The organism is Fulvivirga sediminis (genome assembly GCF_016757215.1).
GTDB classification, from domain to species: Bacteria; Bacteroidota; Bacteroidia; order Cytophagales; family Cyclobacteriaceae; genus Fulvivirga; species Fulvivirga sediminis.
Genome location: NZ_JAESIY010000019.1, coordinates 1 through 49,855, shown reverse-complemented (window position 1 = coordinate 49,855; position 49,855 = coordinate 1). Strand labels below are relative to the sequence as shown.

Sequence of the window (49,855 nt, the reverse complement as noted above, 5' to 3'; positions counted from 1 at the left end):
CTTTAGTAAATTTAATCAAAAACAGCTTAACTTAATGTCCAGTCAAAGATAGCAGGTCCAGATAGAATTTTCAGTTAACTCGCTCGCTCTATAATTCCTTGTTTAAAGGACTCCAATAATCTCCATTCAATGATCTAAGATGATAAATATTCGTTATTTGTAGTAAATGAATTAAACTATGAGTAAGACACAAATACAGAAGTTAGAATTATTAGAGTGGATGGCTTCATTACAGGATAAATCTGTAATTGCAGAGTTGGTCAAGTGGAAGGAGGAACACCAGCGTGCGACTTTAGAGCAATATAATGCCGAAATAGAAGAGGCGGATGCGCAGATAGAGGCGGGTGATTACTTGTCGCATCATGATGCCGTGAAAAAGATCGGCTCATGGAAAGAAAATAATATGGAACAAAAGGCCTGTTGACTTTTTACAAAAGGCTTTGAAAAGGATAAGTGTAGAATCTTACCAGATGGCTGAGCGTGTAGAAGATGGTATTTTGTCTGCCTTGCTCAAGGCCAAAGAAACCCTGAACGTTACCCAAAAGACAGGTTTAAGCAAGATAATAATGGCTCTTTTAGGGCTTTTGAAAGTTATAGTTATCGGGTAGCTTACAAGTTTACCGAGAAAGAAATTAGAGTTTTACGTATCAGGCATGTAAAACAAGAGCTTTGTCTTATTGATAATTCTTTTTAGAAATACTTCCAGTCTAACATTATTTTATGCCCTCTTCTTACCATTTAATGCGGATTTATTGATTCTGAATGAAAACATAGTACCGATCCTCCACCACGACTCAATGTGACTCAGTAGTAGTTTCGTCTTGCTGTAGCGCCATGAAGTGAAATAAGATAGAAAACATGCTTTCCTCGAGTTCTTAGTGGCAGTTCATGGCAGTGAAATGGTTCAGTTAACAAAAGACCTCAGAGATACTGTCTTAATCTACCCCTTGCCCATCTACCTCTAAAAAATTAGCTTAGCAATTTAACTATTGAATGATAAAAGAATGCTGGATAAATTTTTTATAGAGAAATTAACCAAGAAAGGGAAAATAGCCTATTGGCTTATTCAATTAGGTCTTGATGTGGTTTTTATACTTTCACTGATATTTATTTTTGGCTATGATTCAGATGATCTTTTTCGTGATCGTTATTATGTATTGATACTGGGAGTGCTGGTGGCCATGTTCATTTCGGGTGGCATTTGTTTGGCCTTTTGGAAGAAGGAGGAGGAGTCTGATAATGAGGAAGCGTAATCTAACCCATCATTGATAACAGAATTTTATAAAATTTAACAGGAGTTCCGAGCATTCAGAACTCCTGTTAAAATAATAATTAGGATACGCTAAAACTTTTTTCTGCGAGTATATTGCCATCAGTATCTAGTGCGGTGAATTGATATTCGCCAGGTATTAATTCCTCCTCTGTTTCAAAGAACCAGCCTAAGAAAATATTCGAATTGCTATAGCCATTCTGTTGCCAGCCCGATGTCTGGTATTTTATTTCTTTCGTTTCAGGGTCTATAGTCGGATGTTTTACCTTAACATCATGCACCAGTACTTTTGGAGCATTTTCGGGGTCAGTAGCTGTAAATCGGAATCCAAAGTACATGCCTACTTCCGCATTAATTTCCGTAGTTTGGTTAGTACATTCTGGCTCAGTGGCAGTTTTATTGGTAGAGCCAATTTCAGGATCAGTATTGCCTCCCATTACATACACGCCATAGTCTACTATGTGGAAGGCCGTATTAGTATCAGGCTTGAGCTTATATCTTTCTATAAGCATCTGCACATGATCCTTGAGTTTTAAGGATTCGCTGTTGGCAAGGCTCAGTATAAAAGCATGATAACCAGGTAGGTGAACTAATGACGAAAGTAGAGGTAACTGCGTGGCTATTTTCTCTTCTAATACATAAGACCTGATGTCAGTTCTTTTGGCCAGATTGTTAATGAACGAGATGTTATTTTCACTGACCAGTTTTTTGAAAATGGCCTTTCTATCAACGTTCATGCTCATTAGCATATCAAAATAGGCGCTATCCTGAATGCCCAAATCCATTTGCAGGTGCTTATATGAAATCATGCCGAGCATACGGAAGGTAGCCATCTGCAGTTGAAACTTGGTTTTAAGGATCAGCTCAGAAATAGTTATGTCGTAATAATTTTTCATCCCATTGAGGAACCAATAGTTATTGATACCATGCCTGATGAATTTTTCCGCCTGCTCCTGAGGTGTAAATCCCATTAAATAACCCAAGGCTTGCCTAAGCACATGTGCAGAAAAGTCTAAGTTTGAAAACTCAATCAGCTCCTCATAGTTAGCTTGTGGGCAAGAGGTGTCTATTATGATCAGTTTAGTACGCGCCTGGTGTACGTTTTCTGCATTAAAACCTTTTTGGATAAGCCATAATAAGTCTTTTCCATACACAGGAACGAGCTTATCACCCTGTTTTTGTAAAACAAGATGTCCCCATTCTTTTAGGTTGATTACCTGTTCAGCATGGTTTTCATCTGCCAGGTGTTCAGGCTTGCTTATCTCTATTTCGTTAAGGATTTGATGGACCAAATCTGGGTGTCCTCCCCATTTATCCCATTCTATATACTCAAAATAAATGCTCTCAGATTGAAGCCTGTTTTTAAAGTAAATAGCCGGGTGCTCTACCACAAATTCCTTTTTGAGCTGCCTGGAGATAAGGTCGGTCAGTAGGTTATCATAGTTTCTGGTAAAATCATCTTCAGGAAATGCTCTTGCTGCATCATTGAGCACTTTAAGCTGTGTGTCTCTGGGAAGAAGTTGTACTCCTTCATCAAGAGCTTTGCGTTGTTCTTGAATGGTGGAGGCTAGAAAGTGATTACTAGGGGCTGGTTTTTTCCTATCTACCCATTCGGTGAGCAAAAGTTTATAGTGATCATTTCTGTTAGGGTCAGCATCACCAGCATATTCATCTATTAAATAGCCCCAATAGCCAGCATCAGAAAGCCCTTGTGGCGTAAAGAGCTCGAGCATATTAAGCATATTGCCCGAATGATCGAGGCGATATTCATGCGTTTTATAAGCTTTAGATAACAAGTTAACAACCCTTACCGGGGCCAGATGAAAGGCTAGCTTTAATAATCTACCTAAGGCATCAGTACACGCTAACTCTTCATGTTGCGCTCCAATGTGGGCTGTATAAAGTAGCTTTTGCGTTTTATCAGAGAAGTTTCTCAGCCATTCTATATTTTTTTGTTTTCCCGAAATCTCATGATCGTCATATTTCAGGTGCTTCTTTATGGATTCAAAAGCCGCTTTTTCACTTGCCTTTAATGATAACTTTTTGCCATTTTGAATATAAACACCTGTTTTAATATAATCAGAAAAGGCGCTCATAACAGGGATAAGTGCTCGCGCTTCCTTTTTGTGACTTTCGGTGAGCGTGTTAGGCTTATCAGACTGTAGCATATCTATGATATACTGCTGAGGGAACTCAGTGTCATGATATAAGTCACTTATAATAGCATCTACTGTGTACTTATTGAGGTAATCAGCCGCTGCACTCACCATATTGGTGCTTTCTGTATTTTCAGATTCACGGTGTATGATATAGGCAGCTATTACTGATACTTCTTCAGTACCAAATTGCTGTGTAGAAGTATAGTTGTCATCATCATCTTCATTAAAGGGCGCAGGAGCTACGAACAGCGTTTCGGGCAATTTCTCATTGGCCTCTTTGCGGTTGTCTCTAATCAACTTATAGCATTCGTGCAGAAATTCTTGAGTAACTGTACTTTTACGGCTAACAAATGAGTTGAGCTTGGTTTCTAATTCAACTAGCCAATCTGTAGCATATCTGGTTTCGTATTCTTCTTTGCTGCAAATTTTCCGATCGAAAACAAGACAATCTTTAACTGTAGGAGGAAATGGCGCTTTGCCATTAAGGTGAAAAATGACCTCTATTAACCGAAGCAGAATAGCATGACATTCTTCTGCTTCAATGCCATTTTGAGAGCACCATTTTTTGTAACGCTTTATAAGTGGATTGAATAGAAAATCCAGATCAGTCCACATGCTGCTTAGAGAATAGCCTACTTCTTCAAAATCTTCTAAAATGTCAAAGCTAGCCTCTTCTGCGCGTTGAAAAATGTCTCTATGCTTAATGGCTTTTAAGATCGAAGGATCTGTGCCTTCTTCTATATAAGACCATAAAGAATCTCCATAAGCAAAACCTTTTTTAATGAAAGTTTCCCATTTTGTAAGTGGCTGTTCAGGTTTTGAAACTTCCTTCTTGCCTTGTCTGCCTGCTTGCGGAGGCTCTGACGTGGATACGATCGGTTTGCCTAGTCGTTCTTCTACATAAGCTTTGAGCTCCGCGATCTCTTCCTCGGCAGATTTATTTACCAGCTTTTGTGTTAGGTATTCATCTATGTCAAAATCATCATCCCAGGAGTCATAAGGATAATGGAGCATCATCATTTCCTGCACCATATGCTCTATGGGGTTGGTAATGACGTACCTGATATCATCAGTATGTTGTAAGAACGACTGATTTTGGAAGCGTTCAACTAACAAATCTTTAAAAAGCTGATAGTTGCTTTCTTTTTCTCTAAAGAAACTAATGAGATCGAAATGACTGCCAATGGCGTCTTCTGGAACTTGTCCATTATAAACATCATATCCTAGCATGTATGACCGAGCCATACTATTGTCACAATAACAGAATGCCTTGAGTGTATCTTCAGTAATACCTAATGGTCTGGCCCAGTTGTCTAGCTCAAATAGTGGCTCCACCATGTGCTCATCATCCCAGTAAGGGATAAGAAAGCCTGCCATAAGATAGCCGTATTTAGGATATAAAGTAGCTGTAAGTTTTAGTGGAGAAATTGCGAAGGGAGATTCTACGGTAATCCACATTTCAGCGGAGTCGTTAATGAGTCTTGAGAAATCAACGAATTTTTCGCAGGTTTTCTTTATGGCTTCTTCAAGCTCAGGGTGCATTAAGGCACAAGCAAAAAACAACGTTTCTGTAAGTGTATTCTTGGTTAGATCTTCTTTTTCTTCCTCTTCGCAAGGGTATATAGCCTCATCCAGAAACTTCATAATCAACGGATGATCTTTAAAAAAGCTTAAAGGTATGGCCTCCACTTCTGGTTTAAATACCACCACACAATAGTCTGAACTAAATGCCTTTTCTGATTCTACCAGCTCACCATAAGTGGTGAGCCCGTCTCTCATAGAAGTGACGTCATTGGGAGAATAATGAATGATGTATTTAGGAGTCTTTTCTTCAAAAGCCATTTATATATCAGTTATAGTGTTTTACCATGTCCCTTACTTTTCTGGAAGGGTCATTTTCAAAGTCTTTTAAAAGGGCTTTTTCACCCGCTTCAGCCAGTGTGGTAACCAATTGCATCCTGTGTTTTAGTCCTGTCTTGCCTAGGAATGGAGCTATTTTCCCTTCTTTGGCTAATGATATAATCACCTCATTATACTCGTCATTTGCTTCTTCTCTGAGGAGGAATGCAATCCAGTTTTCGAGATTAATGTCCAGCTCGCTCACCTTGTCTATGAGCATTTTTCTCATGCCAGCTTTGTATCCATCTATCTCATCACCGTATTGCTCAGGAGATAAAGAGAGCATTTCTTCCATGTCGAGTTCTTCTTCTCTTACTAGCTGGTGCGTATAAGCAGGGAATAGTTCATACTCCAGAATAGAATATCCATCGGCACTATGGTTTACTAATAAAGTGATCAGTCGGTCTTGCCTTTCTTTTTCAATCCACCAGATGAAGGATGCCACAGAATACTGGCTTATTCTTTCTGAAGGCTCTATTTGCCAATCTCTCTCATCAATTTTTTCCTCAAAGGCCTTTGCAACTATTGCATAATCCAGTTCACCATTCATGTATTGCATGATTTGGTTGGCAAGAGCTTCTGCATCTACAGCTTCTTCTTCTTTAGCATTAAACTCTACAAATATTTTTAAGGCGCGGAGCAAGTCATGATCCTGAGAAAAAGGGAAACGAGGATTGCGCAAGGCCAGGTCACGGTAATACCTGATTTTAGAGCTCTCATTTATATAAGAAAGGCCTTTGTCTAAAGCAATAGCCAGATTTTTACGGTAGGCGCCAATCATGCCTGGGTTTTCCTCATCTATTTCATCATATAAGTCTAGCCAGAAGAGGTATTTATCTACCACGCAAGGTTCTAATATAGAGTGAGTGCTTTGTGCCTGAGACATTTGGAAAGCAGCCACCTGTTCTCTTGGAACCTTTGCCTTTTCTAATTCATTAAATATGCGCTCCTCTTGAGTGCGATCTTCTATTCTGGTGGTAGAATAATCACTAGAATAGATTTTAGTAACGAGCCTGAGGACTCTTTGAGGAGCCAGTGCTACCATCAGTTTCCATATTCTGTCAGCCTGTATTCTTAATGGTGGCGGGAAAAATCTCATCCAATAGCAGCATAATAGTACATGCTGGTAAGCATCTTTATAGAAGAATAAAGCATAACTAGGTTGGTGTTCTGAGTACTTGTTCAGCGTAATGCTGCCTCTATAGCACTCTTCACGGTACAGGTACTTTTTTAATAAGTCAAGGATGGTGTCCTGGTTAGCCTTTGGCATCATAGGAGCGGTGAAGTAGTCCGCTATCAGTTCCCATTCTTCATCAGACATTGCCTTTTTGTCTATCTGTTTTTTTAGCTTTTTAAGTGCGCTTTCCCAGGGTCCTTTTCCTATCAGGGTTACCAGATTTTGAGAGTATTCATCAAAAACCATAGCCTCTCTGTCTTTATTGAGCAGATAGGCAGCTAGTGTTTGTGTGCTGAGTGAGTCAGATTTCCAGTTAGAGCAATCATACATTTCACGGCCACCTTTTTCTAAGGTGCGGTTCACCATTTTAAATGCGTCATGGTCTAGCTCTTCACTGGCGGGCGCAAAAGCGTCTTCAGAAAGCTTCCATACTTTTTTCTTAGGTGCTTTTTTACTATAACGCTTGTAAAAATCCTCTTCAGAAATGATATGGTAATCCTCTTCATCAGCTATGATATTTCGCATTTCACTGGATATCTCTTTTAAACCCATTAATCTGTAAAACACATCGAGAACGCGGAGGAACTTTTCGTTTTTGGCTAATTTGTCTGATTTTTCATTGCCAGCACCTGGAGTGACATTTATTTTTAATTTGAGTCCGTTGCTAGTGATCTGTTCGTCTTCATCATCATCTTCTTCCTGTATATCCAAATCGAATATAATGTTAGAGAGGATGTCATAAAGTTCTTCGTTGATTTGCTCAGGGCCGAAAGGAGGAAAAGCGGAATAGGTTATTTGATAATAGAAGTTGAGCGCGTGTTGCTCAGCTATGGCTACCATATTCGTCTTAGGGATTTGGCTAAGGATCTCTACATTATCGCCTTCTTCAATATAATCCCATATTGCTTCACCATTAGGTAAGGCTAAAATAAACTCTTTAAGATCTCTGGTGCCATCACCTCGGTATACATCTCTGTTATAAAAGTTTTCTCTATCTATATTTACCTGAGTGCGCTCATCATACTTCATTAAAGGGGCATTAATGGCCTTTTTGATCTCTAATTGCAGGTCCATCGCTTCGTTTTCCAGCGTGTCTGTAATGAAGTGCTGTTGTAAAATGGGGCTTTGATCTTCATCTTCACCATAATACTCGTTGTTGCGGTTGTGGTTGAAGAGAGAAATATATAGCCCAAGTACCGGATTTTCTTCTTCAATAACTGTATTTTCTGAGTAGCAAAGCATCGGTTGGGCTTCAAAGCGCTCTTTTATAGCTTGCTTAAACCAGGTGTATTCTTCAGGGTTTTCTTTTAAGAAATCTCCCAAAGCAGGATTGGGTTTTATGTCGGAATCCATGAAAACTTCATAAGGCTCAAGCATATGATGTCTGAAGTGGTCATTATCACACCATATGAAAGCTTTAATCAGGTCTCTGGTCCAGCCATATTTTTTTAATAAAGAGAATAAATAATCTTCATAACCGGTGGCATGCTCCAAATCCCAGTAAGGTATAAAGTATGACCCGAGCAGGTAAGCATATTCAGGATGCTGAACAGCTAGTAAAAATAAGGCTTCTGCGCCAAACACACGCATGTCATCTACCCATACCTCATCAGTGTCATTAACCCTGCGGATAGCGGCCACCATGGCTTCTGCTGTTTTTACTACGTCAGGCAGAATTTCTTCATGCTCTAGTGCTAAAGCAAAAAATATAGGTTCGGAGAGATAAATCTCTTTATTATCTTCAATGGGTTCTTCAGTATAGAAATCCTCGTTTCCATAAGATAGAGCCTCTTTTAAAACCTCTCTATTTTTAGGGTCACTGGTTTGCAGGCGTCTTTCTCCATCTTCGGTTTTAGCCTTAAATTCAACATCAAAAGTTGAGCTTCTAAAGGCCTGTTTAGTGTTAAGTATTTCCTGATATGTATTGAGAGCCTCCTGAATAGAGCTAGCAGAGCCTAGCTCAAAGGTGATGATTTTGCTTTTGTCAAATTGATTCATTTTTTACTGTTGCTGAGAGTAATGTACTCGGTTTTGTTAGTTTTTTAGAACTCATATTTATAGAATAATTATGCATACCCTGCCGCTGATAATGGGGGCGGATACTTCCTGTATTTATTCTGAAAAAGAGTGAAATGGTTTGCTGAAGTTATTCCCTAAAGGGGCTAGCTGATTTCTTATTTTGGTTTCATTTACAATAGTTTGAAGTTTTTAGCCTTTACTGTGTTATAGGTTGAGGGTCAAAGGTTTATTCTCCTTCTTTCTATTTAAATTACAATGCCTTTTCTTGAAAAAAAGTGAAAGGTTTATAAGTTAAAAAAATGCTTCTGCTGAAATCAGATATAGAAGCAAAGCAAAATTAATGACCAATCATTAATAGGCCAAGATTACGATTAATTTTAAATATGAAATGAGGTAAATAGTAGTTAGTAGCGGTAAAATATAAGTTTCAATAGTGAAATCATTTCATATGTTTGTTAAAACTTTATGAAAGCGAAATATTATGAGGGACTATCTTGAAGGATTGAATATTCTCACTGATGCGGAGATAGAATGGCTTTACAAGCAAGGTGTAAAAAAGGAAATAAAGAAAGGTGAATTTTTTATACGTCAGGGGGCTGTGAGTGATGAGGTGGCATTTGTGAATTCAGGAATTTTCAGGTCTTTTTATTATTCTAGTGGGGCGGAGGATGTCACCTATTGCCTTCTCTTTGAGAACTCTTTTGTTACGGCCTATTCATCATTTATTACACAGGAAAAGACTCAGGAAAATATTCAGGCACTAACAGATGCAGAAGTGATTGTTTTTCGAAGAACTCTATTCAATGAGCTTGAATCAACAGGGGGAAACTGGTTGAGATTGTTGAAGTATTTTGCTGAAGCCGAGTTTGTGCGCATGGAAAAGAGATTTTTTCTGTTTCAGAAAGAAAGCGCCGAAAAGCGCTATGAAGATCTTATTAATAATCATGCTGAGTTTTTGCAGTTGGTACCTCTTAACTACTTGGCTTCTTATTTGGGTATTACTCAAAGGCATTTGAGCAGAATTAGAAAGGCTATGACGAATTAGACATATGTCCTTTCTGAAGTAATTTTGGAGGCCTTCTTTTGCATAAAAAAGATGAAGAAGATACTTATTATTAACGGCCATCCAGATGCGGAGAGCTTTAATTTTGCCTTGTCTAAGGCTTATGCAATAGGAGCAAAAGAGGCCGGAGCTGAGGTGAAGGTGCTTAATATTGGTGCACTGAATTTCAACCCTAATTTACAATATGGATACAGAAAGCGTATGGATCTGGAGCCAGATTTGGTGAGCGCTATTGAAGATATTCATTGGGCTGATCATCTGGTGTGGGTGTTTCCTGTATGGTGGAGTGGGTACCCTGCCATAATGAAAGGATTTATAGATCGAACATTTCTTCCCGGTATTACTTATGAAAATGTCGCAGGTAAGCCATTGCCAAAAAAATTATTGAAAGGAAAAACTGGGCATATGATTATCACCTCAGATACTCCTGCCTGGTATGATTATCTCTATATGAAGAGACCTACTATTAATCAGTTTAAAAAGGGCGTATTGCAATTTTGTGGAGTCGGTCCTGTTAAAGTTACCCGTTTCTCAGTAGTAAAAGGGTCCTCTTCTGAGCAAAGGGCCAAATGGGTGAAGCAAGTAGCTGAACATGGACAGAAATTAAGGTAGTCTGGCAACGAGCTGCTCGGGCAACATCCGTAAAATGTGATATATGGCTTTCCATTTGTAACCAGGCACTATAATGAACTTTTTATTGGCTTTCACCACTGCGCGGGCTATAAATTCTGGCTCAAGCATTAGAGATTCTGTAAGGTCTAAGCCCTCTGTCATTTTACTGCGGATGTAGCCGGCTACTATTACGTTCACCTTGATTTTTCTAGGGAAAAGGTATTGACGCATGCCTGCGAAATATTGAGTGAAGGCGGCTTTGGTGCTGCCGTAGATGAAATTGCTCTTTCTTCCACGTACGCCAGAAAGAGATGATAGGCCGATAATTTGTTCAAGACGATTATTGGTTTCATCCATACATATAATATTGAGGATAGAGACAGCTCCTGCATAGTGTACTTTCATCATTTGGAAGGCACCATCAAAATCTCTTAAGGCCTCTTCATTGTCTTTTAAATAGCCGGCAGCATAAACTACTATGTGAGGTTTAGCGGGCAGCCTGTCATAAAATTGCTTATGACTGTCAAAATCAGTAGCATCAAATTTTAGAATCTTTACCTTTTCAGTTGGTAAGTCATTAGTCGCTACGTACTCTCTGAGCTGATCGATATTTCTTGATGCCGCTATTATAGTATAGTTTTTCTCCTGAATATATATTTTCAGGGCTTCTTTGGCTACATCAGAGTTGGCTCCAAGAATGAGCACTACTTTATTCTCGGTCATTAATAAGCAATTTTGATCGCAATATAGTCACTTAAGTATTGCTTATGAAACAGAGTGGGCTTACTCTGGTTTAGAGCAGCCCACATAATTATTAGTTAATATGAGGTTCATCTGCGCTTGGGCCGTAACTTCCAGGTATTGGAATATTTAATAACCTGAGGTACATACCAAGCTGTGCGCGATGATGCACTATTTGACAAAAGGTATGGCGTATCATTTCATATTTAGTACCCTTGAATAGAATGGTGTCACCGTTTCTTAAAGTCCAGGTTTCTTCAAGTTGATTCAACTTAGCTTTTGTTAAGCCTACTAGCCCTTCATTTAATGATTTTTCATAGAAATTCATTAACTCAGCATTGCTTTTAATTTCTTTCGGCACATATTCACTTTCTTTAAAATTGAGTTCCTCTGTAGTTAGTATCATAGGTACCCAAGATGGTAACTCGGCAATGTGAGTGGCTAAATATCTCATAGACATGTTTTTTTCATGTGGCTTGTAATCCAATTGTTCATCTGGAGTACGTTCCAACATTTTTTTTGTGGTCACTGCTTCTTGTTCCATTTCAGTTAATAGTAACTGCATTAAGTCCATAGTTTTCGTTGATTTTAATTTTATAATTCAAAGAAAGTAGCCCATGGTGACAACCCTATGTCAGTAGAGATTTTAAGTATTGAAAAAAATAAAAAAAGGTTTATCAAAAGTGCTCTCACTCCTAATAAACCCTATTTTTTCAGTTGTTAATTGTTGTTTTAAATGTGATTTATTTCAACCACGCCTTCATCATCCATAAAGTTTTTTCTTGCTCATCAATAAATCCTGTCATCAAATCTTCCGTAGCGTCGTCTCCGGCTTCTGCGGCTAGCTCTTTAATTTCTCTTTCATAGCTCACTATGTTATTAAGATCCTCAATAATTCCAGACACGGCTCCTTCTCCATCATGAACATCTTTCTTGGCTTTGATAGTGGCAGTAGCAATGTAGTCATCAAAAGCATGTAAAGGTTTTCCTTCAATAGTTAGTATCCTCTCCGCGATGGTGTCTATCTTTTGTGCTGAATCAAGGTACAATTCTTCGAATTTTGCGTGCAACTGGAAAAAGTGTTTACCTTGTATATTCCAGTGAAAGCCTCTTAGGTTTTGGTAATAGATTTGGTAATTAGCAAGCAATGCATTCAGTTTGTCAATAATTTCTTTATTCTTCATAGTCTTGGTCTTTTAGTTTGTGTCTACTGCAAATAACGATAATACAGCGGCTTTGGATTCCTGATTTTTATCAATAATACTTATTAAATCATAGAGTTTAATGATAGAGATGATAAGGGAAAACCGCTATTTCTGTAATAAAACACCAATCTGTTTACTATCTTTGGTTTAATAATGGAAAACGAACAAATATCAGCTTTTGGAGAGGTGTTGATATTCCTCATAGGTGGTTGTGTTTTTGTGCTGGGAGGCCTTTTTAGCTCCAAGCTAATACATCCTCACAGACCCAATGCTCAGAAATTAGAGTCTTATGAAAGTGGTGAGCAGCCAATAGGTTCTGGGTGGAGTCGTTTTAATATAAGATTTTATGTGGTAGCGTTGCTTTTTTTGCTTTTTGAAGTGGAAATAGTATTTGTTTTTCCATGGGCTACCGTATTTGGGAATGCTGATTATATAGAAGCTACTGATGGTCTTTGGGGCTGGTTTTCAATAATAGAAATGTTTGTTTTTATATTTATTCTGGCGCTGGGTCTTGCCTATGCCTGGGTAAAGGGCTATCTGGAATGGCCAAAGGCAAATGTTACTCCTTCTGACTTTAAGTCTCCTGTACCTCAAGGCTTATATGATAATATAAATAAGAAGTACCAATCCACTAAAAGCTGATAATAGATAGAAAATATGGGATTACTGGATAAGCAATTTAATAGTGGGGGTGTAATTATAACTAAGGTAGATGACTTGCTAAATTGGGCACGGTTATCTTCCATGTTTCCCATGACTTTTGGTTTGGCTTGTTGCGCTATTGAGTTTATGACCACCGGTGCGGCAGCTTATGATATGGAGCGCTTTGGCATGGCGCCTAGGGCTTCTCCCAGGCAGGCTGATGTGATGATCGTTTCTGGTACAGTAACTTTTAAAATGGCTGACAGGATTCGCAGGCTCTATGAGCAGATGTCGGAACCTAGATATGTAGTTTCTATGGGGTCATGCTCTAATTGTGGTGGGCCTTATTGGGAGCACGGCTATCATGTGGTAAAAGGAGTGGACCGAATTATACCTGTAGATGTGTATGTGCCTGGCTGTCCCCCAAGACCAGAAGCGCTAATTGGTGGCTTTATGAAGCTCCATGAGAAAATAAAAAATGAAACATTGATGGCTCCTACAGCCTTGGAAGAATTAATGGATAAGGAGGCAGATGCAGTTTGAAGATATTATAGCTAAGCTCCGAGAGGAGCACGGTGAAGAGATAATAGTGGAGGTGAATGAAGAGGCATCTCCTAAAATGATCACGGTTAAGTCTGAGGATCTACTGCAGGTTAGTGAGGTCTTATATAAGAATGAAAGCCTGTTTTTTGATATGCTTTCTTGTATTACTGGCGTAGATAATGGCCCGGAAATGAATACGATGGAAGTGATATATAACTTCTATTCTATTCCATTTGAGCATTCATTAATGCTTAAAATTATCTTACCAAGAGAAAATCCTGCGGCTCCTTCTTTAGTAAATATATGGAAAACAGCCGATTGGCATGAGCGAGAAACGTATGATTTACTAGGAATTCATTTTGATGGTCATCCGGATTTGCGAAGGCTATTGATGCCTGCAGACTGGGAGGGGCATCCATTAAGAAAAGACTATAAGAATCTGGAGTATTACAGAGGAATAAAAGTAGAATATTAAACGAGTGGCTAACCAAGTACAATATCAATATAAGGATGATAATCTCCTGAAATCAGAACCCAATAAATATAAAGAGGGTGATCTGAAGAGTGAGGAGATGATAGTGAACCTGGGGCCGCAGCACCCGTCTACGCACGGAGTACTTCGCATGGAGGTAATTACAGACGGGGAAATTATTAAAGATGTGGTGCCTCACCTGGGGTATTTGCATAGATGTTTCGAAAAACACGCAGAATCCTTACCCTATAATCAGACTGTGCCGTTTGTAGATAGGCTTGATTATCTGGCCGCCATGAACTCAGAGCACGCCTGGGCGCTTGGAGTTGAAAAGATGCTGGGTATAACAGATCAAATACCTAAGCGTGTAGAATATATCCGGGTATTGGTGGCTGAGCTCAACCGTATGGCTTCTCATTTTGTGGCTATTGGTACATATGCTATGGATATTGGTGCTTTCACTCCCTTTTTGTGGATGATGAGAGATAGGGAGCATATTATAAGACTGTTAGAGTGGGCTAGTGGTGCCAGAATGCTTTATAACTATATTTGGGTAGGGGGTGTTTTTTATGATCTACCCGTAGGTTTTGAGGAAAGATGTAAGCAATTTGTTGATTACTTCCGTCCAAAGCTAGATGAGCTCAAACGCCTAATTATTGATAATAAAATATTTGTAGAGAGAACGGCTAATGTGGGTGTTTTGCCGTTAGATCTGGCTATAAATTACGGCGTGACCGGCCCCATGCTTAGGGGATCTGGTTTAAGGTATGATTTACGTAAGGTTGATGCCTATTCTGTATATCCTGAAATAGACTTTGAGGTTCCTGTAGGAGAAGGTCTAATGGGGACTAAAGGTGATTGCTGGGATAGAACCTATGTGAGGGTGCTAGAGGTGAAAGAGTCTTTAAAGATTATTGAGCAATGTGTGGAGAAATTAACTGGAGAGCATAAACGAACACCTGATTTTGATCCTCATGCTTTGGTGCCTAAAAAAATAAGGCCAAAAGCGCAAGAGGTGTATGCTAGAGCAGAAAGTCCGAAAGGTGAGCTCGGTTTCTATTTCAGAGCTAATGGTAAAAGTGATGTTCCTTATCGCTGTAAAGCGCGCTCTTGTTGTTTTGTAAACCTTTCTATTATATCTGAGTTATCAAGAGGAAGTCTTATAGCTGATTTTATAGCTATACTAGGCTCTATAGATATAGTTTTAGGAGAAGTAGATAGGTAATACATAGAATAATTGTTCATGTGTGCCTATTGCTATAAAGCGTTTACACATGAAAATAATAAGTGCTGCACAAACACAACAAGTAGATCAATATACTATTGAAAACGAGCCCATTAAATCTATCGATTTGATGGAGAGAGCCTCCTCGGCATTTGTGGATTGGTTTACAGGTAAATATGATCCTAAGCTTTCGGTAGCCGTAGTTTGCGGTACAGGAAATAATGGAGGCGATGGTTTGGCAATAGCACGTATGCTTCATGAGAGACATTATAAGATCACTGTTTTTGTAGTTCGAAAATCTGATAGTGCATCTGAAGACTTTACTGAAAATGAGCGTAGGCTGGCTGATTTGATATCAATCAATACTATTGCTGATGAAGTAAATGTGCCTGAATTTCATGCTTGTCAGATAATCATTGATGCTATGTTTGGTTCTGGCTTAAGTCGTCCTGTAGAGGGAGTTTTTGCCAATGTGATCACAAGCATGAATCAAGCTAAGGGGGAGATAGTTTCTGTAGATATTGCTTCAGGATTATTCGCTGATGAGCATTCTGCATCAGGTGCTATCGTTGAGCCTGATTATACTATTTCTTTTCAGTTGCCTAAGTTGGCGTTTATGTTTCCTGAAAATGCTAAATATGTAGGTGAGTGGATCGTTAGAGATATTGGCCTTTCTTCCAAGGGAATAGAGCAGCAAAATACATCTTATTACTATCTCAATGCGGATTTTGTTAAATCATTCATAAAAAAGCGGGCTAAGTTTTCCCATAAAGGGAATAATGGGCGAGCGTTGATCATGGCAGGTAGCTATGGTAAAATGGGGGCGGCAGTCCTCTCAGCCATAGCCGCATTGCGGTCAGGAGTGGGCTTGCTAACCATGTATATTCCATCATGTGGATATCAAATAATGCAGTCTGTAGTACCAGAAGCTATGGCTCAGGTAGATGAAGGCGGACGTTTTCTTACAAGCTATGCAGAAGAGTCTAAATATGATGTAATAGGCATTGGGCCGGGAATAGGCAAAGAGCAAGAAACCGTATTTAGTGTTATGCAGGCCATTCAATCTTTCGATAAGCCATTGGTGGTAGATGCTGATGGTTTAAACATAATAGCAGACCATAAGGAAATATTGGATACCCTGCCTGAGAATTCTATTCTTACTCCACATCCAAAGGAGTTTGAGCGTTTAGCCGGAAAGTGGAATAATGATTTTGAACGGCTTGAAATGCAAAAGAAGTTTTCACAGGCTCATGGTGTTATCCTTATTCTTAAAGGAGCTCATACTTCTGTTTCGACTCCTCAAGGTGAGGTGTTTTTCAATAGTACTGGTAATTCAGGTATGGCTACGGGTGGTATGGGTGATGTGCTTACGGGAGTAGTAACTTCAATGTTAGCCCAAGGCTATGAACCAGCGGAAGCCGCATTTTTAGCTGTGTTTTTTCATGGATTAGCCGCAGATATAATAGCTGAAAATCAGGGGATTGTTGGAATTAAAGCATCTGATGTCGCGGATTCACTACCTGCTGCTTTTAAAATTTTTCATTAAAAAATGAACATTTTTTTAAAACTTTCGTATCTTATGAGAGATACTATAACGATTGCGAATTAACAATATTGTAAATGGAGAAGATGGTTCAATTTTTGCTGGCTTTACAATGAATAGAAACGACAGCTTATGAAAAAAACATTACTGCTTACTATACTTACACTATCCATTGCATTATTATCGCAATTTGCCTTTGCTCAGAAAGGTGAAGTAAGACGTTTCGATAACGCTTCTATAGAAAATACAACCAATATTGTAAAGCTTTTCCCAAATCCAACCATAGATTATCTTAATATCAAAATTGAGAATTCAGAATTAAAACACGCCACATTTACAGTACATAATATTATTGGTAATGTAGTGGAGGTAAAGGTGGAAGAGGTGGAAGAAAATAGATACAGAGTAAAAGTAGATAACCTTTCTCCGGGGTATTACTTTTTAGCTATAAGAGATGAAAAAGGTCACTTTAAAGAAACTTATAAGTTTCTTAAACGGCAGTGACTGACTGAAAAAACATAGGAAAAGCCCGGTTATGAAAATAGCCGGGTTTTTTTATAGCTGGGGTATTTTATGTAATATTTACGTTTAATAATGATAGTAATATTCTATGATGAACATAATTTAACATTAGTTAGGTTTGTAAGAATTAACTGAAAAACGAAAATAAATGTAAAGTAATAATGATTAAATTATACATAATTAATTACAACCTAAATTCATTAATTATGTACAAAAATCTAAACTTCAAATTATCAAGGTTAAAACGTCAATTTACCTTATCAGTCATTTTTTTATGGGTGAGCACAGTGGCATTTGCTCAAAGAAGCAATTTTACCCAATATGAGAATTCCGGTCCTTATCCCGTTGAAATTATTCGAAATGAAGGATCTCTTTTCTCTGGATTTGATATTTACAAGCCTAGGAACTTAGGGAGTTCTGGGGAGCTACACCCCATACTAACCTGGGGTAATGGAACAGGGGCCACTCCTATAACCTATAATGGCCTGTTGAGGCATATGGCCTCTTGGGGCTATGTGGTTATAGCTGCAGATGATCGTAATGTAGGTAGTGGAGATGAGATGGTGGAGGGTATAGATTACATGTTGGCGGAAAATGCAGATCCTGGAAGTGAGTACTATCAAAAGTTAAACACCCAGGCGATTGGGGCTTTTGGTCACTCTCAAGGTGGTGCTGGTACCATCAATACCGCTAAGCAAGATTCTCGAGTTACATCTATAGCTCCGCTAGCTCCAGCTACTTTTACTTTTCCATTCTTTTATTCTACCGAAGATGTTAATTGCCCTATGTTTATAATGGTAGGAGCAATAGATGCATTGGCTAATCCTCTGGCTGTGTTTTCTACTTCATTTATGAGTTCTTCCACTACAGCGCTTTATGGCTCTTTAGAGGGAAATGGTCATTTTTCTTGGGTAGGCAGTGCTGGTTCTTTTCGTAAGTATGTTACGGCTTGGTTTGAGGCTACCTTGAAAAAAGACCCAGATGCAGAAGCGCTGTTTTTCTCAGATTCTGCTCCTATTTTTAATGATAATAGCTGGAGAACTATAACTTCCAGATTTTTGGATGATTATGATGCTTCACAAATGCCTATGGCTATAGAGGAAGAGCCTGCTGAATTTGTGACTACTAGCTTTTATCCTAACCCTTTAACAGATAAGAGTAGCTTAGAATATTTTGCCAATGAGTCTGCTGATGTGAAACTTACCATTATAGATGAAAGTGGTAATGTGCTTCATAGTCTGAGTGAAGTGGCGGACCATGAAGGTAAACAGCATAAAGATCTCTTGGTTACTGATTTTCCTGGACCTGGAACATATTACTTTATTTTGGAAGTAGAAGGAATGAAAGAGGTTAAGAGGATAAAGGTAGATTATTAATATTAAGGTATTTAATATTTGAATTAAGTCTAATTATTGAAATGAAATTGCCTTTAATACGATTAAATGGCTGATTTTAGTTCTAAGATTAAACTGATTCGAGATTCTGTGGATTTCAGAAAACAAAATATTATTTTGTTTTCTGAAATCCTTTTACGATACTTGCATTCGTAAACGAAAAAGAAATGAGAATATACACACAACATATCAATCGCATGGAGCCCACAAAATATGGGTTATGCATAGATTTATGCAGGTGTAGGTTCGGTAGATATTAATTTATTATAGATATAAATTAAAACCCGGGCCTATAAAGTCTGGGTTTTTTTATGCGATAAATATTTCAGCTTATGATTGAAAACAGAATATTATTTGGTTTTGATGTTTTGCTTAAGGGGAGAGGTGTGTCTTTTTCAGATTACCGTGCTGATCAAAGTTGGAATGATGAAAATATAAATTTCAGGATATGGAATAGGTGATATTCTTTTGAGAAGATCATTAAACCCCGTCCTGAATAGGTCGGGGTTTTTTTATGCCCTAATGAAAATAAAAGGATGATAAATCTATCCTGTAGGTAAACCAGGGGAGAGGCAAAACTGGTGTCTCCTCAAAAACATAGGAGAGTGGTTAAAGACCACAAGCAGTACTCCGTTTGTGCTGTGATGTTTGAAAAAGCTCCTTTGGAATAGCGGTTTACCTGATTTGGGAGCACGCCAAAGTTGGAGAGTTGGGCCTGACTGTAAATCAGGTGCTTCGGCTGAGTAGGTTCGAATCCTGCTGCTCCCACAAATTGCCGAATGGTCTAATGGGTAGGACATCAGAGTTTGGTTCTGACAGTAGAGGTTCGAGTCCTTTTTTGGCAACATTTAAAATCTTTTACCTAATGGTAAGAGCACGAGGAAAGTGGCTGCAATAAGACTAAGGTGAGTGTTTCTGTATGACACCACAGTATTCTTCGGAATATACTGCTTATTGTGAGTTTCTGTTTCTTCATCACTCTGTGTACGAAGGTTCGACTCCTTCCTTTGACGATATAGTCATTGTAGTTCAGCGGTTAGGACAGCAGGTTGCATGTAGCGGGTTCGATTCCTGTTATTATATCCTAGATGAGGGTATGTCGCTCAGTGGTAGAGCACCAAGCTTTTAACTTGGTTTTAATTTGGGCTCAAAATCCAGATTGGAGAGTAAGTCAAACTCTTTAAAATTTGACACCATTGAAAATGATCAAAGGCCGCCTTTGTGAATCTCTTTGAGGTTTACTCAAAAAAATAGGCTAAGGCCCTGATGAATGAGGATATCGCATGGTTCATTTTCAAATGCTTCTTTAGTAATGAAGTTCTGAAGAGCTAGGTGCATTTAGAATGCTAAAGTGTAAAACTGCATTACCCGGATACATAAATATGTGAACGCGGTGTGGTAGCAATGAGGCGCTCGAAGTGTAGATGGTTTGGGGGAGCTAAAAATAAAGAGTCATTTGAAATGCTGTGCTTAATCATAAATCCGCATTGGCTTATGGTAAGCTTTTGACATTTTCTTTAACCGAAAATTATTGGACCAATGATGATAAATGAAGTTTTGACTTAAAAAAGAAATGATCATGTTTAGAATAAAGATCAATCCCGGTGTGGTGGGATTAGTATTCCGGAATGGCGATTACAAAAGAGTAATTACCGAAGGAAAGCATTGGGTCAGTCCATTAGATAGATTGGTCCGATATGATAGAAGTAAGTCCTTTCCGTGGCCAATAGATTTGAATATCCTGTTGAGAGATGATGAGTTAAAGTCCTTACTAGAAGTGGTGGATGTGAAGGATGATCAAATTGTATTGCAATATACCAATGGAAACCTCAACAGTGTACTTACTCCGGGGCGATATGCTTACTGGAAAGGAGTAACCGATTGGGAATTTAAAACCATGGATTTGAGCAAAGTAGATATTACCGAAGACATAAATATGTTGGTGGTAAATAGGCGAGAGCTCGTTCCTTTTGTGAGGGTGTGCAAAGTGGAATCCTTTGAAAAAGGTGTACTTTTTATTGATAACAAAAAGGAGAAGATTCTAGGACCCGGAGAATATTACTTCTGGAAAAATGCCCAAAACGTAACAGTTTCAAAGGTAGACTTAAGGCAGGTACAGTTGGAGATTACTGGGCAGGAGATCCTAACCAGTGATAAGGCTGCTTTGAGAATCAATTTTATGATTCAGTATAAGGTAGTGGATATTCAAAAAGCTGTAATTGACAATAAAGATTACGAAAGGCAACTGTACGCCATGGTCCAACTGGCTCTTAGAGAGTATGTCGGCACTTTTTCTTTAGATGAACTGCTAGAGAAAAAGGAGGAGATAGGTGATTATGTGAAGAATGCTCTTAAAGAAAAAGTGGTGGCTTTAGGTGTGAAAATCAACGATGCTGGAGTGAAAGATGTGATACTGCCTGGTGATGTAAAGAGTATTATGAATCAGGTGCTGGTAGCGCAAAAGCAAGCTCAGGCTAATGTGATAACCCGTAGGGAAGAAACAGCTTCTACCAGGAGTTTGCTCAACACAGCTAAGTTGATGGAAGACAACGAAATGTTGTATAAGCTAAAGGAAATGGAGTATGTAGAAAAAATTGCGGATAAAATCGGAGAGATTACTGTGGCAGGAAACGGCCAGGTGATTGATCAATTGAGAAGCATTTTTACTCCTGCTAAATAATATGAGGCCTGTATTTTAATATTAAACACGATACGGCCTCTTAATTTTCTGAAATTATGAACATTTATGATCAATATATTGAAGATTTAATACCATTTGCAGAAGATGCTATTTATGAAGGTGATTACCATCTGGCTCATAAGCTGCTAATGAGTGGGTTAACGGATGAGCCGGGATACCCTAAGTTACACTATACTATGGGGTGGATGTATCACTACTATCAGGTGAATGAGGCTATGGCAGAGCGACACTATCAGTTGGCCATTTATTTCGATGCTTCTTATGTAGAAGCTTATGAAAACCTAGCTGACTTATACTGGGCAAAGCGTAAATATCAGCCATTAACCCAGCTCATGCTAAAAGCAGAGAAATGTGAAGAAATAGACAAGGATTACGTTTATAGCGTGTTAGGTAAAATAGCAGAAACGCAATGTGAATACAGAAAAGCGATAGGCTATTATCGTAAAGCTTTAATGAGTTCGGTAGATAATCATACTACCAAGGAGTTAAAGCAAGATATTAAAAGAACAAGAATTAAGAAATTTAAAAATAATTGGAAATGGCAACGACAAAGTTGACAGGGAAAGAACTGAAGCAAATTGGCTATCCGGAAGGAAGAGCCATAGGTGAAGCCCAAAAAGCAATGGAGGCCGGATATAAAGGTAAAAGCAAAAAATTTAAGCTGGAGCTTTTAGAGAAAGTAGTTCAAAATCCGGCACTTTACCTTAAGCATGATCAGTTAGGATCAATCGCTAAATGTTTGATTATAAAAGAGGAGGCAGAAACAGTAGAGCAGTTAAATACCAAAAGGATACCTTATAATACTTATGGTGCTGAAGGGATTGAGCCTGGTGCGGTAAACCAAATGGAAATAGCCATGAAGCTTCCGGTAACTCACTCAGGAGCATTGATGGCTGATGCTCATCAGGGATATGGTTTACCTATTGGCGGGGTGCTGGCTACTAAAAATGCTGTGATTCCTTATGGTGTAGGGGTAGATATCGGGTGTAGAATGTGTATGACCTTATATGATATGCCAGCTGTATTTGAGTATGAGAGCCTGAGTTATTATAAAAAGCTATTGAATGATAATAGCAAATTTGGGAATGCTGTTTTTAAAAGGCCCAAAGGACATGATGTGCTCGATAGAGCGGAATTTGGAGAAATCAATATCCTTAAGTCTTTAAAGGACAGGGCTTATGCGCAGATAGGAACTAGTGGTGGAGGTAATCACTTTGTAGAGTTTGGTGTGGCTGAGATTGTAGATGCTGAAAATGAATATGGTTTGCCGAGAGGTAAATATTTGGCGGTGTTGTCTCACTCGGGTTCAAGGGGTTTGGGAGCTAATATCGCCAGGCATTACACTAAGTTGGCCATGGATAAATGTAGACTGCCGGCTGAAGCTAAACATTTGGCTTGGTTAGATCTTGATACTGAAGATGGGCAAGAGTACTGGCTGGCAATGAATCTGGCAGGTGATTATGCTTCTGCATGTCATCATCAAATCCATGAGAGAATGGCCATTTCGCTAGGTGAGCAACCGCTAGCTATGATTGAAAACCATCATAACTTCGCTTGGAAAGAGCAAGATGCTGAAGGTAATGAGATTATTGTTCACCGTAAAGGAGCTACTCCTGCGGGTAAAGGAGTGATGGGAATCATACCCGGATCTATGACTTCTCCCGGTTTTATTGTGAGAGGAAAAGGAGAGCATGCTGCTATCAATTCTGCATCTCACGGGGCAGGCAGGGTTATGTCTAGAAGAAAGGCCAAAGAGATGATTACCAGAGATGAGGTGAAAAGTCACCTGGAGCATGCGGGTGTTCATGTAATCGGTTCGGGTGTAGATGAAGCTCCGATGGTATATAAAGATATCCATCAGGTGATGGCCGCTCAGCAGGATTTGGTAGAGGTAGTGGGGACCTTCACGCCTAAAGTGGTGAGGATGTGTGGAGACGAAAGGTTTGCAAAAGTGGACTCATGATTTTCTTTAAAGGAATAATTTTCCTTTTTTGGGAATTTATTGAATAATAAAAGCCTCTTTTTGATCAAATTGACGAAAAATAGAAATGGCACATCAATTGATTTAAACTTAATAGGTTTAGGTTGATTAATAGGGCTGTATTGTTTAGAGTTGGTTTAACGATACAGTCATGGCCGCCCTCTGGTAAAGGGCGGCTTTTTTTATGCTTAAAATTCTGGAAGTTAAAGTAGGGAGTGGTACTGTTCTTAGATTTTCTTACTGTAGTATTCATAATCTCCCTAAGTCGGAATTAGGAATATGTATAATTGAAGCAATATGAAAAAATCAATATTAAAACTATATAGATTACGAGCTGCTGGGTGTGAGGGGCTTTTAAGTCCAGAGTTTAGATTATTTTCCAACTCACAGAAAACTATAAATCATAAAATCCCCTTTTTTATTGAAATTAAAGGCATTTAAGCAATGGCATATCAATTGACTTAGGCTTATCAGGTTTAGGTTGATTAAAGTGCTGTATGGTTTGTGGTTGGTTTGGCCATACAGTCCAAGTCGCTCTCTGGTAAAGAGCGACTTTTTTTATGTCATTTAGATTGTGCTATGGCTTCCCAGTTTTTTTAGTTAAAGTCAACTTTCCATTTAACAAAACTAAATTCCTTTTTGTGGACGCTCTTTTATTATTAAATCCCTTTTTCACTGAAATTAAAGGCATTTGAGCGATGGCATATCAATTGACTTAAGCTTATCAGGTTTAGGTTGATTAAAATGCTGTATGGTTTGTGGTTGGTTTGGCCATACAGTCCAAGTCGCTCTCTGGTAAAGAGCGACTTTTTTTGTTGATACTGTTCGAAATTAAGGGTAGTTCGAGTGAACGGTACATTGTCTTGTTTTAATTCTTCCAAATAATGAAAGAATATTCTCTTTTCTGGAATGAAATTAATTAGGAACCTCTTCAAACGCGGTAATTAGGCCTAAAAATTAGTGGCATGCCAATTGAAATGAATGAATCAGGTTTAGGTTGATTAGTTAAAAAGCTGTACAGTTAAAGTTGGTTACTGTACTATACAGCAACAAAAGTCGCTCTCTGGTAAAGGGCGACTTTTTTTGTTTATACTGTTTGAAATTAAGGATAGTTCGAGTGAGCGGTACATTGTCTTGTTTTAATTCTTCCAATTAATGAAAGAATATTCTCTTTTCTGGAATTAAATTAATTAGGAACCTCTTCAAACGCGGTAATTAGGCCTAAAAATTAGTGGCATGCCAATTGAAATGAATGAATCAGGTTTAGGTTGATTAGTTAAAGAGCTGTACAGTTAAAGTTGGTTACTATGCTATACAGCAGCAAAAGTCGCTCTCTGGTAAAGGGCGACTTTTTTTATTTGTGCTATTAAAAAAAAGGAGGTCGAAACCTCCTTTATATAATTGATTAAAATTCTGCGTTATCTGGTGTTCTTGGAAATGGAATTACATCTCTAATGTTACCCATTCCAGTAACAAAAAGAATTAATCTTTCGAAGCCTAATCCGAAGCCGCTATGAGGGGCTGATCCGAACTTTCTTAGATCTAAATACCACCAAAGGTCTTTTTCTGGTATGCCTAGCTCGTCTACTCTGGCTTTTAATACATCATAACGTTCCTCTCTCTGAGAGCCTCCTATGATCTCTCCTATTCCAGGGAAGAGTACGTCCATGGCAGCTACCGTTTTGTCGTCATTATTTTGTCGCATGTAAAATGCTTTAATGTCTTTAGGGTAGTTGTATAGAATTACAGGTTTTTCAAAATGCTTCTCTACCAAAAAGCGCTCATGTTCTGATTGTAAATCGGCTCCCCACTCTTCTATTAAGTATTGGAACTTCTTCTTTTTGTTAGGTTTAGAGTTTTTTAAGATATCTATGGCCTCAGTGTAAGTAACGCGCTCAAACTCATTGTCAGCCACAAACTGTAATCTCTCTAAAAGGCTCATGCTGCTTCTTTCGTTCTGAGGCTTTCCTTTTTCTTCGTCCAGAGCTCTTTGGTTTAAAAACTCAAGGTCATCCTTACAGTTTTCCAGGGCATATTTCACTAGGTATTTAACAAATTCCTCTGCTAAATCCATGTTGTCATTAATATCATAAAAGGCCATTTCAGGCTCTATCATCCAAAACTCAGCCAGGTGGCGTGAGGTGTTTGAATTCTCAGCTCTGAAAGTAGGTCCGAAAGTGTAAATCTCAGACATGCCCATGGCCGCCGTTTCTCCTTCTAGCTGGCCAGACACAGTGAGGTTGGTCTCTTTTCCGAAGAAATCTTCTTTGTTATTTATAGTTCCATCTTCATTTTTAGGAGGGTTAGTTAAGTCTAAAGTAGTTACACGAAACATTTCTCCAGCACCTTCAGCGTCAGATCCTGTAATGATAGGTGTATGCACATTATAAAAACCTTTTTGGTTAAAGAAGTTGTGCACAGCAAAAATCATAGCATGACGTACTCTATAAATTGCGCTGAAAGTGTTTGTCCTTACCCTTAGGTGAGCTATTTCTCGCAAAAATTCCAGCGAGTGTTTTTTTGGTTGCAAAGGATATTTCTCAGGGTCAGCGTCTCCTAATATTTCCAGAGATTCTACTATCACTTCTACGGTTTGGCCTTTGCCTAAAGATTCTTTCAATTCACCTGTTACAGATACACAAGCACCAGTGGTTACACGCTTAAGCAATTGCTCGTCCATAGCTTCGAAATCCACCACGGCCTGCATGTTATTAATTGTGGATCCGTCATTTATGGCTATAAATCGATTACTACGGAAGGTTCTTACCCAACCTTTTACATTGACTTTTTTTCCGACAACGGGAGCATCCATTAGCTCCTTAATTTTGATTCTTTTTAGATCTTCCACAACTAATATTTAATTGATTTGTTAATGCTTACTAGAGCCTTAAATAGATCGGCAAAAAAACGATAATTTAGGCTTTTAGTCAAAGAATCATAGAAATATAATAACTTTGATGTAAATTTATTCAGAGCAAGATTTAAGTAAAATCACAGGATGCAGAAGCTTGGTTTAACCCAAAGTTTACAACAGAAATTATCTCCGCAGCAAATACAATTTATTAAGCTGTTGCAGATCCCTACTGCCGAGCTGGAAAGCAGGGTGGAAGAGGAACTGGAGGAGAATCCGGCTTTGGAAGAAGGAAAAGAAGAGGAGCCAGAAGAAATTTCAGACGATTACGAAGAGACAGAGACTCAAGATGATGAGCTTGATGTGGAGGATTATCTGCGTGACGATGATTTTAGTGGCTATAAAATGCAGGGTGACGGCGACAATGAAGATAAGGAAATGCCGATAGCTATGCATTCTACTCTTAATGAGCGCTTAATGGATCAGCTAGGGTTTCTCAGGTTGGATGATAGACAATATGTAATAGGTAAGCAGCTAATAGGTAGCATAGAGAGTGATGGGTACATCCGCAGAGATGTAGATTCTATTATTAATGATTTGGCCTTTTCTCAAAATATTGATACTGATGTAGATGAGGTGGAAGAAATCTTACGTAAAATTCAGGATTTTGATCCTCCTGGAATAGCTGCCAGAGATCTGCAAGAATGTCTGCTTTTGCAGTTAGAAAGAAGACCTGATGATCAGAATGTAGATGTTTACGTAGCAAAAAAAATATTAGGAGAGTGCTTTGATGAATTTACTAAAAAGCACTACAGTAAAATAATGAAGAAGCTTGATATAGATGATGAAGACTATGTCAAAGATGCTATTGAACTGATAAGAAAGCTCAATCCTAAGCCAGGGGGAAGCTCTGCTGGTCTGGTGAGAACCCAATATCTTATTCCTGATTTTATTCTTTCTAATGATAACGGAGAGCTAGAGCTGTCGTTAAACTCTAGAAACGCTCCGGAGCTAAGGGTGAGCAGGTCATATTCCGAAATGTTACAGGCATATGATAAGAGTGATAAATCAGATAAAAAGCTAAAAGATACGGTGAGCTTTGTGAAGCAAAAGCTGGATGCAGCTAAGTGGTTTATTGACGCTATAAAGCAAAGGCAACATACTTTGCTTAATACTATGCGTGCTATAGTTGATTTTCAGTATGAATATTTCTTGGAAGGCGATGAAAGTAAGCTTCGCCCCATGATATTAAAAGATATCGCCAATATCATCAATATGGATATTTCCACTGTTTCCAGGGTGGCGAATAGTAAATCTGTACAGACTGATTTTGGTATTTTTCCGCTTAAGTATTTCTTCTCAGAAGGTATAGCTACAGACTCAGGGGAGGATGTAAGTAGTAGAGAGGTGAAGAATGAGCTGAAGATGATTATTGATGAGGAAGATAAAAAGAAACCGCTTAGTGATGATAAGCTTGAGAAGCTATTAAAAGCTAAAGGTTACAATATAGCCAGACGTACCGTGGCTAAATATAGAGAACAAATGAATATACCTGTGGCCAGGTTAAGGAAAGAGTTGTAGGTTTGAGGCAGATTGCTAATTTTATTTCTGTATTGTTCCATCCTTTACTGATGGCTACACTTTTGGTGTTGACGCTGTACTTTTTTGCGCCTTCAGTAATTTTACCGGTGGGCCAAAGTTCGGTGCTGGCCGTAGTGGCAATTATCTTCGTTTTAACTTATCTCTTGCCTATTGTAAGTGTACTTATGCTCAAGGTTACGAATTCTATTAGCAGTATACGCTTGGAAGATAGGAAAGAAAGACTTTTGCCGTTTTCTTTTATTACCATGTGGTATGGCTTGGCAAGTTATTTCTTTATAAGTAAGCCAGTTTTTGGGGTTAATTTCATGGTGATGTTTGGGGCTATGACGGTCACTATTCTACTCATTACTATTGTTACTTGCTTCTATAAAATTAGTGCACATAGTGCTGGTACCGCAGGTTTGCTGGCATTTTTGTTGGTTTTTCATTACAAATATCTTGATAGCATGCTGTTTATTCCCTTAATGGTGGCCTTGGTGCTTCATGGGTTAGTATGTTCATCTAGATTATACCTTAATTCTCATTCACCATCCGAAGTTCATTTCGGAAGTTTACTAGGTTTTTCTGTCAATTTAGCGGCAGCCTTGTTAATATTATAAGAAAGTATGGCCGATGACATTTTCTGGGTTTAGAAAATGGTTTTGTTGGCACTTTTTATAATCAAAAACCTAATCCTCATGTATGAACATTTGAAAATAACCACCGAAGGTGGTGTTTGCACAGTAACTCTCAATAGGCCCGAGGTGTATAATGCGCTTAATGACACTATTACTTACGAGCTGCAGAAAGCACTGAAAGATATTGGAAAAGATGATGCCGTGAGAGTAGTGGTGCTTACTGGAGCTGGTAAAGCATTTTGTTCCGGTCAAGATCTGAAGGAGGCTTCTATAGATGAAAATAAGTCTTTCATGCAATCTTTAAATAAAAGGTATAATCCTATTATCAGGCTAATGAAAGGTATGCCTAAACCTATTATTTGCAAGTTGAATGGTGTAGCGGCTGGCGCTGGCTGTTCCTTAGCTTTGGCTTGTGATATAATAGTGGCAGCGGAGGAGGCAGTGCTAACCGAAGTTTTTGTGAATATAGGTCTGGTGTTAGATTCCGGTTCATCGTATTTTTTGCCACGGCTAGTAGGTAGTACTAAAGCATTTGAGTTGAGTACCATGGGCTCTCGAACTAATGGGAAAGAAGCCTATGAGTTGGGTATAGTAAATAAAGTGGTATCTGGCTCCGATCTTGATGGTGCCGTGAAGGCTTATGCAGATTATTATGCCAATGCACCTACAAAAGCAATAGGTCTAATGAAGAAGATGCTCAATAAATCAGGAAATGCTTCGCTAGATGATATGTTGGAATATGAGGCTTACTGTCAGGAAATAGCAGGTAATACTCATGATTATAAAGAGGGGGTGAGTGCCTTTATGGAAAAACGAAAACCTAAATTTAGCGGCAACTAGATAAAAAAAGCTGCCTCTAGAGAGGCAGCTTTGCGTGTTTTTTGCTTAAAATGCTGTGAAGGTTAATCCTACAGTAATCTTGGTGGCATCATCTGTACCGGCGGGGCCATCATCAAATAATGGAGACAGACTTTGGTAGTAGAATAAGTTGAATCCCCCAATACCTAATCGGCCAGTAAGTCCGTATCGGAAACGATTAAGGCCAAAATCTTTCTTAATCTTTAGCTTAGCATTTTCGTCCTCATGAGAATATTTCACTTTCGTGTGTGAGCTAAATCTTACTCCTATTTTACCTCCAACGCTTACGTTGAAGCTTCTTCTTTTATCATCAGGGTTGGCAAAGAATCTAATTTCCAAAGGAATATCTACATAGCTGGAAGCTAATTGAGACTTAGCTACATCCCAGTCATCGCTTAAAGGAACGGTGCTTACTTCTGTATCTCCGTTAGCATTCACGCTTTGATCTATAGTTACTTTTTTGTCAAACTTGAATTTGTCTACGCCAATACCTATACCTGGTCTTATCTCGAAACCAGAATTACCAAGTGGCATATCGTATAAATAGTACATTTCAAAAGTACGTGAGCCTAAAGTGCTGATTTCTAGCTCTTCAGAATTATCCTGCAATATATTCCAACCTATGTTGAGAATTAATGAACCAGGAATATCAGGCCTGGCAGCACGATTTCTGATTTTCATAGGCTGAAGCCTTTCTGAGGGGGTCTCCTTATTTTTTTTTGATGGTTCTGTGCCGGTAGCGTAGGTGGAAACAGAAATAAGTGCTGTAAGGAAATAGAGCGAAATTTTCTTCATAGTATAATTAACCTGAAATCTTTCATTTTATTGTAGGCGTCAAAGATAAGGTTTTTTAAAAAAGTATACGTGAATAATGCTTTTTTTAAGAGGAATTATTGATTACATTTGCATCTCAATTTTGAAAAGGCCTCGTAGCTCAACTGAATAGAGCACTTGATTACGGCTCAAGAGGTTCCAGGTTTGAATCCTGGCGAGGTCACAAAAAAAAGGGATGCTATTTTAGCTTCCTTTTTTTGTTTTGAGTCCATCCGGGATGGATTTAAGGTGTAGATTTAATTTATTTAGTATTTCTTAATCATCCTGGCTCATATTATTCTATTACCTATTTTGTATATCTACAAATTTGGGTTGGTCAGCTTTCTCTAAAGAGCAAAGGCCTATATTATATATGATTTAGTCATAGTATCTACTGAAAGTTTTCAATCTTCTATTTTATTTGCTTTGAACGATATCCTTTGGAGGTCAGTCATCAAGCGGTACAGTCGGGTTTTTTTGCTATTTTTATTTTAAATGTTGCAGTGTTGTAACAAAATGTTCATTGAGTTGTATTAGTAAATAGTAAATCTCAACTGGTAATTGCTGCTGTTTTTTATTTTAAACGATAATGTAGGTTCTTCGTAAGTTTTACATACTTATGGGGGTGAATGCATTGTCATAAATATTTTTTTTATTAGTTTGAGTCAGTATTATTTTAGTCGAAATATTTAATGAATAATCAAAAGGATAAACCTGTATTACCCAACCTTCTTGTGGTGGGAGTGGCCAAATGCGGCACATCATCTTTACATCAATATTTAGAGCAACACCCAGAGGTGTATATGTCTCATACTAAGGAGCCTAGATATATTAGCAGCCAAGTGACGGATCTGCCCTTAGGTGGGCCAAAGGATGATAGGGTAGAAGCATGGTATATTAAAGATTTCGATCAATATAAAGATCTGTTTAAAGATGTGAAGGATGAAAAGATTATTGGAGAGTCTAGTGCTGATACTTTTTATTTTCATGAGAAAACAATTCCTTTTATAAAAAAGCTTTACGGAGATCCTAAGATAATTATATTACTGAGGCATCCGGTTAAGCGTTCTTTTTCTGCCTATCAACATTTGAGAAGAGATGATAGAGAGCACTTATCTTTTGAAGAGGGGTTAAAGGCCGAGCCAGAAAGAATTGCCAAAAACTACGAGTTGATATATCATTATAAAGCGGTGAGCCAATATTATGAGGGTCTCAAGGCTTTTATGGATAATTTTAGTTCTGTGAAAGTGGTCTTAAATGAAGAACTTTCCTCTTCACCATCTACGGTCATGAAGGAGGTTTTTGAGTTCTTGGGAGTAGATAAAAATGTTGAAGTAGATGCTTCGGCTCGTCATAATATGTCTGGAGTGCCTAAATCAAGGTGGTTACATGAGTTTTTATTTGAAGGAAAAAAAATCATAGTGGTTTTAAGGCCTTTTGTAAGATTGTTTTTAAATAAAGAGCAACGAAAAAAGGTATCTAGAAAATTATTCGAGAGGAATTTGACCCGCTTGAATATTAATAAAAAAACGCAGGCTGAATTATTTGAATATTATAAGCCGGATATTAAAAAGACAGAATCTTTGTTAAACCGTGATTTGAGTCTTTGGAAATGATTTAATTTGTAAATTATTTTATACAGTATTTAATTTTACCCTTTAGGTGAGGATATTTTAGTGCCCTGCTAATAATATTCTCGCCTTTTTTATTTTGCAGTTATATTTTGCTGATATATAGAGTGTTTAAGATGCACCTCGTCTCTTTTATCTTCCATTCATCGATAATATTGACAGAATATCTAATTGATTTAATTAAATTATTTTTTGACTTGGAAAATTATGCCAACTAGATTGGTTGATATTTTTAAATATGTTTAAAGTAATAAAACGTTTAACTATATAATGAAAATAGGCAAAAATGATTTTTTTTTATACTTTTATTTAATCAATTAAGTTCTTTTTTGTAAAGTTGTCAATAGTTTAGTGTAGCTGTCTTTAATTTTTGTATTGCACTAATATAAGTATATATATAATTTTTTAATTTGTTAAATTCATGCAGTTAGTGGAATTTTCTTTAGAGCAAAGAAGTAAAACTGCTATTCATATTGCTCAATCTTTGGCAAAGGAATATCATAATAATGAGTATAATGCTGCTCACTTACTGAAGGCTCTTCTTCATAAAGATTCAGGATTAGATTCACTGCTTTTAAAGTTAGATTTGGATGTCTATTATTTTGAAGAGTGGTGTGATGTAAGAATTGAATCCCTTCCCAAAAAAGCTAGTATCTCCGATACAATTGATGGAGATCGGTCGGTAGAATCAGTGTTTAATGAGGCTGATAGTGTAAAACTCAAGCTGGGTGAGGAAGAAATAACGCCCACGGCGCTCTTCATTGCCATATGTACACCAGGGGTTGGCTTTTCTTATGAGCAGCTCAAAACATTACCCATTAAAGCTGAGGACATTCTTCAGGTATCTAAAGTAGCTTCTATTAATGGTGCCAGTGAAGCGGGAAGGTCTGTTTTGCCAACAGGAGTATCTTCATCTGTGCTGGGAGATTATTGTATAGATAAAGTTTTTGAGGCAGATCAAGGGCAGTTGCAGGCTATTTCTGGCAGAGATGCTGAAATAAAAATGATGCTAGAGGTGCTGGGAAGGCACTCAAAACCTAATGTGCTTATTACAGGTGAGCCGGGTGTTGGTAAATCTGTGTTACTTGATGGTTTTACGCAGGTAGTTGTAAACGAATCAGTACCTACTGCCTTCAAAGGGGCTCAGATTTATGAGCTTGATTACATACAACTGGTATCAGGAGCCACTTATAAAAGTGAAATAGAAGACCGGTTTAAGAAAGTACTTAATGCTTTGAAAAGTCTCTCTAAGCCTATTTTGCTTATCGATGAGATTAATAATATTACCAATAAGGAAAATGGTAATCCTGGTTTGGTTAATATTTTGAAGTCTGAGCTGGCTAAAGGTCAAATCACATTTATAGGTACGTCTACTAATGATGCTTTCAGAAAGAATATAGAAAATGACGAAGGCCTTTTTAGAAGGTTTGAAGTAATCGGTTTAGAAGAACCAAATGAAGCAAGGGCCTTGAAAATGATAGCTGATACTATCGATAAGTATTCCAATCATCATAGCCTGAAAGTGGATGAGGGTACCATAGCGGAAGCTATTCGCTTATCAAAAAGATTTAACAAAGAGCGTAGTCTGCCAGACTCAGCTATTGATTTAATAGATCGTACCATGTCAGCTACACGCTACATGTTGGAAACCACTGCTGATCATGTGCAGAAGGTAAAAACACAGGTAAAAGAGATAAAAGAAAGTAACTCTGATGAGGCTGAAAAATTAGCTGAGCTGGAAAAGCAATGGATGGAGTTAAAAGGCCTCTTTAGTTATTTGTTATTTGAAGATTGGTCAGATGAAGCAGTTTCGGGCATTACAGCAGTTGAAGATTATGCTTTGGCTATTGAAAATGTGCTAGACCAGTTTCAAAGTAAGGTAGATAGTAAAGAAGAGCATATAGAGCAGAATGATGTAGCGGCTACTATAGCTAATAAAACGGGCATTCCAGCCGGTAAGCTTCGTACAGATGAAAAGGAGAGACTGCTTACTATGGAAGATGAGCTCAAGAAAAGAGTAATTGGGCAGGATCATGCTATCGTTTCAGTTACGGAAGCTATATTGGAATCTAGGTCTGGACTGAGCAAACCTGGTTTGCCTATAGGATCTTTCTTTTTTACCGGGCCTACCGGAACAGGTAAGACCGAGTTAGCAAAGTCATTGGCTGAGTTCTTATTTCAGACAGAAGAGGCTATTATTCGTTTTGACATGTCTGAGTTTAAGGAAGAGCACTCGGCAGCATTGCTTTATGGAGCGCCTCCAGGATATGTAGGCTACGAAGAAGGTGGCTTGCTGGTAAATAAAATAAGACAAAAGCCTTACTCTATCGTGCTTTTTGATGAAATAGAAAAGGCTCACCCTTCAGTGTTTGATATATTTCTTCAGATTTTGGATGAAGGTAAATTGAGTGATCGATTAGGAAAGACGGGCGATTTTTCAAATGCCGTAGTGCTTTTCACTTCAAATATAGGTAGTGAGCATGTCGCTCAATCTTTTTCTGCCGGTGAGATTCCTAAGTCTACTGATCTGCTTGATCTTATGTCTATGCATTTCAGGCCAGAATTTTTGGGTAGGCTTACTGAGATAGTGCCTTTCTCTCCGATTACAGAAGATGGAGTGATCAGGATTTTTGATGTGCAGATGAAAGATCTATACAAAGCTTTAGAAAAGCAAGAAATCACATTAAACCTGTCAGATGACGCCAAAAGCTTACTGGCTCATAAAGGATTTACTCCAAAATATGGAGCCAGGCCTATTAGAGGTGTTATTCGTTCAGATTTACGCTCACCACTTTCTCGCAAAATTATTAGCGGCGAGATAGCTAAAGGAAGCGTAGTAAACCTATCAGTGGAGGGCGAGGAGCTAGTATGGCAGTATAGTTAAGTAATTACAGATTTTTAGTTAATACAAATTATCATTTATCAACATAAATTTTTTATTCTATGGATAATAAACTCGGAATAGGCGGAACAGAGGTGCAGACCGATGCTGGTGAAGCCATAGCGGAAATTGGTCAGAATAAGACTTTACTTATTCAAAAGCTAACCCAGGATCAATCATTGAAGCCAGAAATTGTGACAGGATTAAAAACTCTTGATGATGTTTTTGATCATTATAAACCAGAGGTGGAAGTGGAGTTTGAAGACGCTGATGGTGTAGAGAAGAAAGAAACTTTGAAGTTTAGTCACTTAGGAAATTTTGGTAAAGATGGAATAATTGAACAGAGTAAATTTTTAAATGATCTTGATACTGAAAAGCATCAATATCTAAAAGTAATTAAGCAATTAAGAACTAATAAAATATTGAAGAGTGCTCTGGCTGATCCTGAAGCTAAACAGGCATTGTTAAACTCTATTAAATCATTAATCGCAGAATTAGAACAAGAGAAATAAACCATGGCAGTTCAAGAAAATAAAGCAGCAAGCGCTCAGCAGGTAGAGAACCCGGCAGAAGAGCTCAAGAGGAATGAAGCAAAACTGGCCAAATATGGTGGTTTTGACCTTTTGGAAGCTTGTATTGACGATGTTCAGAATATGAACCCTGAGCGTAAAGCCAGAAAAAAAATATTTTTAACAGAGTCTTCTAAAAAACTAGAAAGGCAAAAGCTGAAGAAGACGCTCGAAATATGGAGCGACTTATTAGAGACCTCAGACGATTTATCAGAATTGATTGATGAGTCAGAAAAAAGATCTCAACAGGCTGGTGAAACCCTTAAAAAGAACTTGAAGCGTTCTTTGGATCAAACCCGCGAGCTTGAGCAGTCTTATAGGTCTGTAGCCCTTTTCTTTAAGAATACAGAGGCTCAAAAGCTTAAAAATGTAAATATCCTTAATGCTGAGATAGATCAGTTAAAAGATCTTGATAATACAAGATTTATTGATGCTGTTCACGAGGAATTAGTTCAGAATTATGATCGATTAGATCTTAGAGATAACTACAGTTTATTGGTAGTGCCAGGTTATTTAGGATCTAACAAAGTGGTAGAGAAATGGGCTAAAATAGCGCATGAGAATAAGGTTATGCTTGTAACTGACTTTGAGCATCTTGATGAGCCAGATGATGTTATGGAGCTTTTTGAGGCTGCTAACCTTTCTGGTGGAGATAAATACCGCTCTAATGTTATCATGACTTGTAACTGGCTGGTAGGTAGAGGTAAAAATGCCGAAGTGGGTGAAGAAGAAGATATTTATGTAGCTCCCTCTAGTGCTTTGGGAGGAAAGATCTATAAAACACTTATGTCTCAGGTTACTGCCGGTAAAAAGTTTGGTGGTATGAACGAGGTAGATGGTGTTAAATTCGACCTTAAAAAAGGCGAGATTTCTCAGCTTGAGAGATTAGGCCTGGTTCCTATGGTTTTTGAATACGGTAAAGTAATGGCATTCTCAGCTAAGACTTTGTTTAACGGAGATAACCTGGGCTTACAGACTTACTCTGTAGTGCGTGTGTTTGACTACGTTACTAAAGTGCTGATGGACTTCTTAAACAGAAGAGCTTTCGAAAACTTCAATGCTAAAACCAGAAGAGAGCTTATGGGTCAGATAGTGCAGTTTTTAGATGGTATTACCGGACCAGATAAGCTGATTGAAGATTTTTCTGTAAAGCGTTTTGAGCAAGATCATATTCAGAAAGACAAAATACATTTAGATATTCATTTGAAGCCTTATTTCCCGGCTAAAAACTTCATGATTAAGATGGATGGACAGAAGGGTGATGATGGTTCTGAGTGGAATTCGGAATATAACGAAATGTAAAGGTTATAAAGAGGCTGTTTCAAAAGTGAAGTTTAAGTCAGATGGAGGTTCTCTTCAGCCCACTTTTGAGACAGTCTTTATTTTTTTATTCACGCGGCCACTTTTGCCTGATGGTTAAGAGCGTATCAGGATATTTTTTTACCGTCTCAAAAAGGATAAAAGTAGTTTGCAGTCTAAACTTCTAAACTTATGAGTATTACCGCAAAATTACATGTAGAAGGTACTACCTACAATGTAATAAGGTTTGATTATGGATTAAAGCAACGGATAGATGAATCAGGAAGGCCCTCTGCCGCACCCAGATTTTCCGGCTTAGAGGTAGTAATAGAAGCTACCCGAGATAATTTATTTTTTGATAAAGCTGTTAACGCTACCGATAATGTAAAAGAAATAGTACTGGAATATGTACCCAACCAGTTAGGTAGCAAAAGCAGGAGGATACATTTTTACGACTGCCATGTGGTGGTTAACCGTACTAGCTTTGTATCTCAGGGAAATTCTCCCATGTCAGAATCTCTACTAATAACTGCTGGAGGCGTTAAGGACTCAGCCTCTTCTACCGAGTATTCCACTTTTTGGAGAAAGACTTTTGCTGCGCCTGTTTCGCAGGTGGCGGAGGAACGGGAAAAAGGAGATCCAATTATTGAAAAAGCTTATTTTACGACAATAGATGGAGAAAAAATTCAGCAGGCAGATGCCTATATAGGTAGCGAAGTTTATTACGTTATTGAGTCTAAGAGTGCAGTTGGAGAGATAATTGATTTGAGTTTTTCTGACTCCGAACGTGATTTTAAATATAATGGAGAGGTTATACCTAATGATTTTTTAGAAGGAGTAAAAATTACTTCGAATAAGACCAAGTTGAAATTAGAGGTTATAAGAGATAAAAACTCAAAACATTAGAAATACCAATTATGCCAAGAATTAGTTTTAGGGAATTTCCAGATGTTTCGCTGGAGACTCCTGCTTTAAATATTTTAAGACCAGTGATAACTAAAGCTTATTTTGCAGAGGCTACTATTGAAGAGGTTGTAATAGAGAGTACCACTGAAACAGAGGCGGAAGTTTATACTGTTGTTTCTGGTGATACCCTTAGTAAAATAGCAAACAAAAAGGGAACTACTGTTGCTGCCATTATAGAAAGTGACAGTGCGTTAACAGATCAGAATAAAGGAAATTTGTCTATAGGTCAGCAAATTACTTTACCTAACCAGGTTGCAACCAGTGAGAAAAAGAAAAAGATAAGTTTCTCCAAAGTTGACAGCGGAAATATAGGTAAAGAGCTATATGTAGTGGTAGAAACTACTAATTTCTCAGGCTATCAAGTCAAGTTGAACGTAAGGCAAGGTAAAGAGAAATGCTTGGAGGAGGAGGGGCAGCCGTTATCAGTGAAGAAAGAAGACGGGAATTATGGTCATTTGATAACATCAACGGTCGGCGCTATGTGCGATTCTGAATATTTAAATAAAGATGAATTTTCTGATATGGCTATCGCTAAAATATCTATTGACACTGATGATGAGGATAAGTTAGAAGCGTGGCGTGAAGCATTAGATTGTGCAGAAGACAAAAAAACTAGTTTATGTTTGTTGGTAGATGCTCATACAGTAGAAGGCCAAGAAGATATGAACATTAGTTATAAAGGTAATACTGAAGAAGGGGAAGTAAGAGGAGAAAAAGTGCCTAATGTTTGGCTTGATGTTGATGGGGAGTGGTTTGTTCTAAATAATGAAAGTTGTTGTACAAGGAATATTACGAAGGCACAAATTAAGAATATTGCTATTTATGCAACTGATGAAAATATTAGTAATCATTTAAATGGTATTAATCAATCATTTGTAGATAATGACATCAACACTTGTCTGCGAAGGGTTCATTATTTAGCACAATTAATTCATGAATCAGGAAGCTTGCGGTATACTGAGGAGCTTGGTGCTAGTGAATCGGATTATGGAGGGTTTAAAGGTCGAGGATTAATTCAGTTGACATTCAAGTCTAATTATGAAGATTATGGGGAATTTGTGAGTGAGGATTTTTCTTCAACTCAAGAAAATAAGGAAAAGCTTGAAGTTGATCCGCATGCAGCAAGGTCAGCAGGCTGGTATTGGGGACAGAAGGCAGAGTTAAACGATGAGGCTGATAATAATGATTTTATATATATAACTTTTGCAATTAACGGAGGCTATAATGGTTATAATGATAGGTTGGAATGGGTTGAAAAAGGCTTTGACGAATTGTATAATAGTTGTGATAGTGTTAATGAAGATTATAATACGAATTATGTGTTAGAGGATAGTAAAGCTTATAATAATCAGAAGGCTGTTTTCGGCTGGGGGTTATGGCATGATCCAGGTTTGTCTAAAGCGGGATGTACAAAAGATAAGGATAAAGCAATTGTAGGGTATGAAAGATTTATAGATTTACATGACAGTGCGGGGAAACCAGAATTAAGCAATAAATGGTATGGGTATGATGGAAGTGTAATAAGAAGTACGATTTTATCTAGATTGTCAATTTTGAAAAACGAAGAAGCCAACAATGAGTCGTAATTTTATGGAAAGTTTAATTGTAACTGAATGAAAATGTTAATATTAATTCTTTTAATCCTTAATCTAATTTCATGTGGTAATGGTAAGATTCGAAATGGAGATGCTTCTGAGTTAACCAAAACGGAAGTTGAGCACTCTGTTAATATCTTAAATATTCAAGAGAATTGTGAAGGTAGGTACATTCTAACAGGGGTTAATGACTGTCAATTTGTGATTGATATATCAGGATCTGACTATCATGTAAAAACTACTGAGAGAGAAATAAAAGGATCTATAGAAATTAAGGAAAATGAAGATGAAATGTATTTACTCTTTAAAGGGTTTGTAGGGGATGATCCGGAGGAGGAAATAGTAGGAAAGTATGAGGAAGGCACTATAATCATTCAAAACTATGGAAATAGCGTAAACCCTTATACCAGGTTAAATGAATGTTCTGATAAATATCTGGTTTTAGAAAGGAGTTAAATTGTAGGGAAAACTTAGGGGTCGTCATCAAAAGTCCTTCAATTTTTTATATCTAAGAGTCCTTCATGTAGCAAGTATACGATAAATAAGCTATTAGGAAAATTAAAAGAAATAGGATACTAAATGTATAAAATTTTATTGTCTCTCTATAAGGTTAGGTATAAACTGAAAGATGCTTTACTTTGAATACTCTCAAAGTCAGAAGCAGGTGAAACAAGTAAAATCCTACATCTATTATAGGAGGATTGAGCGCATAATAAGGAATTATTGACTAATTGTACTCATATTAAAGTATGATATTTATATATTATGGCTTAAAAATGGAGTGTTCAATTTGGGGGAGATTTTTTTAATATAGATATTTTGAAGGAGACTGTGTGGCAGTCTCCTTTTTGTTTAACAGAAGAATGTAGAGATTGATTAGCGTTAGACTATCTCATAGTTATTGATAATAATGGCACTCACACATTTAAGATAGGGCAGACTGAAAATATTATGGATTACTCTCATATGCCAAGCTTAATGGTAAATTGACACAAATTAGTACTTGAGCCTGGTAATGGAGACTCTTACAAAATAGCAATGCTTCAGAAACATGACTATAAAAATCTTTTCAACACTCTTAATAATTACACTGTTTACGGGCTGTCAAGCTCAACAAAACTATAATAGACCAATGAAGGAAACATTAAGCAAAGTAGAAATAGAGCAATTGGGAAACCGGATTAAGCAGCAAGACACCATCATGGTAAATGATGGGAAATTGAATATAAAAAAATTGATTGAAAAAGGGGAGGCGGTAGAGGCCAGTGTTCCTACAGATATGGGGTGGAAACATACTACCGCTTATGATTACGATGAGACTGTAGGTGATTTATATGTTCACATTTCGGGAAATGATTTAAGTGGTTACCGAAAAACAATAGAGGAAAAACAAATTGATTTTAGAAAGTATAATGATATTGCTTATTACTTAGAGCAGTCAGGGGCTTATGTTGAGGCGGAGAACATACTAAATATAATAATTGATAAGTATCCCGAAAGAACAGTAGCATACATTAATCTTGGTGATGCCTATTGGGGGCTTGGTAAGAAGGAAGAAGCTAGGGAGGCTTACTATTCTTATATTCATAAAATGAAAGAAGCCGGTAAAGAAAGTAAAATTCCTACACGTGTTCATGATCGGCTACAAGAATAAATTTTCATTGTAAATTGGCTAGTCGTTTTAGATATTAAAATTCAGTAAATTAAAGCGATTTTCAAAAAGCCCATCATTGTTATATAGAACTATGATGGGCTTTTATTATGGTAGTGGTTGCAGATTGGAGAATGGTGATAAATCAACCCTTGATGGTTCCGATTATTTTGGTGTGGGTTTTATACATATGACAGGTAAAGGAAAATATAAAAAATTACATAAAGTTTGGAATAAGCGATACCCATCAGATCCAAAAGATTTTATGGGGGATGATATTTCACTGTTAAAAACAGATGTAGATGTAGCGATGAAGGCTTCTATGATTGTCTGGATTGATGACGATAAAAGCACCAATTTAAAAGCTGATAAAGGTAATGCTGACGCGGTTATTGAATCGGTTACTCTAGATGTTAACGGAGGAACAAACGGTTTGGACCTCAGAAATAAATATACAAAAAAAGCCTATCAAATTTTAGATAAATAATATGATGTGTAATTTATTGAAGACTCTATTTTTTGTTATAGGACTGGTTGTTTTAAGTTGCGGGGCTAGTTCAGAAGTAAGTGAAGGGTCAAGCGAGACTAATGTAATCAAAGTATGTGCTAAGTTACATCTGCAGGAAATACAGGGACTATGGGAAAGTTATTCTTATTACTTAGAGCATGAAGGTCAAAAAAAAGATGACCATAATAATAAGTACTTTAAAGTTATTTATGAAAATAAATTTATTGATATCATCATAAAAGACAGCGATAGTATAATTCTGACAAAAGGGGCTATTGGATTTTCTGACACTAGGCCAGTAAATCTAAGTTCTTTCAATGATTTTCAGGAAACTGGTGAATTCTTAATAAGAAAATATGAGCCATTTCAAATGCAGCAAGGCTCAAAAATAGATACTGTAAATATTAGCAAACGACATCTTGTATATTTTGATACATTTGAGGTGTTGGATGATGATCTTTATTATGGAGCAAATATTAATGATTTAAACAGCTTAGAGAAAGTGAGTTTTGCTAAATCATACTCATTTCCTGGTGAAATTTTTTCCTTTCTCAAAACTAAATCAAAGGTTGGTGATGTCGATTATATCAAAACATTTAATATCTATAATTATTCTACTAAGGCAAGGGTGGTCTCAGTGAAAACCTACTTCCATGATGAGCCTTCTGAGGATACAAAGCGTAGAGCATATCTATTGAAGGGGGATATTGCTTACCTGGAAGATGAAGGAGGTGAGTGGTGTAAAGTATATTATGATGGTAAATCATCGGTGACCACTGGTTATGTTAAAAGAAGTGATGTCGAGGTAATTTATCCTACTCAGGAATAATAAAGTTTGAAACATTAAAAATAGGACGTTCACCATAGGATGAAATAATAATTGGATATAGCGACTAATTGAGCCAATTTAAGTGTTACTCAAAAGCTCATTAAGATTCAATTGAATTATAATGGGCTTCTTTTAATTATTGACAAAGGATAATGTTACAGAGAGTCTTTAAAAAAATATATTTATCAAATGAATAAAAAAGAGAGTGTAATCAGAATTCCTGCGTACATTAAATATCGATAGCAAAATTGAGTTAGTATTTTATAGTTTTAATCATTGGAATCTGAAGTGACTGATATGAAATTCATGAGGCACTGTAATATTTTCGAGGTTTGGCTTTAGAATTAAGTGTATGATTATTGGTTGTGAAATTTCTTCATTAGTTGCAGCTGCTTTATTTATCCTTTTATGTTGTGGTGGCTATGAAAAAGGTAAAGCAGGCATAGATATCCAAGAAACGTTGACAGGCAATGACTTGGAAGTAGAGGGGTATTTTGATTACGATACTTTGTTGGATAAAATTTATTGCAATAAAACAAAAGGTCAGCAAGAGCCTTATTGTGCCTGTACGGTATTATTTGGGAATAATGAAAAACAAACCTTTGATATGCCAATGGCTCATTCTATGCCACAAATCAACAATTGTGGTAAGGGCTGTATAGAAACCTATGAATGGGTTACAGGAGTGGATGGTTATGAAGCTTATGTACAGTATATGTATGATGAAAAGTTGAATAATTGGTTTCAGCAAAAAGAAACTATTTATGAAGGAGAAGAAACACAGGAGAGATTTTTTCAAGAGGAGCAATGGAGTATAGATAGTCACATTCTTAAAGTTGTAAATAAATCAACAGTATTGTCTTTGTATGATTACTTCGCAAAGTGGTTTACTGCTAAAGAGTTTGTGAAAATAAAAGCCGCAGCTTTAAGTGTAGATCAGTCAAATCGAAATTTAATTGCTGATGAAAATTTACGAAAGTATAATGATATTGCTTATTACTTAGAGCAGTCTGGAGCTTATGCTGAGGCGGCTTACTTACTAAATAAAATCATCGATCAAGATCCTGAGAGGGTAGTAGCTTATATTAATCTTGGTGATGCCTATTGGAAAATGGATCAAGAGGAAAAGGCGAAAGAGGCTTACAAAGAATATTTTCATCTCATGAATCAAAAAGGAAAGGCAACCAAAATTCCTCCATACATTAAAGATCGGTTGAAGGAATAAGTTGAATTCATATTCCAAGTCTATTGGGAGGATACATCGTGAAATATTAGTACTCACATAAGTGAGTGTAAGCTCGAATAGATGTCAGAAAATAGAAAATATTATGGCAAAGCTTAATTTCAGAAAAAAACAAAATACTTCATATGAAGACCCCTCTTTAAGAGCGGTAAAGTCAGAGATCATTAAAGCATATTTTGCTGAGGCTACTATTGAAGAGGTGGAGGTAGAAAGCAGGACTGAAGCGGTGCCAGAAGTGTATACGGTGGTTGCTGGAGATACGCTTAGTGGCATAGCTGCGAAAAAGGGAACTACCGTCAATGCTATTGTGAAAAGTGATAGCCGTATAACTCAAGAAAATAAAGGAAGATTATCTATAGGTCAGAAAATTACGCTGCCTACCCAATCGGCTAGGCGTGAGAAAAGGAAGAAGATGAATTTCACTACAGTTAGTAGCGGGTGTATAAGAAAAGAGCTTTATGTGATAGTAGAAACCAAAAACTTTTCTGGTTATAAGTTGACGATAAAAGTAATTCAAGGCAAAGAAAAGTGTTTGGCGGAGGTCGGTCAGTTTGTATCGGTGAAAGATGAATATGGCAATTATGGTTATGTGATAACCGCAACAGTTGGCAATATGTGTGAGTCGGAGTACATCAATAAAGATGAATTTAGGGATTTGGCCGTAGCTAAAATAGCTATTGATACAGATGATAAGGATAAGATGAAAGAGTGGAGGGAGGCTTTAGATTGTGTGGCAGATAAGAAAACCAACTTGTGTTTGCAGGTGGATGCTCATGCAGTAGAAGATCAGCAAGATTTGAATATCATCTATCATGGAAATGCAGAGAAGAGAGAGGTAAAAGCACAAAAAGCAGGCAATGTGTGGCTTGATGTGGATGGCGAGTGGTTTAAGATCGGGAAAATGCCATGTCGTTGCTACCAAGACCTTGATTTTGAGGAGGTTTCCGGTGTTTTTAAAGATGCATCAGATAGTAAAAAGAAAGCAATTGTAGAAGAGTTTAATCGGAGTTATGTCACTAAAGATGGTTCTACAAAAAAATTATATGAAATATTTGAGTTAGACACATGTTTAAAAAGAGCACATTTTTTTGCTCAGGCATATGTCGAGAGTCGGTCAAACTTATCTGGAGCATTCAAAGGAGAAAGTTTAAATTATTCAGTTTCGGCTCTGGTTTCAGGCTATCCATTCAGTTGCTTTAAGAAAAACAAATCGCTAATGAAGAGGGCTTATGAGATAGGCAGGGGCCCATACATTTATTATGAGGAAGTAATTAAATGGGATCCTAATACTAATGAGGAGATCACCGTGAAGAAAAAGGTGGAGATTCCATCATCTCAAAGGGCAGATCAAAAGGCAATAGCCAATATTGCCTATGATGATAATAACCGAAGTAAAAGCTTTAAACTAGGCAATATTAATGAGGGAGATGGCTGGAGCTTCCGAGGAAGAGGTCTTTTGCAAATTACAGGCAGAACTAATTATACTAATTCTCAAAGAATAATAGATGATTTGATACCAGGTTCAGGAGTGCAGTTATCAATAGGAGTAGATGAATTTTCTGCGAAAGAAGCTGTTTTTGCTGGCTTAGTAGATTGGTTTGAAAAGGAATGTTATAGAGAGTCAATGAAGGGTAGTAGCCCAAGTCACGTAGACGCTGTAACTGCCAAGATAAATGTTGCCACTAAGTCCTATGATGATAGGAAGAAGGCATTTTTAAATACCAAGAAAGTTTTTAAGGTAGATGAATGTAGCAGTTCATGAAAAGTAAATGCATGAAGAAATCATTTTTATCACTTGCAGCTATTTTTATCATCTTTTTTTTGGGGAAGCCAGAAAGTGTAGTTGCGGATGTTTCATTGAATATAAATGAAATAGTAAGGGCTGATACTTTAGGAAGTCACGTAAATAAGGAGTTTACCCGCAATGAGGGTGAAGGTTTGGAGGTTTTTGTAAATAGGGTAGCCTATGAGTTATATGGAGAAGAAGTTTCACGCAATCATCCTGCCATAGAAACTACTCATTGGGTGGCAGACGTTTCAACTATTATTCTATTTTTTAATACCATAATAGATGATGATGATGCTGTGGAAGGGTTTATTCTTTTTTCAAAAGATGAAATAAAATACAACCTTATAAGGATAGACAATTACCTGCCGGCAGGTAACGGCGCAGAAATAGCTTCTGTATTTTTTGCGAATGCGGATAGTGATCCTGATAAGGAACTTATTGTGCTATGCACATGGCCTCAAAGAATAAAACTGACAGCGGAAGGTACTTTATATCAAACTTATATTTATGATGATCTAAATTCTAGTGTGTATCAAGATAAACTCATTTATTTGGCAGATATCAGTGGCCATTTTGGGCTAGAATTTGAAGGCTGGCAAGAAGGTGACAACGTAAAAGCTAGATATAAGAATGCTTCAGCAATTCGAGCAGAATTAAAAAGATTGGGATATTAAACACTTTACTTATCTATTTTAGAGAAGGTGTAATTTATGGTTTTACCAGTATTTGTGAGATGAGTAGAAATTTGGCTATTATTTTATTGTTGGTTTTTAGCTGCGGTATTTGCCTGCAAAGTAGTGCAGCAGATTTTTCTTTAGTAGAGAAGGCTTGCTGTAGTTTTTCCAATGGTGAAATTAAAGAATTGGAATATTACGAAAATCATCGGGATTATTTAATACTCGATATAGACGTTAATAAAGATGGCATCTTGGATAAGGTGGTTAATAATAAAAATGGAGATGAGCTATTGTTTTTTGTGAAAAGAGGAGGAGAGTATGAAAATGTGTATCATGGCGAGAACTACTCCTTTGATGGAGTTTATTTTGTAGATACCATTTCAGCTTTTAGCGTAGGAAATAATATATGCTGTATTAAAACCTTTTTTAATGGTGCAGGAGGACAAAATATAAATTATTTCATCGCCTTCGATAATGGAGAATGGAAGGTGAATAAATCTATCGCTTATAACTTATCTCATGAGGCAAATAGGATATGTATTACAGCTGATAAGGAAGACTGTATAGACCTAGGTAGTTTGGAAAACGCTACTCTATTAAGCAGATTGAAAGTTCTTTTGAAAGAAAAGCACTACGTCAAAAATCTTTCTGAGGAATTCATATTCACACTGCTTTCTAACTACCCCTTAAAAAAAGAAACTATCGGGTATTATAATGATATCGCCTATTATATGGAGCAACTTGGCGCTTATGATGAATCGGTGTATCTGTTGAATAACATAATTGATAAATATCCGGAAAGAACAGTAGCTTACATCAATTTGGGAGATGCTTATTGGGGTTTTGGTAAAAAGGAAGAAGCAAGGGAGGCTTACCATATTTATGTGCAAAAAATGAAAGAAGCAGGTAAAGAAAGTAAAATACCCAAGGTGATAAACGAGCGATTGAGATGAGGCTACTTGGGTTAATCGGTATGGTAACTATTCTGGTTTTAGTTAATTATGAAAAAGGGAAGGCGCAATCCACTTTAAAATCATATAATAATGAGCAGAAACAGGCAGAGAATAATTTTGTTGATCAAAGTAAATATGATGGGCAATACATTTTAATGGCCGCCAATGACTGTCAGCTTCAGATTGATATATCTGGGGGCATCTATCATTTAGAAACATCAAAGAGAAAGTTAAAAGGGACTATTGAGATTTTAAAGAATAATCAGCAAGTGTATTTACTTTTTAAAAGATTGATAGGAGATGACCCAGGGGAGGACGTATCGGGTAAATATGAGGATAACTCTATAATAATTCAAAACTACGGGAACAGCATGAATCAATATACCAGACTAAGCGAATGTTCTGATAAATATTTAGTCTTGAAAAAACGATAGTAAAGATCGTTTTTTCAAGCGGTAATCTAAAAAATAAGCGCTATTGGTATTAATAATAGATGGATTAATAGTGTGATGATTAGAAATTTGTTGCTTGGAGCACCAATGTCAGAAACAAAATCCAAAATTTTCTTTGTGATAAAATCGCTTACCTTTTCATCGTCAGCAAGGGTGTCAATATCCTCTAGTTTGATCTTTTTTAAAACATAGGTCAATACTTTCTTTTGCCACTTTGATGTGCTTTGGTCTGATCGAATAGAGTTGATAAGTCTAGCTTTCACGGTGGCCTTATCATCTATATTTTTCGCGATACTATTTTCTTTACTTACTATCTTCTTAACATAAAAAGTGAATTTTTCAGTAATCCATGTCTCCATATTATTTTTCCATAATAGATATACCGCCCCATGTAAGGCCGCCTTATTAGCAATATTTAAATATAGAAAAGGAAAAACTAGCAGGCTCAAAGTAGCTAAAAGCATTGCCCAAAAATCAGTTGAAAATAGTATAATTACTCCCATAATAGCTCCTAATCCTCCAGTATGAGCTGCCCCAGGATAGCCAGGGCCATCTCCAGCTGCATTGATAACTAGTATAGTGCCTATGGTAAAAGCCATAAGGGACAAGCCCAGACCTATTGCAATAGTGGAGAGCCATTTAAAGAATGATTTGGCAAGTATTTTACTTATGTCTAATATTATCTTTTTCATTTTTTTAGTTGTATATCTAATATACTCCTGTTTTCACAGAAAGTATGGGAAGCATTTATATGTATTCTATGTGTTTGTCAAAAGTAAGCTTCAAGTAGCCATTCATTCAGGGTCTTTTTTGAACCGCCCTTGCTCAGGCAGATTTAACCTTTCCAAGGAAGCTTGAAGATCACGCATTTGATTGATTAGCAGATGTAAATAGAAAAGTATTATAGCCAGTATGCCAAAAACCAGGCCGAAGAAAAACCAGAGTACTTTAGATTTATCACTTTTGGCAGCATTAATTAACCAGATAGAGATGAAAATATTAAAAATGAAATGAATTATAATAGTTGCATATTTCAAGATTTCCAGTTGCGCGTTATATTGGCCGTAGCTGGCCACACCTAATATGTTATTAGCTATATAAGGGACGATATACTGAGCGCAGCTTATTATTAAACCTATGGCAAGTATCACAAATAGCCATGATACTTTAGGGAGTTGATGTTGATTCTTAGTTACCATTTTCCAATTCTTAGTCTTTCTGCTTGTTGTGCTTTTGTTGCTTCAGGTGTAGCAATGTTGCTTGGATATAAGGGCTTAGGAAAGCCTTCTGCTTTTCTTCTTTCAAAGTCTTTTTGACGGTAAGGATCAAAGGCAGTTCCGGGAGGAAGAGGACGGTTTTTATCCATATACCAAACTGTAAAAGCCCATACATTATCTAGGTTATGCTGGGCAAGAAAACCTCCTTGACGAGGTCTTTTTCTACTGGACAGTAATTTTAACATGCCGCTCATAACACCTGGGCTGGAATTAATGTATTTTATAAACCCAACGCTGGTGGAGAAATTTAAGGTAGCATCTTTGCCTATACGATTAGGAAGAAATACAATACCGTTTAACCTGTCGTAAATCTTAAATCTGGCAGGAGCAATGAAGCCATATATAAGCATTATGAATGCAACTATAAATAGTATAATTTCAATAATGAGAGATCCTGATCCGCCTGAAAGTAATAATAGTACGAAGGCAACAAAACTAAATACTACAGAAAAAATCCATGAAGCCCAGCCTTTTAAGGATACATCTTCTTTATAAAATTGATCATTGGCTTCTGTAATAACATTTTTATTTGATGTAATATATTCTAGATTAATTTTATTGGGTTTTTGTTTTATAACTTTTGATAAGAATTCCATTTATTCAATTTCTTTTATTTCCTAAACCGCGCAAAGCTTATTACCAGCCACCAATACGCTCTCTTTCCTGCTGCTGTTCAGGGGTTGCTTCAGGGGTATCAAAAGTACTTTGGAATAGTGGGGGAGGAAAGCCCGCTGCCTTTCTTCTTTCATAATCTCTTTCACGATAAGCATCAAAAATATCGCCTGGAGGTAGGGGTCTGCTTTTATCCATATACCATAAAAGGTAAGACAGATCCTCGTAGCAATTTTGTCCTCCTATTGGAGCCAGGTGTGGAGTATACCCATGGTCTGGTCTTCTTATTTGTAGTATATATGCTCCGCCCCCTGTATGGCTAGGAGCAGACATAAGAAACATGATTTTTTCTATCTGCATTGTGACGTCTTTCTGCCACATAAGCCCTGGGAAAGTAACTAAACCGTCTTCTCTGTTCCATATTTCTTCCTTTTTAGGAATGGTGAAGTAATAAATCACGAAAAAAAGAAGGCAAGATAAACTAATGATTAGCGGTATAATAAATTGGACTGTATTCAATTCATTTGGAAATTTTATTCCTCCACTTATTATAAGTATCAAGGCCGCAAAAAAAACTCCCCCCACCCATATTGGAGTAATATGTGGTGATGTTCCAAATTCTATAAATTTATCATTAGCTTTTAAAAGGCCACCTTTAAGTCCTAGTTCTTCTTTGAGAAAAGTAATTTTATTCTCTGTTATGTGTAGGTTTAATACTCTGCTCCATCCACCTCTTTTTATTTTTTTATGCGCATCACTATAATCAGAGTGTGTGATCTCTCTTTTATAATCGCTTTCTATTATTTGTTCCATAGTATAAACTGCAAAAAGCTTATTACCACCCGCCAATACGCTCTCTTTCCTGCTGCTGTTCAGGGGTGGCTTCAGGAGTATCAAAAGTACTGGGAAATAGAGGAGGGGGAAAGCCTGCTGCTTTTCTTCTTTCATAATCCCTTTCTCGATAAGCATCCAAAGCCTCTCCAGGGGGAAGAGGACGGTTTTTATCCATATACC

General features: G+C 37.3%; 45 protein-coding genes and 3 tRNA genes. 37 read left to right on the top strand and 11 right to left on the bottom strand.

All coding sequences use genetic code 11. The annotated features are described in order from the left end of the window. Nucleotides 1-178: 178 nt before the first annotated feature. From JL102_RS22435 to JL102_RS22425, 3 genes are all read left to right on the top strand, one after another. Nucleotides 179-424, top strand: a complete 246-nt coding sequence (locus tag JL102_RS22435; protein ID WP_202246715.1) for a hypothetical protein — start codon at nt 179-181, stop codon at nt 422-424. Nucleotides 425-440: 16 nt separating this feature from the next. Then, nucleotides 441-608: a hypothetical protein gene (locus tag JL102_RS22430; RefSeq protein WP_202246714.1), complete on the top strand. Its 168-nt coding sequence runs from the start codon at nt 441-443 to the stop codon at nt 606-608. Between the two features lie 381 nt (nt 609-989). Then, nucleotides 990-1,253, top strand: coding sequence for a hypothetical protein (locus JL102_RS22425; protein ID WP_202246713.1), 264 nt, complete (start codon nt 990-992; stop codon nt 1,251-1,253). A 79-nt stretch (nt 1,254-1,332) separates the two neighbouring features. Here the strand turns inward: JL102_RS22425 and JL102_RS22420 are convergent, their stop codons facing one another. Next, nucleotides 1,333-5,271 carry a DUF3859 domain-containing protein gene (locus JL102_RS22420; protein WP_202246712.1) on the bottom strand — a complete coding sequence of 1,313 codons (3,939 nt, stop codon included), beginning with the start codon at nt 5,269-5,271 and terminating at the stop codon, nt 1,333-1,335. Between the two features lie 7 nt (nt 5,272-5,278). Beyond that, the gene (locus JL102_RS22415) at nt 5,279-8,503 is read right to left on the bottom strand and encodes a hypothetical protein (protein ID WP_202246711.1); all 3,225 of its coding nucleotides are present in this window, start codon (nt 8,501-8,503) and stop codon (nt 5,279-5,281) included. A 502-nt stretch (nt 8,504-9,005) separates the two neighbouring features. Here JL102_RS22415 and JL102_RS22410 point away from each other — a divergent pair. Together JL102_RS22410 and JL102_RS22405 are read left to right on the top strand one after the other, a co-directional pair. Next, nucleotides 9,006-9,569 (top strand): Crp/Fnr family transcriptional regulator, encoded by a 564-nt coding sequence (locus JL102_RS22410; protein ID WP_202246710.1) that lies wholly within the window; start codon nt 9,006-9,008, stop codon nt 9,567-9,569. A gap of 51 nt (nt 9,570-9,620) precedes the next feature. Continuing rightward, a complete protein-coding gene (locus JL102_RS22405; protein WP_202246709.1) occupies nt 9,621-10,199 on the top strand; it encodes an NAD(P)H-dependent oxidoreductase in 579 nt (192 codons plus the stop codon). On the opposite strand, the gene JL102_RS22400 is transcribed toward JL102_RS22405, so the two are convergent. From JL102_RS22400 to JL102_RS22390, 3 genes are all read right to left on the bottom strand, one after another. Next, entirely contained in the window at nt 10,191-10,922 is a 732-nt protein-coding gene (locus tag JL102_RS22400) for an SDR family NAD(P)-dependent oxidoreductase (RefSeq protein ID WP_202246708.1), read from the bottom strand. The genes JL102_RS22405 and JL102_RS22400 overlap by 9 nt on opposite strands. A 91-nt stretch (nt 10,923-11,013) precedes the next feature. After that, on the bottom strand, nt 11,014-11,505 hold the full coding sequence (locus JL102_RS22395) for a DinB family protein (RefSeq protein ID WP_317191661.1): 492 nt from the start codon (nt 11,503-11,505) through the stop codon (nt 11,014-11,016). A 178-nt stretch (nt 11,506-11,683) separates the two neighbouring features. After that, on the bottom strand, nt 11,684-12,124 hold the full coding sequence (locus JL102_RS22390; RefSeq protein WP_202246706.1) for a Dps family protein: 441 nt from the start codon (nt 12,122-12,124) through the stop codon (nt 11,684-11,686). 174 nt (nt 12,125-12,298) lie between these two features. Here JL102_RS22390 and JL102_RS22385 point away from each other — a divergent pair, with 174 nt between their 5' ends. From JL102_RS22385 to JL102_RS22330, 13 genes are all read left to right on the top strand, one after another. Beyond that, nucleotides 12,299-12,787: an NADH-quinone oxidoreductase subunit A gene (locus JL102_RS22385; protein WP_202246705.1), complete on the top strand. Its 489-nt coding sequence runs from the start codon at nt 12,299-12,301 to the stop codon at nt 12,785-12,787. 15 nt (nt 12,788-12,802) lie between these two features. Further along, complete coding sequence (locus JL102_RS22380) at nt 12,803-13,330, top strand: NADH-quinone oxidoreductase subunit B (protein ID WP_202246704.1); 528 nt, start codon at nt 12,803-12,805, stop codon at nt 13,328-13,330. Further along, complete coding sequence (locus JL102_RS22375) at nt 13,320-13,805, top strand: NADH-quinone oxidoreductase subunit C (RefSeq protein WP_202246703.1); 486 nt, start codon at nt 13,320-13,322, stop codon at nt 13,803-13,805. Before JL102_RS22380 ends, JL102_RS22375 begins: the two co-directional genes overlap by 11 nt. Before the next feature lie 4 nt (nt 13,806-13,809). Continuing rightward, nucleotides 13,810-15,027 (top strand): NADH-quinone oxidoreductase subunit D, encoded by a 1,218-nt coding sequence (locus JL102_RS22370; RefSeq protein ID WP_202246702.1) that lies wholly within the window; start codon nt 13,810-13,812, stop codon nt 15,025-15,027. Nucleotides 15,028-15,076: 49 nt separating this feature from the next. Then, complete coding sequence (locus JL102_RS22365) at nt 15,077-16,573, top strand: NAD(P)H-hydrate dehydratase (protein ID WP_202246701.1); 1,497 nt, start codon at nt 15,077-15,079, stop codon at nt 16,571-16,573. A gap of 129 nt (nt 16,574-16,702) precedes the next feature. Continuing rightward, nucleotides 16,703-17,074, top strand: coding sequence for a T9SS type A sorting domain-containing protein (locus tag JL102_RS22360; RefSeq protein ID WP_202246700.1), 372 nt, complete (start codon nt 16,703-16,705; stop codon nt 17,072-17,074). A 224-nt stretch (nt 17,075-17,298) separates the two neighbouring features. Then, nucleotides 17,299-18,468, top strand: a complete 1,170-nt coding sequence (locus JL102_RS22355; RefSeq protein WP_202246699.1) for a poly(ethylene terephthalate) hydrolase family protein — start codon at nt 17,299-17,301, stop codon at nt 18,466-18,468. A 350-nt stretch (nt 18,469-18,818) separates the two neighbouring features. After that, the gene (locus JL102_RS23910) at nt 18,819-18,947 is read left to right on the top strand and encodes a hypothetical protein (RefSeq protein WP_262896900.1); all 129 of its coding nucleotides are present in this window, start codon (nt 18,819-18,821) and stop codon (nt 18,945-18,947) included. 225 nt (nt 18,948-19,172) lie between these two features. Next, nucleotides 19,173-19,254, top strand: a tRNA-Tyr gene (locus JL102_RS22350). A gap of 5 nt (nt 19,255-19,259) precedes the next feature. Further along, nucleotides 19,260-19,331: transfer RNA gene (locus tag JL102_RS22345), tRNA-Gln, on the top strand. Nucleotides 19,332-20,065: 734 nt separating this feature from the next. Further along, nucleotides 20,066-21,166 carry a slipin family protein gene (locus JL102_RS22340; RefSeq protein WP_202246698.1) on the top strand — a complete coding sequence of 367 codons (1,101 nt, stop codon included), beginning with the start codon at nt 20,066-20,068 and terminating at the stop codon, nt 21,164-21,166. Between the two features lie 56 nt (nt 21,167-21,222). Beyond that, entirely contained in the window at nt 21,223-21,744 is a 522-nt protein-coding gene (locus JL102_RS22335; protein WP_202246697.1) for a hypothetical protein, read from the top strand. Next, entirely contained in the window at nt 21,726-23,150 is a 1,425-nt protein-coding gene (locus tag JL102_RS22330) for an RtcB family protein (protein ID WP_202246696.1), read from the top strand. The genes JL102_RS22335 and JL102_RS22330 overlap by 19 nt, the downstream gene beginning before the upstream one ends. A 1,423-nt stretch (nt 23,151-24,573) precedes the next feature. On the opposite strand, the gene asnS is transcribed toward JL102_RS22330, so the two are convergent. Then, nucleotides 24,574-26,016 (bottom strand): asparagine--tRNA ligase, encoded by a 1,443-nt coding sequence (asnS, locus tag JL102_RS22325; RefSeq protein WP_202246695.1) that lies wholly within the window; start codon nt 26,014-26,016, stop codon nt 24,574-24,576. 150 nt (nt 26,017-26,166) lie between these two features. On the opposite strand from asnS, the gene rpoN reads away from it, so the two are divergent. From rpoN to JL102_RS22310, 3 genes are all read left to right on the top strand, one after another. Next, nucleotides 26,167-27,600 (top strand): RNA polymerase factor sigma-54, encoded by a 1,434-nt coding sequence (gene rpoN, locus JL102_RS22320; protein ID WP_202246694.1) that lies wholly within the window; start codon nt 26,167-26,169, stop codon nt 27,598-27,600. Between the two features lie 50 nt (nt 27,601-27,650). Next, nucleotides 27,651-28,220: a phosphatase PAP2 family protein gene (locus JL102_RS22315; protein WP_202246693.1), complete on the top strand. Its 570-nt coding sequence runs from the start codon at nt 27,651-27,653 to the stop codon at nt 28,218-28,220. A gap of 78 nt (nt 28,221-28,298) precedes the next feature. After that, nucleotides 28,299-29,078, top strand: coding sequence for an enoyl-CoA hydratase/isomerase family protein (locus JL102_RS22310; protein WP_202246692.1), 780 nt, complete (start codon nt 28,299-28,301; stop codon nt 29,076-29,078). 45 nt (nt 29,079-29,123) lie between these two features. Here the strand turns inward: JL102_RS22310 and JL102_RS22305 are convergent, their stop codons facing one another. Then, complete coding sequence (locus JL102_RS22305; protein ID WP_202246691.1) at nt 29,124-29,891, bottom strand: porin family protein; 768 nt, start codon at nt 29,889-29,891, stop codon at nt 29,124-29,126. Between the two features lie 128 nt (nt 29,892-30,019). Between JL102_RS22305 and JL102_RS22300 the strand changes: the two genes are divergently transcribed. From JL102_RS22300 to JL102_RS22225, 16 genes are all read left to right on the top strand, one after another. Then, nucleotides 30,020-30,093 (top strand) — tRNA-Arg (locus JL102_RS22300). 508 nt (nt 30,094-30,601) lie between these two features. Continuing rightward, nucleotides 30,602-31,525: a sulfotransferase family protein gene (locus JL102_RS22295; RefSeq protein WP_202246690.1), complete on the top strand. Its 924-nt coding sequence runs from the start codon at nt 30,602-30,604 to the stop codon at nt 31,523-31,525. A 436-nt stretch (nt 31,526-31,961) separates the two neighbouring features. Continuing rightward, entirely contained in the window at nt 31,962-34,424 is a 2,463-nt protein-coding gene (locus JL102_RS22290) for an ATP-dependent Clp protease ATP-binding subunit (RefSeq protein ID WP_202246689.1), read from the top strand. Nucleotides 34,425-34,483: 59 nt separating this feature from the next. Beyond that, nucleotides 34,484-34,933, top strand: a complete 450-nt coding sequence (locus JL102_RS22285; RefSeq protein WP_202246688.1) for a hypothetical protein — start codon at nt 34,484-34,486, stop codon at nt 34,931-34,933. A gap of 3 nt (nt 34,934-34,936) precedes the next feature. Then, nucleotides 34,937-36,292, top strand: a complete 1,356-nt coding sequence (locus tag JL102_RS22280) for a DUF5458 family protein (RefSeq protein ID WP_202246687.1) — start codon at nt 34,937-34,939, stop codon at nt 36,290-36,292. Nucleotides 36,293-36,481: 189 nt separating this feature from the next. Then, the gene (gene tssD, locus JL102_RS22275; protein ID WP_202246686.1) at nt 36,482-37,195 is read left to right on the top strand and encodes a type VI secretion system tube protein TssD; all 714 of its coding nucleotides are present in this window, start codon (nt 36,482-36,484) and stop codon (nt 37,193-37,195) included. Between the two features lie 11 nt (nt 37,196-37,206). Further along, nucleotides 37,207-38,841: a LysM peptidoglycan-binding domain-containing protein gene (locus tag JL102_RS22270; RefSeq protein WP_202246685.1), complete on the top strand. Its 1,635-nt coding sequence runs from the start codon at nt 37,207-37,209 to the stop codon at nt 38,839-38,841. Nucleotides 38,842-38,868: 27 nt separating this feature from the next. Continuing rightward, complete coding sequence (locus JL102_RS22265; RefSeq protein WP_202246684.1) at nt 38,869-39,306, top strand: hypothetical protein; 438 nt, start codon at nt 38,869-38,871, stop codon at nt 39,304-39,306. A 676-nt stretch (nt 39,307-39,982) separates the two neighbouring features. After that, nucleotides 39,983-40,504, top strand: a complete 522-nt coding sequence (locus tag JL102_RS22260; protein ID WP_202246683.1) for a tetratricopeptide repeat protein — start codon at nt 39,983-39,985, stop codon at nt 40,502-40,504. A 76-nt stretch (nt 40,505-40,580) separates the two neighbouring features. Beyond that, nucleotides 40,581-40,988: a hypothetical protein gene (locus JL102_RS22255; RefSeq protein WP_202246682.1), complete on the top strand. Its 408-nt coding sequence runs from the start codon at nt 40,581-40,583 to the stop codon at nt 40,986-40,988. Between the two features lie 16 nt (nt 40,989-41,004). Further along, nucleotides 41,005-41,838, top strand: coding sequence for an SH3 domain-containing protein (locus JL102_RS22250; protein ID WP_202246681.1), 834 nt, complete (start codon nt 41,005-41,007; stop codon nt 41,836-41,838). A 352-nt stretch (nt 41,839-42,190) separates the two neighbouring features. After that, complete coding sequence (locus JL102_RS22245; RefSeq protein WP_202246680.1) at nt 42,191-43,063, top strand: tetratricopeptide repeat protein; 873 nt, start codon at nt 42,191-42,193, stop codon at nt 43,061-43,063. Nucleotides 43,064-43,166: 103 nt separating this feature from the next. Continuing rightward, nucleotides 43,167-44,843, top strand: coding sequence for a LysM peptidoglycan-binding domain-containing protein (locus tag JL102_RS22240; RefSeq protein WP_202246679.1), 1,677 nt, complete (start codon nt 43,167-43,169; stop codon nt 44,841-44,843). Nucleotides 44,844-44,854: 11 nt separating this feature from the next. Then, the gene (locus JL102_RS22235; protein WP_202246678.1) at nt 44,855-45,544 is read left to right on the top strand and encodes a hypothetical protein; all 690 of its coding nucleotides are present in this window, start codon (nt 44,855-44,857) and stop codon (nt 45,542-45,544) included. Between the two features lie 59 nt (nt 45,545-45,603). Then, on the top strand, nt 45,604-46,500 hold the full coding sequence (locus JL102_RS22230; protein WP_202246677.1) for a tetratricopeptide repeat protein: 897 nt from the start codon (nt 45,604-45,606) through the stop codon (nt 46,498-46,500). Beyond that, nucleotides 46,497-46,934, top strand: coding sequence for a hypothetical protein (locus JL102_RS22225; RefSeq protein WP_202246676.1), 438 nt, complete (start codon nt 46,497-46,499; stop codon nt 46,932-46,934). The genes JL102_RS22230 and JL102_RS22225 overlap by 4 nt, the downstream gene beginning before the upstream one ends. Before the next feature lie 26 nt (nt 46,935-46,960). Here the strand turns inward: JL102_RS22225 and JL102_RS22220 are convergent, their stop codons facing one another. The 4 genes from JL102_RS22220 to JL102_RS22205 form a co-directional block, all read right to left on the bottom strand. Beyond that, nucleotides 46,961-47,644, bottom strand: a complete 684-nt coding sequence (locus tag JL102_RS22220) for a hypothetical protein (RefSeq protein WP_202246675.1) — start codon at nt 47,642-47,644, stop codon at nt 46,961-46,963. 102 nt (nt 47,645-47,746) lie between these two features. Next, complete coding sequence (locus JL102_RS22215; protein WP_202246674.1) at nt 47,747-48,151, bottom strand: oligosaccharide flippase family protein; 405 nt, start codon at nt 48,149-48,151, stop codon at nt 47,747-47,749. After that, the gene (locus JL102_RS22210) at nt 48,145-48,825 is read right to left on the bottom strand and encodes a hypothetical protein (protein WP_202246673.1); all 681 of its coding nucleotides are present in this window, start codon (nt 48,823-48,825) and stop codon (nt 48,145-48,147) included. Before JL102_RS22210 ends, JL102_RS22215 begins: the two co-directional genes overlap by 7 nt. Nucleotides 48,826-48,865: 40 nt before the next feature. Further along, a complete protein-coding gene (locus JL102_RS22205; protein ID WP_202246672.1) occupies nt 48,866-49,654 on the bottom strand; it encodes a hypothetical protein in 789 nt (262 codons plus the stop codon). Between the last annotated feature and the right edge of the window lie 201 nt (nt 49,655-49,855).

Excerpts from the sequence above, each read along its gene's own strand:
- JL102_RS22435 (WP_202246715.1), top strand. The coding sequence starts at position 179 with ATGAGTAAGACACAAATACAGAAGTTAGAATTATTAGAGTGGATGGCT.
- JL102_RS22420 (WP_202246712.1), bottom strand. The coding sequence starts at position 5,271 with ATGGCTTTTGAAGAAAAGACTCCTAAATACATCATTCATTATTCTCCC.
- JL102_RS22415 (WP_202246711.1), bottom strand. The coding sequence starts at position 8,503 with ATGAATCAATTTGACAAAAGCAAAATCATCACCTTTGAGCTAGGCTCT.
- JL102_RS22410 (WP_202246710.1), top strand. The coding sequence starts at position 9,006 with ATGAGGGACTATCTTGAAGGATTGAATATTCTCACTGATGCGGAGATA.
- JL102_RS22405 (WP_202246709.1), top strand. The coding sequence starts at position 9,621 with ATGAAGAAGATACTTATTATTAACGGCCATCCAGATGCGGAGAGCTTT.
- JL102_RS22400 (WP_202246708.1), bottom strand. The coding sequence starts at position 10,922 with ATGACCGAGAATAAAGTAGTGCTCATTCTTGGAGCCAACTCTGATGTA.
- JL102_RS22395 (WP_317191661.1), bottom strand. The coding sequence starts at position 11,505 with ATGCAGTTACTATTAACTGAAATGGAACAAGAAGCAGTGACCACAAAA.
- JL102_RS22390 (WP_202246706.1), bottom strand. The coding sequence starts at position 12,124 with ATGAAGAATAAAGAAATTATTGACAAACTGAATGCATTGCTTGCTAAT.
- JL102_RS22385 (WP_202246705.1), top strand. The coding sequence starts at position 12,299 with ATGGAAAACGAACAAATATCAGCTTTTGGAGAGGTGTTGATATTCCTC.
- JL102_RS22380 (WP_202246704.1), top strand. The coding sequence starts at position 12,803 with ATGGGATTACTGGATAAGCAATTTAATAGTGGGGGTGTAATTATAACT.
- JL102_RS22375 (WP_202246703.1), top strand. The coding sequence starts at position 13,320 with ATGCAGTTTGAAGATATTATAGCTAAGCTCCGAGAGGAGCACGGTGAA.
- JL102_RS22365 (WP_202246701.1), top strand. The coding sequence starts at position 15,077 with ATGAAAATAATAAGTGCTGCACAAACACAACAAGTAGATCAATATACT.
- JL102_RS22360 (WP_202246700.1), top strand. The coding sequence starts at position 16,703 with ATGAAAAAAACATTACTGCTTACTATACTTACACTATCCATTGCATTA.
- JL102_RS22355 (WP_202246699.1), top strand. The coding sequence starts at position 17,299 with ATGTACAAAAATCTAAACTTCAAATTATCAAGGTTAAAACGTCAATTT.
- JL102_RS23910 (WP_262896900.1), top strand. The coding sequence starts at position 18,819 with ATGATTGAAAACAGAATATTATTTGGTTTTGATGTTTTGCTTAAGGGG.
- JL102_RS22340 (WP_202246698.1), top strand. The coding sequence starts at position 20,066 with ATGTTTAGAATAAAGATCAATCCCGGTGTGGTGGGATTAGTATTCCGG.
- JL102_RS22335 (WP_202246697.1), top strand. The coding sequence starts at position 21,223 with ATGAACATTTATGATCAATATATTGAAGATTTAATACCATTTGCAGAA.
- JL102_RS22330 (WP_202246696.1), top strand. The coding sequence starts at position 21,726 with ATGGCAACGACAAAGTTGACAGGGAAAGAACTGAAGCAAATTGGCTAT.
- rpoN (WP_202246694.1), top strand. The coding sequence starts at position 26,167 with ATGCAGAAGCTTGGTTTAACCCAAAGTTTACAACAGAAATTATCTCCG.
- JL102_RS22315 (WP_202246693.1), top strand. The coding sequence starts at position 27,651 with ATGGCTACACTTTTGGTGTTGACGCTGTACTTTTTTGCGCCTTCAGTA.
- JL102_RS22310 (WP_202246692.1), top strand. The coding sequence starts at position 28,299 with ATGTATGAACATTTGAAAATAACCACCGAAGGTGGTGTTTGCACAGTA.
- JL102_RS22305 (WP_202246691.1), bottom strand. The coding sequence starts at position 29,891 with ATGAAGAAAATTTCGCTCTATTTCCTTACAGCACTTATTTCTGTTTCC.
- JL102_RS22295 (WP_202246690.1), top strand. The coding sequence starts at position 30,602 with ATGAATAATCAAAAGGATAAACCTGTATTACCCAACCTTCTTGTGGTG.
- JL102_RS22290 (WP_202246689.1), top strand. The coding sequence starts at position 31,962 with ATGCAGTTAGTGGAATTTTCTTTAGAGCAAAGAAGTAAAACTGCTATT.
- JL102_RS22285 (WP_202246688.1), top strand. The coding sequence starts at position 34,484 with ATGGATAATAAACTCGGAATAGGCGGAACAGAGGTGCAGACCGATGCT.
- JL102_RS22280 (WP_202246687.1), top strand. The coding sequence starts at position 34,937 with ATGGCAGTTCAAGAAAATAAAGCAGCAAGCGCTCAGCAGGTAGAGAAC.
- tssD (WP_202246686.1), top strand. The coding sequence starts at position 36,482 with ATGAGTATTACCGCAAAATTACATGTAGAAGGTACTACCTACAATGTA.
- JL102_RS22270 (WP_202246685.1), top strand. The coding sequence starts at position 37,207 with ATGCCAAGAATTAGTTTTAGGGAATTTCCAGATGTTTCGCTGGAGACT.
- JL102_RS22265 (WP_202246684.1), top strand. The coding sequence starts at position 38,869 with ATGAAAATGTTAATATTAATTCTTTTAATCCTTAATCTAATTTCATGT.
- JL102_RS22260 (WP_202246683.1), top strand. The coding sequence starts at position 39,983 with ATGAAGGAAACATTAAGCAAAGTAGAAATAGAGCAATTGGGAAACCGG.
- JL102_RS22245 (WP_202246680.1), top strand. The coding sequence starts at position 42,191 with ATGATTATTGGTTGTGAAATTTCTTCATTAGTTGCAGCTGCTTTATTT.
- JL102_RS22240 (WP_202246679.1), top strand. The coding sequence starts at position 43,167 with ATGGCAAAGCTTAATTTCAGAAAAAAACAAAATACTTCATATGAAGAC.
- JL102_RS22235 (WP_202246678.1), top strand. The coding sequence starts at position 44,855 with ATGAAGAAATCATTTTTATCACTTGCAGCTATTTTTATCATCTTTTTT.
- JL102_RS22230 (WP_202246677.1), top strand. The coding sequence starts at position 45,604 with ATGAGTAGAAATTTGGCTATTATTTTATTGTTGGTTTTTAGCTGCGGT.
- JL102_RS22225 (WP_202246676.1), top strand. The coding sequence starts at position 46,497 with ATGAGGCTACTTGGGTTAATCGGTATGGTAACTATTCTGGTTTTAGTT.
- JL102_RS22220 (WP_202246675.1), bottom strand. The coding sequence starts at position 47,644 with ATGAAAAAGATAATATTAGACATAAGTAAAATACTTGCCAAATCATTC.
- JL102_RS22215 (WP_202246674.1), bottom strand. The coding sequence starts at position 48,151 with ATGGTAACTAAGAATCAACATCAACTCCCTAAAGTATCATGGCTATTT.
- JL102_RS22210 (WP_202246673.1), bottom strand. The coding sequence starts at position 48,825 with ATGGAATTCTTATCAAAAGTTATAAAACAAAAACCCAATAAAATTAAT.
- JL102_RS22205 (WP_202246672.1), bottom strand. The coding sequence starts at position 49,654 with ATGGAACAAATAATAGAAAGCGATTATAAAAGAGAGATCACACACTCT.